Raw genomic sequence first — 57373 nt, forward strand, 5'->3', positions numbered from 1 at the left:
GGCTGGCCGCATGTCGCCGGGTCGCTGCCAAACTGGGCCGCGCCCTGGGGCGTGTATGTGGCGGCGTTCGCGATTTTCCGGCTCTACGACATCACAAAACCCCTCGGCATCTCGCGCCTGCAAAACCTGCCCGGCGGCTGGGGAGTCACGCTCGACGACACCGCCGCCGCCCTCGCCACCTGCGCCACCCTGCACCTCGCGGCCTGGGCGCTGCGCACTTGGGTTGTTTTCTAAAAATCAGGCGGACCGGTCCGAGTCGCCGCCTTTTCTTTTTTCCTGAAAAAACCGCTGCAACAACTCGCGGCACTCATCCTCGAGCACGCCGCCCGCGGTGATTTCGAGATGGTGGTTCACGCGTTGCAAATCGTTCAGGTTCGTGGCGCCGCCCAGGCATCCCATCTTCGGGTCGGGCACCGCGTAGCAAACCCGTTTTACGCGCGACATCAATGTCGCCCCCGAGCACATCGGGCACGGTTCCTTCGTCACATAAAGCGTCGCGTTTTCCAGGCGCCAGTCGCCCGCGCGCGACGCGGCTTGCGTGATCGCAAGCATCTCCGCGTGCGCCGTCGGATCGTTCGTGCACTCCACGCGATTGTGCGCGCTCGCGATCACCTCGCCGCCCAGCTCGATCACGCACCCGATCGGCACCTCGTCCTCGCGCCACGCATCGATGCCCTGGTTGAACGCCAGGCTCATGTAAAACGTGTCATCGCGGACCAGTTGCGAGGGAAACCGTTTGTCGAACGGACAGGGGGGCGCGGCATTTTTTTGCATGTTGTGCGATGAAACGGAATCCATTGATAAAGCGGAAAACCTTGACTTACGCGGAGCGCGCCCCTCTTTCAAGAGGCTTTTCGTTCAACAGCGCGCGCGCTGTTTTTTCGCAAACACCAACAACCAACACAAACCGCAACCACACACCTGCAAAGGGGCGTCACGCCCCGTAACCTATGGCTGACAGCAACGTAATCGAAGTAGAGGGCAAAATCGTCGCCGTGCTCCCCGGCACCATGTTCAAAGTGCAACTGGCAAACGGGCACATCGTGCTCGCGCACATCTCCGGCAAGCTCCGCAAGAACTTCATCAAGATCGCGGCAGGCGACTCGGTGAAAATGGAGATGAGCCCCTACGATCTCGAAAAAGCGCGCATCACTTACCGCATGAAGGACGAGTCGGCTTCCGGCTGGCGTCCGCCGCCGCGCCGCCGCTACTAACAAAAAGTGGCGCGGGCCGCCAAAATCGCGCCTCCAGTTTTTCCCGCGATGGACATTAATATCCGCCGCGCCACCGAAGCGGACGCGTCGCTCGTCGCAGCGACAGGATTAACCGTGTGGATCGACACCTACGCCCGCGACGCGGTCACCCGCGACATGGCCGGGCATGTGCTGGCCGAGTTCACCGAACCGCGAATCCGCCGGCATATCGCCGCCCCGTTCACCACAATTTGGATCGCCGAAACCGCCGGGGGCGTCATTGGGTTTGCGGACGTTACCCTCCCCGCCGCCACGCCCTCGCTGCCCGACGCCGCGCAAGCCGAAATCACACGCATCTACGTGCTCGAGCGCTTCACGCGCCAGGGTGTCGGCTCCAGGCTCCTCCGGCACGCCACCGCGCGCGCCTTCGCCGACGGGGCGACCGTCGTCTGGCTTTCCGCCTGGGCGGGCAACCAGCGCGCAATCGACTTCTACAAAAAACACAACTGGCTCCATGTCGGCAAAACCAGTTTCATGCTCGGCGCCGACGCCCACCCCAACCACATTTTCGCGATTCGCAAATCGTAGGGACGCCGCGAATGCGCAATCCGGGCCGGCTTGCCGGACTCGCCCCGACTCAGCACCCCGCCCCACCCCAGCTAATACACCGCATAATTTCAGTTATTATTTGCGGGAAAACTTGAACTGCGCGCAAACAACTCTTCATTTTTACGCACTCACGAGTTTATCGTGAAAACGGTCACGCAACCGTGAAAAACTGACTGATTTGCCGCGCAACGCGTCGTTTTTTCGCCGTCTCCTGACTGTCACTTGAATCAGTTCATTACAATTTTCATAATCATCCGCAGCATCGCACGCACGCACACGCCAAGCGCTTTTTAATCACATCATGTCATCAAAAATCCCAACACTCACCGCCGCTGAAGCGGCGGCCCTGATCAATCACGGCAGCACCATTGGTGTTAGCGGTTTCACTCCCGCGGGCGCCGCCAAAGTCGTGCCCACCGCTCTCGCGGCGCGCGCGCGCGCCGAGCACGAGGCCGGACGCCCCTTCAAGGTCGCCGTCGTTTCCGGCGCCTCCACCGGCGACTCGCTCGACGGCGAACTCGCCCGCGCCGACGCCCTCTCCTGGCGCACGCCCTACCAGACCAACAAGTCGCTCCGCGCGGCCATCAATGCCGGCCAGGTTCAGTTCTTCGACATGCACCTCTCGCACGTCGCCCAGCAAATCCGCCGCGGCTTTCTCGGCAAAATCAATTGGGCCATTGTCGAGGCCTGCGACATCACCGACGACGGCGAAATCACGCTGACCACCTCCGTCGGAAACTCCCCCACCATTCTCAATCAGGCCGAGCGCGTCATCATCGAGCTCAACCGCTACCACTCGCCCAAGCTCCGCGGTTTCCACGACATCTACGAGCCGCTCGACCCGCCCTTCCGCAAAGTCATTCCCATCGAAAAACCCACCGACCGCATCGGCGTTGAAACCGTCAAGATCGACCCGAAAAAAATCGTCGGCATCGTTGAAAGCAACGCGCCCGACGAAGTCGGCGGCTTCGATCCCGCGGACGAACTCACCACCAAAATCGGCGCCAACGTCGCCGACTTCATCGCCAACGAAATCGCCGTCGGCCGCATCCCGCGCGAATTCCTTCCGCTTCAATCCGGCGTGGGCAACATCGCCAACGCCGTCCTCGGCGCGCTGGGCGCCAATCCCGACATCCCGAACTTCCAGATGTATTCGGAAGTCATTCAGGATTCCGTCATCGGCCTCATCCGCTCGGGCAAGTGCACCTTCGCCACCGGCACCTCGCTCACCATCGCGCCCGACCTTCTCAAGAACACCATCTACGCCGACATGGAGTTCTTCCGCCCGCGCCTCCTCCTCCGTCCGCAGGAAATCACCAACAACCCCGAGATGGTCCGCCGCCTCGGCATCATCACGATGAACACCGCCATTGAGGCCGACATCTTCGGCAACATCAACTCGACGCACATCATGGGCAACAACCTCATGAACGGCATCGGCGGCTCGGGCGACTTCACGCGCAACGCCTACATCTCGATCTTCACCTGCCCGTCCGCGGCCAAGGGTGGCAAGATCAGCGCAATCGTGCCCTTCGCCAGCCACCTCGACCACACCGAGCACGACGTGCAAGTCATCATCACCGAGCAAGGTATCGCCGACCTGCGCGGCAAATCGCCCGCCGAGCGCTCGCTCGAGATCATCAACAAGTGCGCGCACCCCGACTACCGCGACGCGCTCATGCGCTACCGCGAAATGACGAAGAGCGGCCAGACGAAGACCTCGCTCGCGAACGCCTTCGCGTTCCACCAGCAGTTCCTCGCCACCGGCGACATGCACGGCGTGCAAATGCACTGATAACAGCGCGCAACAATATCAACCAAAAGCCAGCCTGATTAAGGCTGGCTTTTTTGATGCCAATTCGAGTCCATCGCCTTGATAACAAGCGTGCGCCCCGAGTGCGCCGAGACTCGCGGATGCCGAGATGAGCCCTCCGCCCATGCGCGCCAGCCCCCGTCAGACACAGACAGTCCCCGGTGGTGAGCGGAGCATAACCGCGCTTCCGCCCGCTTGCGCTGCCTCACTTTACCACTAGATCGAGAGGCAGGCGCGCGTAGATGCCCTTGGGGTCGTTGAACTCATTGAGGATATGCGCCTCGTCCTGAATGCGCGACACCAGCTCGTTGACCGCGCCCTTGTTTCCCACGCGCAGCCGCGCATCGGATTGATCCGGCGAGGAGCGTCCGCCAAGCATTTCGTTCAACACCTCGGACAGTTCCTTTTTGCGAGGAAACTCCTGCACGCGGTAGCTTGGGGCGAGACCCGCCTTTTCCACCGCATAAAGAATCGCGTCGTCCAGGCCGCCGATTTCATCGACCAGCCCGAGTTTCAACGCCTCCGTGCCCGACCACACGCGGCCTTGCGCAATTTCGTGCACGCGATCCTTCGGAATGTTGCGCGATTCGGCGACCTTGCCGACAAACTCCTCGTAAATCCAATCAACCATGCGCTGGTAAAGCGCCATTTCATCGGGCGTCTTCGGGCGCGCGATTGTCCTCGTGTCGGCATATTTGCCCGTCTTCACGCTGTCGAATGTCACGCCCACATTGTTCGCCAGTTTTTGCATGTCTAGCTGCATGCCGAACACGCCGATGGAGCCTGTGATCGTGCCCGGCTCCGCAAAAATCCGGTCGCCATAAGTCGCGATCCAGTAACCTCCCGACGCCGCATACGCGCCCATCGAAACGATCACCGGTTTCTCTTTCCGCGCCAGGCGGATTTCCCGCTGGATGTGCTCCGACGCCGTCGCGGAGCCGCCCGGGCTGTTCACACGCAACACGATCGCCTTCACCTTGTCGTCCTGGCGCAGGCGGCGGATTTGCCGCGCAAAACGCTCGCCGCCGACATCATTCACGCTGCCCCTGCCGTCAACAATCGCACCCTCGGCATACACAATCGCGACCGCGCCCTTCCCGCCTCCGCGCTTGCCCGCGGTTTCTGTTTTCGGGGGAATCGCCGGCCCCGTCGTCCGGGGGAGGGTGAATATGTAATCTTGCAGGCCGATCTGCTTGAACGGCTCCGCCGAGCCCGCGCGGCCCGTGCGTGTTTTCAAGTCGTCGATCACCTCGTCGCGATATGCGAGGCGCGTCACGAGTTTGCGTTGCAACGCGACCTCGGGCTGGATGAAACCCTCGCGATCCACGAGCACCTGCAAATCCTGCGCGCGCAAACCGCGCCCGGCGGCGATGTCGTTGCGCAAATCGCCCCACAAATCGTCGAGCAGCTTTTGCATTTGCTCGCGGCTCTCGGGGCTCATGTCGGTGCGCGTGAAAGGTTCGATGGCGGACTTGTATTTTCCGACGCGTGTCACCTGCACGCCCACGCCGAATTTCTCAAACGCGCCCGCATAATACATCGGCTGGCTCGCCAGCCCCGGCATCAAAACCACCCCGTAGGGATCGAGCACAAGCTCGTCGGCCAGCGACGCCACATACATCTCGCGCACCGTCGCCTGCTCTAGATACGCGATCACCGGTTTTTTGGCGGCGCGCACTTGTTCGAGCGCCTCGCGCACCTCGCGCAACGCCGCGTAACCCGTGCCGTAACCGTTCGGCTCGAAGCCGCCGCACAAAAACACGCCCGCGATCCGGCTGTCCTCGGCGGCGGCCTTGAGCGCCTTCGTGACTTGGCGCAGTTGCAACCGGTCGGGTTCGTTTCGACCTCCCGCCAACGCCCCCATCAACGCGCTCGAATCCATCTGCGCCGGCGCGTCGGTGATGTTCACCGACATGTCGAAAACCAGATACGCGCCCTTCTCCACCGTCACCTGCTTGCTGTCGCCGCCTCCGCCGATCATGGAGCCTATCACTGCGAAAAACATGATTCCGCATATCACCGCCCCAATCGAAAAAATGGCCAGCGCGGTCAATGTGCCCAACAGCGATGTGTAGAAATTTTTCATAATAATAAGCTTTCTAGATTAACTCATTTGCCGGACTCGACCAGAGAAAAGGCGACGGCGACGGAGAGCCGCCATTACAACAACCAAAATCCCAGCAATCCCAGGACGATCAACAGCGCGATCACGGCCAGGGCCTTTTTCTCAAGCGATGTCAGTTTGAAAAGCATCTCTGCCCGCAAATGCAAACAACATGACAGCGATCCCGCCACGATAATTTTGAGGCAAAGGGAAAAACTTTCCGCCCGAAAAAGCGTCGCGTCATGCCGAAAAATCAAGATGGATCCCCGGCGATTACGGAGCGGCAGTTAAGACAGCTTTAGCATGCGCGATCGCACTTCCGCCAAATCATGAAGCGGTCGCTTTCTGGCGGCAAAACTCGCTTATCATCACAATCAACCCCGTCAGCTCCTTGAGCAAATCCGGTGAAACGCCGGCCTCGTCCAGCATGGCGTCGAATTGAGCCAGCTCGTTTGCGTAATCCGCATACGACACCTCCCAAAGCCTCCGACCTTTTGCCGAAAGGCGCGCCACATGCATGCGCGCATCCTCGGGGGAGCGCTTGGTCACCAGCAACCCGTCGCGCTTCATGCGCTGCAGCAGCCCGGTGACGTTCGACGGATCAACAACGAGCTCTTCCGCAAGCACGCCGGCGCTGAGGCCGTCGGGCTGGTCGGAAAGCAAATTGAGCACATTGAACTGCGCCGGAGAAAGCCCGTGCCTGCGAAAAACGCGCGCCGCCGCCTTCCGAAGATCCCCCGCCGTGCCAAGTATGTGAGTGGTGATGTGCATGAGGGCGCATCAATCGTCATATTATTTTACATGTCAAGCAATTTATTTGATGAATCAACTAATTTTAGAATGGAATTGTTTTTCAGCGGAGATTTCAAAAATTTTGCCCCCTGTCGCGCATGTGACACAGATCGGTAATTGACGGATGTCGGCCTTCGACCTCGAAAGCAAGTCCCTGAATGTTACTGAGTCGTGCGCTGCTTAGAAAGCGAAGACATAGACCACATCGAATGGAAACCGGATGGCATGCGACGAGACACGTCACACCATGTCTTGACGTCCACAAAAAATTACAGAACATCAGACGTAACCCATTAACGGGTGCTTAACTCCAAATAACACAATGAAACCCACCACCACCAGCAAAACGATTTGTGCATTATTCACGAGCCTGCTCGTCGCAAGCACGTCTGTCCTCGCCCAAGTTGCCCCGCCAACGCCCGCACAAGCAGCCGGCCCAGCTTATTTCTCTGATGGCGATTCGTTTGCCCTCCCAAAGACATCCGGCCCTAATTTCTATTTGGAAGGGGGGCTCGCATATATGAATGCCAAGATTGGTCTTGATCAAGACAACTCTGATTTGTGGGGCGCCCACGTTGCGTTTGGGTGGCGCATCGACAAACATAGTAAAATCCAAGTTGAAATGCAGGCGTTGTTTTCAAGCGACGATTATTACGCATCTTATGGTGGATATAGTGGAAAAATAACCCAAGAGGTTGTCGCCGTGCCCACGCTCTTTTCCTATAGCTATTGCCTTCCTCTGGATAAAAACGGGCAGTGGGAACTGCACTTCACCCCCACGGTTGGGTTTTATACAGCCAACATGAAACTAAAAGGAAGCATATATGGGTATGGCTCGGCCAGTGACGATGATACTGACACAAGCTTTGTGTTTGGCGGTGGTGTTGGCTTTACCTACCATATCAACAAGAATTTATATCTTGATTTGAGCTACCGTTATATGCGTGCGGGTTCGACCGACTATCAATTGTTTGGCACAAGCTTCGATCAAGATGCCTTTAATGCAAATGGTGCCACGTTCAGCATTGGTTGGAAATTCTGATTCGGCAACCACCACTTTGTAAACAAAACTCCGGCGCTTTGGGTCGGAGTTTTTCTGAGTATCATTACTCCGGTTGCGATCATGACCCTACGCGCCACAATTCCGAGCGCGACTTAAAGAAGAAACACACGCACAAGAGCTGCACGTTAATACAAAAACTATAAACACCTGCGTCCTTATAATTTGACGCACACAGGCAATAAAAAATCAGCAGACATCACCTTGTTACGAAGCGATTACACCAAAAACACCATGAACCCCACTGATATGACAAAAACGATTTGTGCATTATTCACGGGCCTGCTCATCGCAAGCGCGTCCGCCCTCGCCCAAACAACCCCACCCACACCCGCCCAAGCTGCCGGGCCAAGTCATTCATCCAAACCCGATTCATCGTATGCCATGCCCAAGGCAACCGGTCCCAATTTTTATTTCGAAGTTGGCGGCACCTACATGAAAGCCAAAACAGAGGGCCAGAAACAGGATTTCTACGGCGGCACCATCGCCATCGGCGGACGCCTTGACAGAATCAGCAAGGTTCAACTCGAAATCGGCCGCCTATCCGGCGATGACAAACACTCCGAGCCGGGTTACAGCGAAAAAAATGATTTTACTGTGACAACAGCGCTGCTCTCAGCCAGTGCCTGCATCCCCCTTGGGAAGAAAGAACAATGCGAACTGCGCCTCACACCCCTGGCTGGCCTTTACTCAATGAAATGGAAGGTAAACAGCAGCTATTACGGCTCCGGCAACGACACCGACACAGCATTTTCATGGGGCGGCGGAGCGGGAATAACCTACCACATCAACACGCGCTTTTACGTGGATGCCGGATACCGGTATATCCGTGTTGGATCGACCGAATATAAAATGCTCGGGGTAAAACTCAAACTCGACAGCATGGACACCCATTCCGCAACCGTCTCAGTTGGATGTAAATTCTAACTCTTTCATAACGAACCCAAAACATAAACTCCGGTCTCCCAAACCGGAGTTTTTTTGTCGAAACATCATTTCTTCATTTGCCACCGCGCAAACCCTCGCACACCGTTCCCCCATCTCTTTTTAACCAAACCAACACACACATAAAACACCCGCCTCACATGTCCAAAGCATCGCCCGCCAAAACCGCCGCCGCAACTCCCGCAACCGCTGACGCCATCGACGCCGCCACACGCAAAAACCTCGACCTCGCAGTCTCCTCCATCACCAAACAATTCGGCGAAGGCTCAATCATGCGCCTCGGTGACGCGCGCAAAATGAAAGTCGAAACCCTCTCGACCGGCTCCATCGCCATCGACCTCGCCCTCGGCGTCGGCGGCCTGCCCCGCGGCCGCATCATCGAAATCTACGGCCCCGAATCCTCCGGCAAAACCACCTTCTGCTTAAGCGCCATCGCCGAGGCCCAGAAACGCGGCGGCCTCGCCGCCTTCATCGACGTCGAGCACGCCCTCGACCCGAAATACGCCAAGGTTGTCGGCGTAAACCTCGACGACCTCCTCGTATCCCAACCCGACTCCGGCGAGGACGCGCTCAACATCATGGAGACGCTCATCCGCTCCAACGCCATCGACATCATCATCCTCGACTCCGTCGCCGCGCTCACCACCCGCGCCGAACTCGACGGCCAGATGGGCGACGCCACCGTCGGCGCGCAAGCCCGCCTCATGAGCCAGGCCATGCGCCGCCTCACCGCCGTTGTCAGCAAAACCAACTGCGTGTGCATCTTCACAAACCAGATTCGCGAAAAAATCGGCGTCATGTTCGGCAACCCCGAAACGACCTCGGGCGGCCGCGCGCTGAAGTTCTTCTCGTCCATCCGCATCGACATCCGCCGCAAGGACCAGATCAAGACCCCCGACGGCAAAGTCGTCGGCAACCGCACCAAGATCAAAGTTGTCAAAAACAAAGTCGCGCCGCCCTTCACCGAATGCGAGTTCGACATCATGTATAACGAGGGCATTTCGCACACCGCCTCGATTCTCGATCTCGGCATCGAGCACAAAATCGTGGAGAAAAAAGGCGCGTGGATATCCTATCAGGGCGAGCTCATCGGCCAGGGCCGCGACGCCGCCAAGGCCACGCTCCGCGAACGTCCCGACCTCGCCGAAAAAATCATCACCGCCGTCATGGAAAAAGTGACCGTCAAGGGCGGCACCACGCTCGGCGAAGGCAATGCCGACAACGACAAGGAATAAGGCCCGAAACCAATCACCAAACGCGCCGTCCTCCAACAGCGCGTTTTTTTTCGCATGACGCGAACCGCGAGGCTCGCTTTCATGTCAGTGTCAAACATGCAGCCGACTATCCGCATACTCATCATCGCCAGCCTCGCGCTCCTGGCGCCCGTCATCGCGCAAGCCCGGGAATCCGGAGCCACAGCGAAAAAATCGCGCTCAAAAAAATCATCCAGCGTCAAAGTCGGAACCGCCACCGTCGTTTCAGACGACTCGGGGCCGAAGCTCATTTCCACAACCGGAGGCGGCGGGGCGGACAATAAATGGCCCAGCTTTGAAGCCCTGCAAAAAGCCGCCGAAAATCAAAACCCCGACGCGCTCTACGAACTCGGCCAGATGTATCTCGACGGCACCCCGGAAACGCCGAAAAACGTCACGCGCGCAATGCTCTATCTCGACGACGCCGCGCAACTCGGGCACACCGCCGCCAACTTCCGCCTCGGCAAGATTTACGCCGACGGCACGGAAACGCCGCGGGATTACGCCAAGGCCCTCAAATACTACAAAACCGCGGCCCTCGCCGGGGACGCCACCGCGCAACACAACATCGGCGCAATGCTCTCCAGCGGCCGCGGCGTGAAACGCGACTACACCGAGGGCCTGGCGTGGCTCATCATCGCCGCGAAAAAAAATACCGAGGCAGTGCAAAGCGAAAAAAAGCTCCGCGAATTTCTGGCCAAGTATCCCAAGACCATCGCCGCCGGCGAAACCCGCGCGGAGGAGCTCACAAGGGAACTCGCCGCCGCCAAAACCGCCCGCGAGCCAACCGCCGCCCCCGCCCCATCCAAGCCCGCCCCCATGAAAATCGACATCGCGCCCATTACGCCAACCGTTGATCCCATGCCAATCACCCCAATGCCCGCGCCCTTCACAAACACCAATTAGGACAGTTTTTAAACAAAACGGTATTCAATATCCGTGTGGGGCGCGCTCGCCGAGCGCGCCGGGAATGCGAGGCGCACACACGACCGTTTCGAGCGTTAGCGACAGTCTGCCAAACGCCCTACCAAAAACAGGAATGCTCAAAAAAATGCCCAACCAGAATACCCGCAGGGATTGCATTCTGGTTGGGATACTTGGCGATTATCAGGCTTTGTTTTTCGGCGGTGTCGCTGTTGTCGGCGCGACGGGGGCGGAGGCTGCTTGTTGCGGCGCTGTTTTTCCAGCTTCCGTGCCGAGGAATCCCGGCAGGACGACACCGGCGGCCTTGGCCACTTCATGAAGCGGGAGCACGTTTTTGTAAAGGTCCTGGACAAAACCGCCAGCGCTCGCGCCGTCCTTGCCGCCGCCCATGACGACAACTTTGTCGAACTTGAGCTTTTGGATCGCGTCGGATTGCACGCGGGCGACTTCGACGACTTGCTGCGCGAGGATGAGGTTGATCGCGGCGGTGGCGTCGCGACCGCCTTGGGTGAATTTCGCAAGGCCGTCGGCTTGCGCGTCGAGGAGTGCCTGGCGGCCTTTCGCCTCGGCCTCGAGAATGGCTTGTTTGCCTTTCGCCTCGGCGGTGAGTTTTAGCTCAATCGCGGCGGCATCGGCTTCAGCGCGAGTTTTCACGGATGCGGCGTCACCCTCGGCCGCTATGCGCACGGCGGCGGCCTGGCCCTCGGCGGTCACTTTGGCGCGGATGGCGGTGGCCTCGGCGTCGACGCGAACTTTTTCCTTGGCGGCGTTGGCTTGGGCGACTTGGTCGGCCACGGCGCTGGCTTCGTCGCGCATGGCGCGGGCGTCCTCGGTGGCTTTTTGCGCCTCATAGGCGGCTTGCTCGGCTTTCGCCTTGGCGGTTTTTTGCGCAACCTCGGCGCGACGGTCGGCCTCGGCTTTCTTCTCGGCGAGTTCGGCTTGCGAGGCGACGATGTCCTGCTCGGCCTTGTTGCGTCCGATCGCGGCTGAGGCCTCGGCTTCGGCAACACGGATGGCTTGCAGTTTTTCGGCCTCGGCCTTGCCGATGGCGCCGCGCTGGTTTTCCTGCGCGACTTTGATTTGCGCATCGTTGATCGCCTTGGCGGCGGCTTCCTTGCCGAGCGCGTCGATGTAGCCGGATTCGTCCGTGATGTCGGTGATGTTACAGTTGATGAGGTGGAGGCCGATTTTGCGGAGTTCCACTTCGACGCCCTTGGTGATGAGCGAGATGAGTTTTTCGCGGTCGGCGTTGATTTCCTCAATGGTCATCGAGGCGATCACAACGCGCATCTGGCCGGTGATGATTTCGCGGGCGAGCTCGGCGATTTCAGGCGGTGCCTTGCCGAGGAGGCGCGTGGCGGCGTTGCCCATGACAGCGGGGTCGTTCGAGATGGCGACGGCGAAGTTTGCGGGGGCGTTGACGCGGATGTTCTGGCTGGAAAGGGCGCTGCGCAGCGGAATCTCGATCGTGATCGGTGTGAGGTTCAGGTAGGCGTAGCTTTGGAAAATCGGCATGACAAAGGTCGAGCCGCCGTTGTAGCAGCGCGCCGCGCCGGCGCCGACCTTGCCGTAAACGACGAGGATGCGGTCGGGTGGGCACATGCGGTAACGGCGCGCCACGCCGATGCCGATCATGACGATGAAGATTACGAAAACTGCGAGTAGCGGAACGGTGATGTCGCTCATAAGTATTTAAGTTTGGGTTTGAAGTTTATGGTTTGGAATTTGCGGGCGTTTCGAAAATTCAGATCGGCTCGACGAGCGCCGTGTGCGAATCAATGAGCGCGGTGACTTTAACCTTGGCGTCCGAGGGAATCGGCGCGGCGCCTTTTTGCAGTGCTCCGAGCGTGATCGTGCGTCCGTCGAGCGGCACGATGATCTGTCCGCCGCTCTGGCTTTCGGGAGGGATTGTCACGTAAACGGTGGCGATTTTTCCGATGGCGTCCTCTTTTTTGAGCGTGCCGTCAACCTTGAGACGCTGGGTCGCGCGCAGTATCCAAACGATGCCGAGCATCACCGCGCCACCTGCCGCAAGCGCGATCACGCTCGCCACCAAAACGCTCAGTCCGCTGCTCAGCGAGGCGCCGCCCGCCCAGCCGAATGCGAACAAGAAGCCGATGATCGGCTTCACCGAAAAAAGGCTGCCGCCGCCGTCGGCCACGTCGGCGTCGAGCTCGGCGTCGTCGCCGATGCCAAACATCGAGACGACCGCCATGACGATGACGAGGAACGCGGCAAAAATCGCGATACCGTAGAAAATCTGTTTGGCGAGCGACAGCGCGCCCCACCAATCAGTGAGGAAGCTGGCGAGTATTGTCGGGTATGCCATGGCGTGAAGGAGGATGTTTTGGGTTGCTGGCCGCGCGCAACACAAACGCTGTGCGGGCTTCGCAGATGTGAAGTCCTCCCCGATGTGTCTGCAAGCCAGATATGCGCGCCTTGGAAAAATCCCCCGGTTTTCCATGAATGTTATTAATTGGCCGCCTGATTCGTAAAACTTCCGCTCGTGATTGCTCAAAAATAAGCAAAAACCCTTGACCGGTTTGCGATTCAAGGCGTCATCTTTTCGCTTTTAACGGCCTGTGAAGATCAACGACCAGACAATACGGGATCATCCGCTGGACGTCACTCAAAGTGACGGCGGGCAAGGCTGCGAAAACACAGGCGCCGCGCGCGCGATGTCCTGTCCTGCGCATGGAGCCGGACGTCGATGAGCGGGCGACATCCAGCCATAATGCGCCTCCATCCCCAATCCCGGAATGTCCGGGAAAATCCCCCCGCCACCGTCGCAAACGAACGCATCCGCGCGCCGCGCACGGGCGCGACCCATTTCCCAACACCAGTTTCAACCCGCCTTCATCATGTCCGATAAACTCACGCACGAGTGCGGCATCGCGCTCATCCGACTCAAAAAACCGCTCTCGTATTACCAAAACAAATACGGCACGCCGCTCTGGGGCTTCACAAAACTGTTTCTCCTCATGGAAAAGCAGCACAACCGCGGCCAGGACGGCGCGGGCGTCGCCGCCGTGAAGCTCGACATGCCCCCGGGCGAGCAATACATGTTCCGCGACCGCTGCGTGGAGGCCAACCCCCTCGACCGCGTCTTCAAGCGCATTTGGAGCGACTACAACCAGAAGGTCGCCGAAGGCACCATCCACCCCGAGTTCGCCGACACCGTCAAAAAGAACTTCGACTTCGGCGCCGAGCTCTACATGGGCCACCTGCGCTACGGCACCAGCGGCGGCTACAGCCTCAGCTCCTGCCACCCCTTCTACCGCCGCAGCCCATGGCAAACCCGCAACCTCGCCCTCTGCGGAAACTTCAACATGACCAACACCGCGGAGCTGAACCAAAGCCTCATCACCATGGGCCAGCATCCGATCTTCGCCACCGACACCCAGGCCATCCTTGAGCGCATCGGCTTCTTCCTCGACGAGGAACACGAGGACATCTACCGCTACCTGCGCACCCGCGGCCTCTCCGGCGAGGAAATGTCCCGCCGAATCAGCGAGGATCTCGACCTCACCCGCGTCATCACCAAGGCCGCCCAGCAATGGGACGGCGCCTACTCCCTCTGCGGACTCATCGGCAACGGCGACGCCTTTGTCACGCGCGACCCATCCGGCATCCGCCCCTGCTTCTGGTATCAGGACGACGAAGTCGTCGCCTTCGCCTCCGAACGCGCCCCGCTCATGACCGTGTTCGACGCCGCCATCGAGCAAGTCCAGGAAGTCACCCCCGGCCACGTCATCGTCATCAAGCGCCGCGGCACCATCACCGACACGCAAGTCACCACGCCCCTCCCCCGCGCCGCGTGCTCCTTCGAGCGCATCTATTTCTCGCGCGGCAACGACCAGGACATCTACTCCGAGCGCAAGGCCCTCGGCGGCCAGCTCGCCGACCAAGTCCTCGACGCCACCAACCACGAATGGGGCAACACCATCATCAGCTTCATCCCCAACACCTCCGAAATCGCCTACTTCGGCCTCCTCCACTCCCTGCGCGAGCGCCGCCGCGACGAAGTCAAAAAAATCCTCCTCGAGGCGCAGAATGAAAACCGCCTCACCGAAAACCTCCTCGACGAAGTGATCCTGCGCAACTGGCCGCGCGGCGAAAAAATCGTCAGCAAGGACATCAAGCTGCGCACCTTCATCGGGCAGGAATCCACCCGCAACCAGCTCGCCAGCCACGTTTACGACATCACCTACGGCACCATCCGCCCCGGCATCGACAACCTCGTGTGCGTTGACGACTCCATCGTGCGCGGCACCACGCTCCGCAAATCGATCCTGCGCATGCTCGCCCGCCTCCAGCCCAAGCGCATCGTGATCGCCTCCACCGCGCCGCAAATCCGCTACCCCGACTGCTACGGCATCGACATGTCCGAGCTCGGCAAACTCATCGCCTTCGAAGCCGCCATCTCGCTCATCAAGGAACGCGGCCAGACTCCGCTCCTGCAGGAAGTCTACCAACTCTGCCGCGACGAAGTCGCCCGCAACGGCACGGTCAATCACGTCGCAAAAATCTACGACGGCTTCACGCCGGAGGAAATCTCCGCGCGCATCGCCGAACTCGTCCGCCCCCGCAAACTCGACTGGAAGGGCGAGCTCAGCGTGATCTTCCAGACGATCGAAAACCTGCACAAGGCGGTTCCCAACCACACCGGCGACTGGTATTTCTCGGGCAACTACCCCACCCCCGGCGGCTACCGCATCGTCAACCAAGCCTACGTGAACTACTACGAAAAATCCGAGGGCAGAAGCTATTAAAAAGTGGAAAGTAAAAAGTAGGAATTAGAAAGTGGCCTCGACAAACCAGAAGGCAACTGACGGCTTGCGAATCGACCGCCTCCAAACCCGCATTCTAAAAATCTCCTGCTTGCAGACGCCGCCCGGTGCCTGATTCTTTACTTTTTAATTTCTAATTTCTACTTCTTACTTTTCCACCATGTCTCTCAGCTACGAATCCTCCGGTGTAAACTACGACCAGCTCGACGCCTTCAAGCGCGCCTGCCAGAAAGCCGCGCGCGCCACCGCCGGGCTCCTCGCGCCGCACGGCTACGCCGAACCCGCCGCCACACGCGGCGAGAGCGCCTACCTCATCGAGGCGTCCGACCATTACCTCGCTCACGTTGAGGAAGGCCTCGGCACCAAAAACCTCGTCGCCGACGCCTACCAAGCCGCCACCGGCAAGACCTTCTACCGCGAAATCGCCATCGACACCGTCGCCACCATCGTCAACGACCTCATCACCTGCGGCGCGCTCCCGATTTCCGTCGCCATGCACGCCGCCGTCGGCGACTCCGCATGGTTCACCGACGAAGCCCGCATGAACGCCCTCGTTGATGGCTGGGCCGAGGGTTGCCGCCAGTCCGGCGCCGTCTGGGGCGGCGGCGAAACGCCCACACTCCGCGGCATCGTCAACAGCGAGACCATCGTCCTCGCCGGCTCCGCCATTGGAAAAATCTCCCCGAAAAACCTCCGCATCACCGGCGACGTTCACGACGGCGACTCGATCATCTTTCTCGCCTCCTCCGGCGTGCAAACCAACGGACTCACGCTCTGCCGGAAAATCGCCGACTCGCTCCCGCAAGGTTACCTCACACCCATCGGCCACGGCGACCCGCGCAACTACGGCGAGGCGCTCCTCGCCCCGTCGGTGATCTACGTCACGTTCGTCCGCGAATGCCAGCGCCGCAACATCAAGCTCAACTACGTCGCGCATGTCACCGGACACGGCTGGCGCAAACTCATGCGCCTCGACGAACCCTTCGTTTACGAAATCACCGACCCGCGCCCGGCCCCCGCGCTCTTCAAGTTTCTTCAGGAAGCCGGCCCCATTTCCCAGCGCGAAATGTATGCCACCTTTAACCAAGGCATCGGTTTCGCCGCCTACGTCTCGCCCGAAAACGCCGAGGCCACCCTCGCCGCCGCCAAAGCCACCGGCTACGATGCCTGGCTCGCCGGCCGTGTCCGCAAGGACGGCCAGCGCAAAGCCGTCACCATCCCCTCGCTCGGCCTCGAATACGACGGCGAAACACTCGCGCTGCGCTGAGTGCGCGCTGTCGCCACCCGCGCAATGCACGATCAGTCGCATCAGCCAGATCTGGCCGTTTCATCCGATTCGCCACCCGCGCGACCGCGCCTCATCCTCGCCTCCGCGTCGCCGCGCCGCCGGCAACTCCTCGCCGAGCTCGGCATCCCCTTCGATGTGATCGTCGCCGATGTCACCGAGCACGAAGATCCCGCCACGCATCCGCGCACGATGGTCGCGCACAACGCCGCGCTCAAGGCCGACCATGTCGCCGCGCTCCATCCCGACGCGTTCGTGCTCGGGGCCGACACCACCGTTTTCATTGACGACACCGTGCTCAATAAACCCGCCGATCTCGACGAGGCGCGCGCCATGCTCAAACGCCTTGCCGGGCGCACCCACACCGTTTTCACCGGCGTCGCACTCAGAAATATTTCCCGACAAATCCGCATCGACGACGGCGTCACCAGCCAAGTCACCTTCAAGCCCCTCGACGATGCCGTGATCGACGCCTATTTCCGCATCGTCAACCCGCTCGACAAAGCCGGCGCCTACGGAATCCAGGAAGGCCGCGACCTCATTATCGACCACTGGGACGGCTCCTTCACAAACATCATGGGGCTGCCCATGGAAGCCACGAAACAAATTTTGACCCACTGCGGTCTCATCGGCACATTTTGAACATTCCAGCGTCTGTTGTTGTATAACAACAAACAATCACACATGCCGCCGCCGCTCAAAGAACGTCCCTCCAGCCTGCTCGAAGCAGCGCCGCCGTCGCGCCGCAAATCGCGCTACGCGCTGCTCGAAACCGGGGACCCTGCGGATCGCCGCCGCACCATCGGCCTCGGCATTGTGCTCACCATCGGAGTCTGGCTCCTCTGCCTTTTCCTGTTCAACCTGCTCATCACCCACCTCGACCGCCAGCACACCAGCAACACCGGCGACATCGCCACCCCGAAACCCACTTTCGACATCGAGCTCCAGCCCGAGGAGTTTCTCCTCCCCAAGCCGCCTCCCCCGCCCCCGCAAAACTTCGTCGAAACCAATCCCGACGCCCCCGAAAACATTCCCGACAAAACCGACAACTTCGGCGCGCACAACCAGCAGGCCGCGCAGGAAACGCCCACCCCCGGAGGCAAAAGCGACCGCCCCGCAATCGAGGGTCAGGACGAAATCGACTCCACTCAAATTGTTGATGGCGATCTCCGCCAGCAACCCATCATCATCCCCCCGCCCCCGCCGCCCACGCCCGAACTCAAGGAGTCGAGCAGCGTCACCGAAGTCACTCCCGCCCAGCGCGAGCAAAACCCGCTCTCCGGCGAGCAGAAAATTCAGGGCGACAGCGAAACCGGCTACGGAATGAATGAATACAAACTTCCCGAAGTGCTGAAAGACATCACACCCGACGCCACCGAGCGCACCGAAGGCCTCCCCGACGCCCCGCTCATCACCGGTGTCCCCCAAACCACACAACCCCAAATCGACCCCAAGCGCCCGCAACCCCGCATCACGCTCAACCGGCAAAAAGTTCGTCCCGCAATTTTTAAGGAAAACAAATTCGGCACCCAAAACATCGGCGCCATGGCCTACGACGCCAAATGGAGCAACTACGGCCAGTATCTCCAAAAGTTGATCGACACCGTCCAAATCCAATTTGAGGACCTCAATGAAAAAAGCCGCTTCTGGCCGCCCACCGGCACGAAGGTCACCGTCCGCTTCATTCTCGATTCCGAAGGCAAGATCGCTGAAATCGTCGAGGCCGACGGCAACGGTGGCAGTCAGGCCACAAACATCTGCATGAGCGCGATCACCGACCGCGCGCCCTACGGCAAATGGACCGACGACATGATCGCCATCCTCGGCGAGAAACAGGAAATGACCTTCACCTTCTACTACGGCAGGCCGTGAGCGAAATCCCGGGCCCAATCGACGACTACTGGCAAACACTCCCCCTCGGGCGCGGCGTGGCCGTCATCACCCGCGATCCCAACGGCCTCGTCGCCCTCAACAAACCCGCGGGCACCCTCTCCCACCCCAACGAATCCCGCGACCAGCCCCGTTCGCTCCTCAACGCCCCCTATGAACCCGACGGCGAATATTATATGTGGAATGCGGAATGCGGAATGCGGATTTCGGAATTGCAAACCGACAAAACTGATCATGCCACTCGCCCGCCGCCTGCGTCCGATCATTCCGCATTCCAAAATCCGCATTCCACATTCAAAGAGGAATCCCGCCGACTCTGGCTGCTCAACCGCCTTGATTCCGCCACCTCCGGCGTGATCCTTGCCGCGACCACGGAAGAACTCGCGCGCGAAATCCGCGCGCTCTTTCGCGAACGCCACATCAGCAAAACCTACGCCGCGCTCGTCTTCGGCAGCCCCTCCGAAAAAACGCAACTCTGGCGCGACCGGCTCGCCGTGCAAAAACGCGGAGGCCAAATCCGCGCCGCCGCCCGGGCCGGAAACATCCCCGCCGAGGCGCGCATGAGCCTTCTGCGCACCAGCCGCAACACCCCCGCCGCAGCAGGCGCACCCATTTCGCTCATCCAGCTCGAACCCAAGACCGGACGCAGCCACCAGCTCCGGGTGCAATGCGCCAGGCGCCGTCTTCCCATCATCGGCGACGCCACTTACGGCGATTTTCGAGCCAACCGCGACTTCGCCAAACGCACACGCGAAAAACGCCTATTTCTCCATTCGCTCGAAACCCGCTTCGACTACACCCACGCCGGACGCGCGTTCACCTTCGCCGCCAAGGCTGACCTCCCTGGGGCGTTCACCGCGCATCTTTGACGGATTTTGCGCCGGCAATGAGCGGCGTTTTTTTCATTCGGGAAGTTTTCCCTTTACACGCGCTTGAGCAGCCTATTTTTTGAACGGCTCTACTGTAATCATGCAAAAGACAAAAAAGTCCGTTGCCAAACGATTCAAGGTGTCCGCCAAGGGCAAATTGATCTATCGTTCGCCAGGCACTCGCCACATCGCGAGCACCAAGTCCTCCAAGCAGAAACGCCGCTTGGGCAAGGCCAAGGCTCTCTCCGAGACCCACACGCCTCCGCTCCTGCGTTGCCTGCCCCACGCCTAAACCGCCGAGGGACCGCGCGAACGATCAAACCATAACCACGCCAACCGGGTGAATCCCAACGAGACGACCCGGCGGCGACTAAAAAAATACACATAATATAACATGGCTCGTGTCAAAAACTCCCCCGCGTCGCGCAAGCGCCGCAAGAACATGCTGAAGCATGCCAAAGGCTACTTCGGCAACAAATCGAAGCTCTATCGCTACGCGAAAGAAGCCGTCCATCACGCCTGGCAATACGCCTACCGTGACCGCCGCAAAAAGAAGGCCGAGTTCCGCGCCCTCTGGATCGTGCGCATCAGCGCCGCCTGCCGCGAGGCCGGCATCAGCTACAACCGCTTCATCGAAGGTCTCAACGCCGCCGGCGTCGCCCTCGATCGCAAGGTCCTCTCCGACCTCGCAATCCGCGACGAAGCGGCCTTTACCGCCCTGGTCAAACAAGCCCAGGACGCGTTGAAGAAAAAAGCCGAGGCCAAAAAGGCCGCGGCCTAAAAGCTTAAACGCGAGCCCGGACGCGGCTCGCCTCTCATTTTCAGAAATCATCAGAGGACGGGCCTCGTTCGAGCGAGGTGCCGTCCTCTTTGCTTTTGAAACATTCCTCTTGGGACAGAATGAACAAAATTAAAAAAATGGGAGAGACTCCAAGCTACGATTTGGCCGGCCAAATCATAGGGCTCGCCATGAAAGTTCATTCAACGCTCGGCGGCGGATTTCTCGAATCTGTTTATCAAAACGCGCTCGCCTTTGAACTGACTCGAGCAGGCATGGCTTTCCAAACAAGCGTCCCCCTCAAGGTGAAATACGAAGGCGCAATTGTCGGTGAGTTCGAAGCCGACATGCTCATCGCCAATACGCTCATTATCGAAAACAAAGCCGTCCAAACCCTCGCCGTCGCCCATGAGGTTCAACTTGTCAATTATCTTACCGCCACCGGCATCAACGAAGGACTTCTTCTCAATTTCGGCGCGGAAAAACTCCAGTTCAAAAAGAAATTCCGCACATACCGGGCCGCCGGCCCCAATTGATCTTCATTCTGTTCCATTCCGTTAATTCTGTCTAAAAACACTTCCCAAAATTTCCACATGCAAGACCAACTCAAAGCCCTGCTCGACAAAGCCCGCACCGAACTCTCCGCGACAAAGATCCGCGCCGACTTCGAGGCCGCGAAAGCCCGTTACGTCGGCCCCAACGGCTCGCTCACCGCGTTCATGAAACAAATGGGCAGCCTGCCCAAGGAGCAAAAACCCATCGTCGGCAAGCTCATCAACGAGGCCAAGACCACCCTCACCGGCCTCCTCGAAAACGCGCTCCGCGCCATCGAGTCCAACGAGCTCGCCGCGCAACTCGGCCCCGAAATCGACCCCACCCTCCCCTCGCCCGACGCCCTCGCCGGCACCTATCATCCCCTCACGCTCGTGCGCGAGGAAATGTGCCGCATCCTCGCAAAGGCCGGGTTCAACGTCGTCGAGGGTCCCGAGGTCGAAACCGAATTCTACTGCTTCGACGCGCTCAACACACCCGCCGACCATCCGGCCCGCAACGAGCAGGACACGTTCTATTTCCCCGCCGCCACGCGCTTCGGCAACGTCTCGCGCAAGGTCGCCGACGAAAAATACCTCCTCCGCACGCACACCTCCTCCGTGCAAATCCGCACGATGCTCAAGGGCCCGCCGCCCATCCGCATCGTCTCGCCCGGGCGCGTTTACCGTCGCGACACCACCGACGCCACGCACTCCGCCAACTTTCACCAACTCGAGTGCCTCTACGTCGACAAAAACGTCACCGTTCGCGACCTCAAGGCGCTCCTCGATTACATCTTCGCCTCGCTCCTCGGCAAGGACACCAAGACCCGTTTCCGCCCGCACTATTTCGGCTACACCGAGCCCAGTTTCGAAGTCGATCTCAGCGCAAGGCACCTCCCCAAGGTGAACAAGGAATGGATCGAAATCGGCGGCTGCGGCATGGTCGATCCGACCGTCTTCGACGCCGTCGGCTACGACTCAAGCGTCTGGACCGGCTACGCCTTCGGCATGGGCCTCGAACGCCTCGCCATGCTCCTCTACGGCATCGACGACATCCGCTACTTCTACCAAAACGACCTGCGCTTCCTCAGGCAATTCGCCTGACGGAAAGCAGTGAGCGGCGGGTAGCGAGTAGTGAGTAGAAAAAATCACCGCTCGCCCCGCTCGCAACCAACCTTAAAAATTTTCACAACCATCACACCATCCTCCCACCACCATGCGGGCGCAGCCCGCCACTGACATCCTACTCGCTACCCGCTACTCACTACTCGCTACTTTTTCTTCCTCCCATGAAAATCTCCCTCTCCTGGCTCAACGACTACGTCGATCTCTCCGGCATCGCCACCGACGAAATCTCCCGCGCCATCACCTTTCTCGGCCTTGAAGTCGAGGAGGTCATCAACACCGGCGCGCCCCAGTTCAACAACGTCGTTGTCGGGCGCATCCTCACACGCGACAAACACCCCAACGCCGACAAGCTCTCCCTCTGCACCGTCGATGTCGGCCCCGCCGGCGGCGTGAAGACAATCGTCTGCGGCGCGCCCAACTGCGACGCGGGCAACCTCGTTCCCGTCGCGCTCCCCGGCGCCATCCTCCCCGGCAATTTCGAAATCAAACAATCCAAAATCCGCGGCCAGTCCTCCGACGGCATGATGTGCTCGTCCAAGGAACTCGCGCTCGAGGGCGGCGACCACGCCGGCCTCATGATCCTCGCCACCCCCGCGACGGAAACCCCGCCCGCCCTCGGCACTCCCATCAACGACATTCTTCCCCCGGGCGACATCGTTTTCGACATCGAAGTCACACCCAACCGCCCCGACTGCCTCAGCCACATCGGCATCGCGCGCGAACTCTCCGCGTGGTTCAAAAAACCGCTCCGGTATCCGGAAATCAAATACGATCCGCGCAACACACGCGCCCCCTTTGCCGCCTTCGCCGCGCGCCCCGACCTGCTCGAATCCATCCGCGTCGACGCGCCCGAGATGTGCCCGCTCTACACCGCCACCGTCATCACCGGCATCAAGATCGGCCCCAGCCCCGAGTGGATGCAACGCCGTCTCCTCGCCGCGGGCATGCGCCCGATCAGCAACATCGTCGACATCTCCAATTACGTGATGCTCGAATACGGCCAGCCCACGCACGCCTTCGACGCGAAAAAAATCGGCGGGCACAAACTCATCATCCGCCCGGCCAACGAGGGTGAAAAAATCATCACCCTCGACGAAAAGGAGCGCGCGCTCAGCAGTCGCATGCTCGTCATCGCCGACGCCGAGAAACCGCTCGTCATCGCCGGTGTCATGGGCGGCGAAAACTCGGGCATCGACGACACCACGACCGACATCATTCTCGAGGCCGCCAGTTTCGCGCGCAGCCTCATCCGCTGGACATCGCGCCGCCTCGGACTCTCCTCCGACTCATCCTACCGTTACGAACGCGGCGTCGATCCGCACATGCTCGACGAAGCCACGCGCCGCGCCATCTCGCTCATCCTTGAGCTCTGCGGCGGGCAAGTCGCCGGCGCCACGCACAAGGCCGGGGGCGACGTCCCCTGGCAACGCGAGGTTCAAGTCACCGCGTCCTTTGTGAACGAACGCGTCGGCTTCGAAATCCCCGTCGCCGAGCAACGCGCCGCGCTCGAGGCGCTCGAGCTTCGAATCACACGCGAGGATAAAAACGCCCCCGGCGGCCCCGCATGGACGGTTGCCATCCCGAGCTGGCGCAACGACCTCGACCGTCCCATCGACCTCGTCGAGGACGTCCTTCGTGTTTACGGCACGGAAAAAATCCCCCCCGCGCCCGTGCTCGCGCCGACGATCATCGGCAACGACGCCCCCATCGTGCTCTTCAACCGCGAAGTTTCCGCATACCTTGTCGGCCAGGGTTTCAACGAATGCGTGAACTACACGCTGCGCTCCAAGCGCGAAGTCGAGACGTGGGTTTCACAAGCCGCCGGGGCCGAGCTTGCGCTCCTTAATCCCTTCACCGAGGACCAGTCGCACCTTCGCCCCACCCTCGTGCTCGGACTCCTCGAAACGCTCAAACTCAACCAATCGCGTGGCGTGCCGACGGCGCGCCTCTTTGAAACCGGGCGTGTCTTCATCGAGCGCGACGGACAAAACTTCGAGTGTGTTTCGGTCGCCTTCATCATTGCCGAAAACGACCTCGACCGCGCCTGGCTCAAGCGCGAGCCCGCCGACTTCTACACGACAAAACGCCTCGTCGAAACCCTCGCCGGCATCGGCGGCATCGACATTGCCCGCCAGCCCGTGAAAGCGCCCGGCGGTTCGTTCTTCGGATGGCAGGAAGGCCAGTCCGCCATCATCGGCGACATCGCCCACGGCTGGACCGCGCGCCTCGGCCTGATCAACCTCGCCATGGTTCGCAGCCTCGGCATCGAGGGCAAGGTCTACGGCGGCACGCTCTCGATTCTCTCCGAGCGCGTCAAAACCGTCTCCGACCGCCGCCGCTATCAACCCATCACGATGCACCCCGCCGCGCTCCGCGACATCGCGCTCGTGGTCGATGAAAAGCTCCCCGCCGGCGACGCGCAAAAAACACTGGCCAAGCACGCCCGCGCCACGCTGCCGAAAACCTTTGCGCTCGAAGCCGCGAACATCTTCGACGTCTACCAAGGCAAGGGCCTGCCCGAGGGCAAAAAAAGCCTCGCGTTCAGCCTCGTCTATCGCGCCCCCGACCGCACCCTCACCGACGACGAAGTCAACACCGCCTTCGCCAAGCTTCAGGAAATCCTCGCCAAGGAAACCGACTGGCAGATCAGAAAGTAGCAAATCGGCCCGGCAAACGCACAGGATTGCCTCATGGGGCAATCACCAGTCCAATCCAGCCACAAAGCGTGTTCTTCGGAAGGCGCCAATAGGTGGGACGGTTGGCGGGCTTTCGCTCGAAATAACAAAACGCCGTGCGATAGGCATCGCGCGAAGTGTTTTGGTGTTCAAATCAAATAAACCGCATTCCTTGCGCCTTCCACGCCTCGTTGCGACGGTGCGTTGCGCAAAGACCAATCCGAGGTTTGGTTGCCCTCGCTTTCTTGAGCGGGAATCCTTTCGTTGCGCTCACCCCCAACCGCCCGTTATTCAATGATCACCATGCTTTCATCCAAAACCATTCCGTTTCTTGTTTTCATTTCGTGCTGCCTGCCCCCGCTTTGCGCCGCCTCGGGGACATTTGCCCTTTCGCCGCCCGCGGGGGAAAATTATGTGACCTGCGAGGGCGTTTATCCCGGCCATTTGCAGGGGATCACGACAAATGGCGCGGATGCCATTTATTGGTCGTTCACCACCGCGCTGGTCAAAACCACCCCCGCCGGAAAGGTTCTCAAAAAAATCAACGTGATCAACCATCACGGCGACCTGACTTTCGCGAACGGCAAGGTTTATGTGGCGGTGAACGATTACGTCAGCGAGAAGCCGGGGCAGTTTAACCATCCCAACCCAAACAATCCCGCGAGACAGTGGGTTTACGAATACGACGCCGGCCTCAATTTTCTAGCCCGCCATTCGGTTCCGCAGGTTATCCACGGCGCGGGCGGTGTGGCGCATCACAAGGGGCATTTTTGGGTGGTCGGCGGACTGCCCGGTCCGTGGGCTGGCGGTTTCGATCCCGAGAAATACAACAAAAACCACCTCTATGAATATGATGCCGCGTTTCGGTTCGTGAGGGTTCACGAGCTGGCCACGGGCAACACCGACATGGGCATTCAGACAGTGGAGTTCGGCGGCGGCAGATGGTGGTTTGGCACCTATGAGGGCTCGCCCCGGCGTCCGGTCGGCGGTAAAGGCACGCCGGGCTGGCGGCACCAAGTTTTCTCGACCGGCGAAAACCTCGCCGCATTTGTGCGCTTCGGCTTCCATGCGAAAAAGCCCGAGGGTATCTATCCGAATGCCTCGTTGGGAATCGCCGCGCTGCCCGGCGGCCAGTTTTTAATCGGAGGCGGAAGCGGCAAAAAGAATGAACGCCGAGGCCACTGATGATGGACGGTTGAAGGTGCTTGATAGGGTTCCTGTGAAATGAAGGAGAAAACAACAAACTAATCCTGATCATGAAAATATTATATACTGTCTTGCTGTTCATATTTGGTGCGGTGCCAATGATGCGGGCGGACTGGAGTTTATTGAGGAATGACGACGGACAGATTGTGGAGGTCGCAATCGACTTCACTATTGAGAAGAAAACAGAAACCTCGGACGGTGGCATTTCGTTAGTAGTGAGTTCCGAAAAATGAAGGTCAAACCTACGGGTTTTCCGCGGAGATTTTAAAACCCCGTGACTCCGAAACCTTAGCGAAAAGAAAGAGGGATCGTCGGCCCATTACGAGAAGCAGCATAATTATCACATCCACGGGCGAATCTACAAAATCCCTCGAAAAGAAACTCAATCACTTGCTTAACATGCAGGATGATTCCGAAGCGCCGACTCGCGTTGCAGGTTTGTATTCTGCGGTATCGCCTGCGGCGTCTTTTTCAACACCCTCGCTCTTTGATGCCGTGGATATCGGAATTGTTTTCGATCATGAGGGGAAACAGGTGAACGCCCGCGGTTTTCACATTAAAATATTCATGGATATTCCCATGAATCGCTTTACTGTGTATTTTTCAGAACGAGGAGGCATAGGAGGAACTTCCGAGGCCACACGAACACGGATGAAGAAATACCCGAATAAGAAGTCATAACCAAAGCGAGCAAACGATAGTCCAGCAAAGTGGTCTTGGCAAACCCGACGGCGCACTCGTGGCGTCAGCCTCGCTGATCAAACAGGCAAACTTGGCAGTCCGCGCTACAAAAAAACGGCGTCCGTTTTATGGGACACCGTTGAGTGTTTGTGAATGTTGATGACCTTTCCGCTGCTTAGCTGGCCGGGGTTTCCGGAGCGGCGGGAGGAGGCGTGTCGGCGGCGGGTGCGGCTTCGCCGTTGGCGGCTTGCTGCTGGGTTTCCATTTCCTTCATCGCGGCTTTGCGCGAGAGGCGGACTTTGCCGGAGCGCTCGTCGATGCCGATGCACTTGACCCACATTTCGTCACCGACTTTGCAGACGTCCTCGGTGCGGCGCACGCGGAAATCAGCGAGTTCGCTGATGTGCACGAGGCCTTCCTTGCCGGGGATGCATTCGACAAAGGCGCCGAATTCTTTCGTGCCTTTCACGACGCCGCGGTAGAGCTTGCCGACTTCGATTTGCGCGCCACCGCCGCAGAGGATGTCGATTTCCTGGATGGCGCGGGCCATCGAGTCGGCGTTGTTCGAGTAGATGAAGACCTTGCCGGAGTCGTCCTCGGCGATGTCGATTTGCGCGCCGGTGGTCTCGACGATGCGACGGATGGTCTTGCCGCCCGGGCCGATGAGGAGGCCGATGTTGTCCGGATCGATCTGGATGGTCTGGATGCGCGGCGCGTAGGTGCTGAGCTGGGCGCGGGGCGCGGGGATCGAGGCGAGCATGACTTTCAGGATTTCAATGCGCGCGTCGCGGGCCTGATAGATGGCTTTCTTGGCGATCTCGAAGGGGAGGCCGTTGATCTTGAGGTCGAGCTGGAAGCCGGTGATGCCGGTGGTGGTGCCGGCGAGCTTGAAGTCCATGTCGCCGAAGTGATCTTCCTCGCCGAGGATGTCGGTGACGGTGACCCATTTGGAGATCGAGCCGTCATCGGCGTTCTCGGTCATGAGGCCGCAGGAGATGCCGGCGACGGGCGCGATGATGGGCACGCCGGCGTCCATGAGCGAGAGGCAGCCGCCGCAGATGGAGGCCATCGAGGTGGAGCCGTTGGAGGCCATGATGTCGGAGACGACGCGGATCGAATACGGGAAGACGTCCTCGGGCGGGAGCACGGGAACGAGGGAGCGCTCGGCGAGCGCGCCGTGGCCGACTTCGCGGCGGCCGGGGCTGCCGAAGCGGCCGGTTTCGCCGACGGAATACGGCGGGAAGTTGTAGTGGAGGATGAACGATTTCGACTTGGCGCCGCCGGTGAGGGCGTCGAGGTCCTGGGCTTCCTTGGTGGGGCCGAGGGTGGTGGTGACGATGGTCTGGGTGTCGCCGCGCTTGAACATGGCGGAGCCGTGCACGCGGGGGAGGATGCCGGCCTCGGCGGCGATGGGGCGCAGCGAGGTCGAGTCGCGTCCGTCGGCGCGGGTGCCGCGTTCGAGAACGGCCTTGCGGTAGGCGCTGTATTGGAGGTCTTCGAAGACGATGCCGATGTCGTGGTCCGCGAAATTGCCTTCGCCGAGCTCGGCGGTGAGGGCGGCTTTGCACTCCTCCTTGAGGGCGGCGACGTTGGCGGAGCGAACTTGTTTTTCCTTGCCGAAGATGGCGTCAACGATCTTGGGGGCGGCGATGCGCTCGACGATGGCGCGGGCCTCGGGCTTGGCGGAGACGAGCGGGTATTCGCGCTTGGGTTTGCCGGCGATGGAGACGAGCTGCTTGATTCCGGCGATGATGGGCTGGATGGCCTTGTGCGCAAATTCGAGCGCCTCGATGAAGCGGTCCTCGGGGAGCTGCGCGGCGGAGCCCTCGATCATGAGCATGTCTTTTTCGGTGCCGACGTAGATGAGGTCGAGGTCGGACGAATACATTTGCTCGATGGTGGGGTTGGCGACGAACTGGCCGTCGATCTGGCCGACGCGCACGGCGCCGATGGGGCCGGACCAGGGAATGTCGGAGATGGCGAGCGCGGCGCTGGCGCCGTTGACCATGGAGATGTCGGCGTCGTTGATTTGGTCGGCGGAGAGGAGCAGGCCGATGACCTGCACTTCATTGAGGAAGCCGGCGGGAAAGAGCGGACGGCAGGGGCGGTCGCAAAGGCGCGAGGTGAGGATTTCCTTTTCGGAGGGGCGGCCTTCGCGCTTGAAATAACCCCCGGGGAAACGTCCTGCGGCGGAATATTTTTCGCGGTAATCGACTGTGAGCGGGAAGAAGTCCTGGCCGGGCTTGATGTTTTCGGCGGCGGTGGCGGCGACGAAGAGCGTGGTTTCGCCGACTTGGACGGTGACCGCGCCGTTGGCGAGGTGCGCGAGCGAGCCGGTGCCAAAGGTGATGCCGAGCTCGGGGACTGTGACTGTGTGTTTTTGATTCATGTTCGTATTTTGGATTTTGTATTCTCGATTTTGGATTGATGAACCACGGAAGATAATTCGAGAGGGTATTGATGGTTTCCGGGTTTTGTTTTTTAACCGCGAATGGACGCTAAAGGACGCGAATAAATACAAATGAAACACGGGTCGAAAATCGGCCTGTTATTCGCGTCTATTCGCGTTCGTTCGCGGTTCTAAATCTCTGACTGGTTTTTATTATGGGCAAAAACTCGCGGACAATGGTGTTCGCGTTGCTTTTGCCGGGAGGTGTCTTTTTTGCATCCTCGTTCAGTGTTCGAGAGATTTCCGTTTGGCGCCTGCGCTGTTTTTTGCGGCGGAAGAGACAAGCGGAAATGTCCCGGAATCTGTGGCGAGTGTCGTTGGCTGCGCGGGGCAGTTAAGACAACGGGCGACCCGCGGATCGGGTCGCCCGTGTGCTGAAAAGAGTGGTTAGCGACGGAGGCTGAGCCTTTGCAGCATCTCGTTATACTTGGGCAGATCGTTGCGCTTCAAGTAATCGAGGAGTTTGCGGCGGCGGCTGGCCATCTGGAGAAGGCCGCGGCGGCTGTGGAAGTCCTTGCGATGCGTGCGCAGATGCTCGGTCAAGTGATTGATGCGAGCGGTGAGCAACGCGATCTGGACTTCGGAAGAGCCGGTGTCCTTCTCGTGTGTTTTGAACTGACTGATGATTTCTGGTTTTACTACTGTTGACATGTGGTTTTGTGGTTTTGAACTGCACGACCGTAGGGGCGCCTTGTTGAAGGGCGTCCGCGCAACCCGCTCCTGCCTGCGAAGTTGTGAGACAACGCGGGCGTTTGCCGGTGGCACCGTTCCAATCCGGCGGGATGCCGGACCGGTCATGGTGGGAATCCGCAACCGACGGACTTCCACTAACGCAAGCCGCGATATATCTAGGAGCGCGCAAGGCGGCGCAAGAAGAATTTACGCAAATCCTCACGGAGTCGACCTCGCGAATGCCCCCACCCTTTCCCAAAAAATTCGATAGGACCCAAAACACACTCATCGTCACCACCCAAACCTTTGTCCGGAAAAACGCAGGGAACCCCACACACACGCATTGTGCGCGCATCGAATGCTCACTTTGCGATCAGCTTTATCAGCGCGGCGCGGTCGGTTTTGCCGCGCTGGGTGAGCGGGAATGCCGGCAGCACAACAATGCGGTCGGGGATTTTCCACGCGGCGAGACGCGGGGTGAGCTGGCGGCGGATGTCGGCGGCGGTCGGCGAGGGCGCGTCGCTGGCGACGGCGGCGGCGATGGCGTCGGGGCGCGTTGGATGCGCGGCGACAAAGGCTTCGCGCACACCGGGCAGGGCGCGGAGCATCGTTTCCACTTCGCCGGGGTCGAGACGGCGGCCCGCGATTTTCAGCGTGCGTCCGGCACGGCCAAGCAGGGTGAGTTCGCCGGCAGGGTTGAATTCACCGCGATCGGGCGGCGAATAGCGTCCGCGTCCGTGGACAGAGGGGCTTTCGACGGTGAAGCGTTTGCCGCGGCGGAAGGTGATGCGCACGCCGTCGATGAGTTGCCCGATGGCGCGGCCAGTTTCCGCGGCGTCGCCTTTGCGGTCGTAGGCGATGCCGCCGGTTTCGCTGGTGCCGTAGAAATTGTGGACGTGTTTGCCGTATTTGTTTGCGAAAGCGAGCGCGTCGGCGGGCTGGAGCGGCGCGCCGGCGGAAATGACGAGGCGCAGGCTGGCGAGCGCGGCGGGCGAAACGTCGGTGCTTGAGAGCGCGCGCAGGAGCGTGGGCACGGCGGGAAAAACGGTCGGTTTCCAACGGGCGCAATCGGCGGCGATGGATTGCGGAAACGGGCTGGCGGCGCTGAGGAGGGGCGTGCCTTGTTCGAGGAGCGGAATGACGAGGTGGCCGAGTCCGTAGGAGTGCCCGAAGGGGATGATGCCAAGGTTGAGGTCGCCGGGGCTGATGCGCATGGTTGCGCAAATCTGGCGTCCGTCGGCGAGCATTTGCGTGTGGGTGAAAACGAGCGCCTTGGGAACGCCGGTGCTGCCGCTGGTGAGTTTGATGAGCAATTCGTCGCGGCGTCGAACGGGCGGGCGAGGCGCGAGCAGGGTGAGTTCACCGTCGCGCAAGATCGAGGCAGCGCGGCTGACGTCGGCAATGGCGGCAAGGCGGTCGGGTGTTTCCTTGGAGTCGGCGAGCGCGGGGACAGCACCGATTTCGAGCAGACCGAGGAAGATGTAAAACCAGCGCGCGCTGTTCGGCTCGGCCATGACCACGCGGCGACGCGTGATGTGCGCGCGGGTGTCGGTGGGAAGTGAATCGAGCCAGACACGTGCGGCGGCGGCGAGTTCAGCGCGACTCCAGACGCGCGCGGTGTCGCCGTCGATGACGGCGGTGGCGGATGGCGATTGCGCGACAAGTGCGCGCCAGGTGGCGAGGAGGTTTGTTGGGTAGGGCGAAACCTCCGGCTGAGCCGATTGCTTTTTCGCGTTCGGTGACAATTCCGGCTCAGCCGGAGGCTTCGCCCTACCTTTGGTATCGCCGACCGGAGCCATTATTCTGCCAACAGACGGCGGAGGGTTTCATCAACTAACTTCGGGTTCGCTTTGCCTTTGCTGGCTTTCATTACGGGGCCTTTTAGGCCGTTGATGGCACTTTCCTTGCCGGCTCGGAATTCTTCGGCGGCTTTGGCGTTGGCGGCTATCGCGTCGCGGCACCATTGTTCGAGTTCGTTGGCGTCGGTCGGGACGGCTTTTAGGTTTTTGCGGTCGGCGATTGGCTCAGGGGCGTCGCCGGTGGCGAACATTTCGGCGAAGACTTCCTTGGCGGTGTTGGTTGTGAGCGTGCCGGCGGCGATGAGTTTAACGAGCGCGACGAGGTGCGCGGGCGGGATTTTTGCGACGGCTTCCTTGAAGGTGGCCTTGGTCGCGCCGAGTTCGCGGAGGAGGTCGTTGGTGATCCAGTTGCCGAGGGGTTGCGCGAGCGCGGGGGCGTCGGAGCCGGCGAGTTTCACGGCGGCGTCGTAGTAGTCGGCGAGGGGTTTGTCCCAGATGAGGACGGAGGTGATTGTGTAGGGGAGATTGTGGTCGGCCATGAGGCGGCGCTGTCGGTCGAAGGGGCGCTCGGGGAGCGTGGCGGCAAGGGAGTTTTTCCACTCGGCGCTGACGTGCACGGGCATGAGGTCGGGGTCGGGGAAGTAGCGGTAGTCGTGCGCGTCCTCCTTGGTGCGGAGCGATTGCGAGACGCCGGTCAGTCCGTCGTAATCGCGGGTTTCCTGGACGACGGAGCCGCCTTTTTCAACGAGGGCGGTCTGGCGCTTGATTTCGTGCTCGATGGCGTCGCGGACGTAGGAGATGGAGTTGAGGTTTTTCATCTCGACCTTGGTGCCGAGCGTGGTCGAGCCGACGGGGCGGATGGAGACGTTGGCGTCGCAGCGCATCTGGCCTTTTTCCATGTCGCAATCGGAGACGCCGCCTTGCTGCATCGTGGCGCGGAGGATGGTGAGGAACGCGGCGGCTTCGTCGCCGCTGGCGAGCGCGGGTTCGGTGACGAGTTCCATGAGCGGGGTGCCGGCGCGGTTGTAATCGACGAGCGACTCGGTAGCGAAGTGGTTGAGCTTGCCAACATCCTCCTCGAGGTGGATGCGGTTGAGCGGAATCGTCTTGTGCTCGCCCATGATGTTGCGCGCGGAGCCGGGGAGTTCGATTTCGACGGAGCCGCCGAGGCAGATGGGGGCGAACTGCTGTGTGAGCTGGTAGTTTTTGGGCGAGTCGGGGTAGAAGTAGTTTTTGCGGTCCCAACGGCATTCGTCGGCGATGCGGCAGTTGACGAGGAGGCCGGCGCGGATGATCTGGTCGATGGCGGCTTTGTTGAGCACGGGCAGCGCGCCGGGAAGCGCGAGGACAACCGGGTCGGTGAGCGTGTTGGGTTCGTGCCCGTAACCGGAGGCGGCACGGGTGAACATTTTTGTGCGGGTCTTGAGCTGGATGTGAACTTCAAGACCGATGACGGCTTCGTATTTCATTTTTTTGGAAAAATTCTTTTTTTAACCACGGAGGACACGGAGAGGCACGGAGTCAGAGGACTCTGCGAAATATGCCATCCTTGAGCAGGGGAACGTTGAAATTGATGAGGAAACCGATGCGGTGTCCGGAGAGTTTTAGGTAGGTGATGAGTTGCGCCTCGTGAACGTCGTGCAGTTCTTCCACCGCCTTGAGTTCAAGGATGACTTCGTTTTCCACTAGCAAATCCAAACGATAACCAACGTCGATGAGGGAACCCTTATAGTTCACGGGCACTTCTTTTTGGCGCTCATATTCCAGGCCCCTCAGTCCGAGCTCGAATGCGAGGGCGGCCTCATAGGTTGACTCAAGCAGTCCCGGCCCGAGCACCTTGTGCACCTCAATGGCCGCTCCGATAATTTTCTCTGTGAGTTCTTCCTGCAACAACGTGGTTTTCATTTGGAGGATTAAAATAAACCGGTCATCTCTGTATTCTCCGTGTTTCTCAGTGTTCTCCGTGGTTAATAAATCAGAGATTCGGCAGGTGCTTCGCCCAGTCGTGCGCGCTGTCGTAGGCGTGGGCGATTGAGAGCAACTCGGCTTCCTTGAAGGGCTGGCCGATGAGTTGCACGCCGATCGGGAGGCCGGTTTGCGTGAAGCCGCAGGGCATGCTCAGGCCGGGGAGTCCGGCCATGTTCACGCCGATGGTGTAGATGTCGCCGAGGTAGGCTTCGAGGGGCGTCTTGTGCGAGCCTTTGAGGAAGGCGGGCGTGGGCGAGGTGGGCGCGATGATGGCGTCAACTTGCTTGTAGGCGTCGATGAAATCCTGGCGGATGAGCGTGCGGACTTTTTGCGCGCGCAAATAATAGGCGTCGTAATATCCGCTGCTGAGAACGTAGGTGCCGAGGATGATGCGGCGCTTGACTTCCTCGCCGAAACCTTCGGCGCGGGTTTTCGAGTAGATGTCAACGGCGTCGGTCGCGGCGGTCGAGCGGTGACCGTAGCGAATGCCATCGAAACGGGCCATGTTGGAGGAGCACTCGGCGGTCGCGACGATGTAGTAAACGGCGATGCCGTATTCGGTGTGCGGGAGCGAGACTTCGCGGATTTCGCAGCCTTGGTTTTTGTAGAAATTGATCGCGGTTTGGACGGCGGCGGCGACTTCGGGGTCGAGTCCGTCGCCAAAATATTCCTTCGGGACGCCGAGCCGCCACGGGCCTTTTTTCTGGTGGAGCGCGGCGCGGTAGTCGGGGATTTCGGCGAGGATGGAAGTGGAGTCGAGCGGGTCGTGCCCGGCGATGGCGGAGAGCATGATGGCGGCGTCCTCGACAGTGCGGGCGATGGGGCCGACTTGGTCGAGCGAGGAGGCGTAGGCGGAGACGCCGTAGCGCGAGACGAGGCCGTAGGTGGGCTTGAGGCCGACGAGGTTGCAGAACGACGCGGGCTGGCGGATCGAGCCGCCGGTGTCAGTGCCGAGCGCGGCGGTGACTTCGCCCGCGGCGATGGCGGCGGCGCTTCCGCCGGAGGAGCCGCCCGCAACGCGCGCGAGGTCGTAGGGGTTGTTGGTGGGACCCATCGCGGAATTTTCGGTGGAGGAACCCATCGCAAATTCGTCGAGATTGAGGCGTCCCCAAAAGACGGCGCCGGCTTCGCGGAGCTTGCGCGTCACGGTGGCGTCGTAGGGCGAGATGTAATTGGCGAGCATCTTCGACGAGGCTGTGAGCGGCTGATCCTTTACGGAGATGATGTCCTTGAGGCCGACGGGAATGCCGTCGAGCGGGCCGAGCGTTTTGCCTGCGGCGCGGCGTTCGTCGGACGCGCGAGCTTGGGCGAGCGCGGCGGCTTCGTCGAAGGAATTGAACGCGCCGACGCGGGAATCAACGGCCTTGGTGCGGTCGATGCAGGCTTGGAGGAGTTCGACGGCGGAGATCGCGCGGGAGTCGAGTTGCGAGGAGACTTGGGTGAGCGGGAGGTTGATTGGCATCGGAAACAGGAGAGGGATTCGGGCGGTTGTTTTAATTAACCACGGAGGACACGGAGAGCGCGGAGGGACGGAAGAAGATGAGTTTGGAGTTTTGTTTTTCTCCGGGAACTCCGTGTTCTCCGTGGTTAATCTTTCTGAGTGAGTTATTCGACGACCTTGGGCACACTGATCATATTGTCGCGCTGGGCGGGGGCGTTGCGGAGGGCTTCGTCGGCGGTGAAGCCGGGCGTGACGTTGTCCTCGGCCCAGACGTTGGAAATGGGGAAGCCGTGCGCGGTCGGCTCGATGCCGGTGATGTCAACGCGCTTGAGCTGATCGACGTATTTGAGGACGTCGCCGAGCTGCGCGGCGAACTTCTCCTTTTCGTCGGGCGCGAGGTCGATGCGCGCGAGCGAGGCGAGTTTTTCGATGTCGAGATTTGGTGATGTGGCGGCCATGTGAAAAATAAGAGGATGATCCGTTCTGAGAAAGTTGCACAGAAGGAAATGAAGGGAATTTCAAGAAAATCCGGCTTCCATTCGCAAGCTATTGATTGCATCCCTTCGGCCTTTAAACTTAGACTTTGCCTAACTTGATTCCTCGTAATGAATTTCTTGGCAACAACCCCACGGCCATTTAAGCGCATCTTGCGTGCACTCCTCCTATCCACGCTCCTGTCGGCAACAGCTTTTGCAACAGCGCAAATGCCGGACATTTTAATATATAAAGGGGAAGAATATTCTCTTCATATAAATCCGCTTGATGAGTTTTTTTACAAAAATCCCGACGTGAAATTGCCAAAATCATCCACCCTCGTAATATCATCGGCATTATGGCGTGGATACCTTGCCACGTTTGAAATTAAAAATGATTATTTTTTTATCAAGAACGTGCAAACACTGACCGGCGATGGGAAAGGCACAGCCGAATCAAGATGGAAAAGCGTGATCAATGATATCTTCAAGGAGACAATGAGCAGGCGACTTGATTGGTTTTCGGGATTACTGATTTTGCCCCGAGGAAAAGTGGTTGATTATGTCCACTTAGGATATGCATCTACCTTTGAAAATTATACGCTACTAGAGATAGACAAGGGGAAATGTGTTAAAGAAAGGCATTTTTCAACCGAAGGGTATTCTAAATTTAAAAAGAAACAATTCAAGGCGTTTAAAAAAACTGATGAATACAATAGACTTATTAATAAATTTAATGAACAAGGAGTGAGTAAAAAACGAGCAATTGCAAATATAAGAAATCGAGTAGTTTATTACTCAAAAAAGATACTGGTTGACTGATGTATTTCAAAAATCACTCAAGTTTAGCCATTAAAGCGGCCAGTCGGAAACAATCTACTCGCAAGCAACGTCTGCGATTGTGACGGCGCCGTCGTTGCCGGAATACATGCGGCGGTTATTTGAGTTGAATTCGTATTTCACGTCGAGCGCGAGTTGCTCGATCGAGACGAGTTTGTAGTGGACGAGCTGGTAGGTGTCGCCGGCGCGCGAGGTCTCGAAGGCGATGAGGAGGTGGACGGCGTCGCACGCGATTTTCGGGTCGTCGGAGGGCGAGAGATAAAATGTGCGCATGGTGGTGCCGGCCGTGGCGGCGCTGTAGGTTTTGCACTCCATGTAAAAACGCTCGTCGTTGAATGTGAAAGTGATGTCGGGGTAGCCGACCTCGCGAGCCCTGCCGCTTTTCGCGCCGGTGGGAACGGCGGAGGGCAAGCCCTCGGCGTCGAGTGCGGCGCGGACGTATTTTTCGACGGCGTTGCCGACTTCGTTGACGCGTTTGCTGTTGATGCCGCCCTCGGATTTTATTTTCGCGACGACCGCGGCGGCGGCGCGATTCAGGCGCTTGAGGACCTCGGCGTGGCTTGGGTTTTCGGAATCGAAGGGGAGCACCTTGTGGCCGGTGAGCGACTCGACGACGACGCTAAGCGGCACGGAGCGGATCGGCGCGCGCATTTGCGCGATGGCGGCCTTGGTTTGCCCGGGATCGGCGGCGGGTGGCGCGACAGTGCCCGAGGCTGTTTGCGCGACGGCGGCGGCGCAGAGGAGAAAAACAAAACATGCGCAAGACAACGCGAACGGTCGCGAGCCCGGACGCCGGCGGGGGATAGTAAATCGGGCGGGGTATTCATGTCGGAGTTGGGTTGTGTGCCTTGGGGGGCGGCGCGGACCGGAGTGCTTGCGCTACTGCGCCATCACGCGCTTGAGCAACAAGTGCGGAAACGAGGGCGCGTAGTTCCAGTCCCTGGCTTCGCTCCAAAAGGCTTCGCGTTGCGCGGGATGGCGGAAACCGAGAAGGCAAAAGATTATACGATTATCCAGGGGCGTCACCAGGCACGTCCGCACAGCGGCGATATCAGGCGCGGTGTCGCGGGAGGATTCGAGAATGCCGGCAAGCGTGCGCGGGTTGCGCCCGGCATTGCGCAGGGCCTCGATGCCTTTTGCGTAACAGGCGTCCGCGCTGGCGGCGTCGTTTTCATGATGCGCGACGATGGCGGCGAGAAACCAGTTTTGCGCCGCGGGGTTTTCAATCCCGGAGAGCGTTTCAGCCGCGGCCGCGTGGTTGCCGGTGCTGAGCGCGTGGTTCAACGCCAGCGCGCCCCACTGCTCCCGCTTGGCGAGCTGCCCGAGTTGCGACGCGTAACGTTTTTCATCCCCGGAACCGTAGGCAAAAAGTGTCTCCAGATACGCGCGACAATCGGCGAGATCCTCCTTGGACATTTGATTGCCCGCCGCGTTTGCATAGGTGATGAGCGCGCGCGTGATTTCCGTGCTCGGACGTTTGCAAAAACCGAGCATGAGCATGACATTGCCCGCGAGATCCATGCGGGCGGGCGACTCATGAAACCACTTGTTCGCAAGCTCAAACGCATCGTCGGGGCGGTTGAGCGCGACAAGGAGATTGACGCGCTCCTCGTTGTAATTTCCGCCCTCGGCGCCGGAGGCAACTTTTTCAAAACAATCAAGCGCGCCGGCGAAATCGCGATCGCGAAGCGCCTCGTATGCGAGGCCGTTCCATGCGTATGCGCACGGCTCGACGGGGGAGGTTAGCGCCTTTTTATAAAACACGCGCGCCTCGCGTCCGTCGGGAAGAATGCGCGCCAGCAAATAATTGCACGCGCCGTTATCCGGGTTTTCGGCAAGGCGCGCGCGATAGTCGGCGACCAGGTCGAGATCGCGAAATTTGGCGTCCGCATAATCCTGATAATAACGATGCCATTGCACGTTGACCGGGCGGCTGTCGAGGTGCTGTTCAAAAATGCGCCGCGCATCGTCGGGTTTCAGTTGATTGATCACACCGATGAGCGAGGGGATCGCGTCCGAGCCATGCACAAAAGTGGCGCGCGCCGCGTAAGCCGCCGCGTCCTCCAGCGTGCCATATCTTTGGATGAGGTTGACCGCCGCCATGGTGGAGGGGGAAGGCACAACATCGAGATGCGTGCGCGTGGAGTTCGAACCTTTTTTCAAGCGAAGCGTGGACGGCGCATCCGTGAAATAATAGTCGGGCTTCCGGATGTCGTAAACGCCCTCGTTGACAAACAACTCGATGGGCTTGGGTGCGTCGTCGCCGCCCTTGCCGGCCGCGGAGCGCGCGGTGTAGGTGATTATTTCGCGATAGATGATGGCGAGCCGGTCGGGGTTTATCATGACGGCGCGATGAAGCCCGCCGGGCCACGTCCAGATGGAAACCGGCCCCACGTGAATCGTGGCGTTGAACTCCTGGCTCACGCCGGGAAGCTCGGCGCGCACTTCGTAGCGGCCCGCCGGAAGCTCGATGTGCCTGACCGGGGCGCCCTCCCCCGTCGCCGCGGGACACTCGTGCGAAGCGTCGTTAAACGCGACCTCGTAGGAAACGCCCAGCCCGTTGACGAGCGTGACCGTGCGCGTCGTGTTCATCGTCCAGAAACCGAGGCAAACATAGACGGCCAAAGCAAACACGCACAACACGGCGGCGAGCCTGAACGCGGCAAACACCGGCGACGGGCGCGAGGTGTGTTGCGCATCGTCGCGAAAACTGGCGGGCGTTGACGGATCAGGACCGAACTGCGTCGGCATCGGCGCGGCGGGTTGCGGACGGCCGGAGTGCGAGGAAGTCGAATGCTGTTGTTCAGGCGCAAGATTCGCCGCCTGTCCGGCGCGCAACGACTCATCGTAGTGTTTGCGCCAATCGTCGGTCAGGTCGGTGCCGCCGCTGATTGTCCGCCAGAGCGCGGCGGGCGTGTAAATGATTCCCCACGGAAAACCCCACCAACCGAAGAGGAGCGAGACAAGCACCCACGGAAGCGCGCAGCCGAATCCGCCGCCCCCCGGATGAATCAGATACGCGCGCGTGCTGCGGCGAAGAGTGACCACGAGAAATGACACGCAGTAGGAATAAACAACGAGACGCGCGCCGCGCTCGATCTCGCCGCGCAATTCCGCCTCGGTGTAGTCGGCCGGGTTGTTGCTGGATTTCATGATTGGTTAAATGGATTGCGCTCCTTGCGTGGAAAAAACTCCGCGCGCCGCGCCTTAGATTTCCGGCACCTTTGCGCGCTTGAACTCCACCTCGATCGCGTCAATCGAAAGCGTGATCTCGTGCACGCACGTCGCGAGCGATGACACGAAGCAGACCAGCGCAAGCGCGAGTGTGATTTCGCCGGAATACCACGGCACGGAAAAATACATGAGCCCCATCGACAACGCCGCGAGCAACAGCGCCGCGAGGCCGAGCATCTGCATGCGCTTGATCAGATGCAGCCGGTGCCGGATGTTGATCAACTGCACCTCCCAATGCGGCTGCGGCGCGACCGAGTGTTCCTTCAGGATTCCGCGCGCCAGCGTCGTCAGCGCGAGAAACCGGTTTGTGTAGGCAAGGCACAACAGCGAGATCGCGGGAAAAATCAGCGCGGGGATGGAGGCGTTGTTCATGCGCGCAAGCGTGCAATCCCGAGGCCCCGGTGAAAAGGCAAAAGCACGGCAAATGCCCCGCGGGCATCGCGGCTTGCCCGTTTTTGTCGAAATGTCATTTATTGCGCGCAACACACGCCGATGCCGCCTCCGAAAAAATACCTCAAACTTGAGCCAAGCCGCGCCCCCGCCGGGCTCGCGGAACGCATCGACGCATTCATCGCCTACCTCAACCTCGAACGCGGCCTCTCGTTCAACACCCAGTCCGCCTATCAAAACGACCTCGACGCCTGCGCCGCGTTCCTCGCCGAAAAACGCGGCGTCAAGTCGTGGCTCGACGCAAGCGCCGACGACGCCACCGCGTGGCTGCACGCGCTGCGCGACAACGGCATGAGCGCCGCGAGCAGCGCGCGCAAGCTCACCTCGCTGCGCGTGTTCGCCCGGCATCTCGTGCGCGACCAACTGCGCCCCGACGATTTCACCGAGCTCATTTCAATGCCCAAGCTCCCGCGCCGCATCCCCGGCACATTGAGCGAGGCGGAAATGGGAAAAATACTCTCGGCACCAACCGGCGGCTCCGCGCTGGCGGTGCGCGACCGCGCCATCCTCGAACTGTTTTACTCGAGCGGACTGCGCGCCTCCGAACTCTCCACGCTCACAATCCCGCAAATCAACCTCGACGACGGATTCCTGCGCGTGTTTGGCAAAGGATCCAAGGAGCGCGTCGTGCCGATCGGCGGCAAGGCAATCGAGGCGCTGCGCGTCTATCTCGACGCCGCCCGCCCGGGCTTCGTGCGCACGGGAAAAACCGGCGCCGAGGTTTTTTTGAGCAAGCGCGGCACGGCGATTTCCCGCAAAACGCTCTGGGTGCTCGTCACGCAATACGCGCGGCGCGCCGGACTCGAAAAAAAAGTGAAACCGCACCTGCTGCGCCACTCGTTCGCCACGCACCTGCTCGGCGGCGGCGCGGACCTGCGCGCGATCCAGGAAATGCTCGGCCACGCGAGCCTCGCCACCACGCAAATCTACACGGCTGTCGAATCCAAGCGCCTGATCGACCAGCACGCGCAATTCCATCCGCGAAACAAGGGATGACCGCCGCCACCGCCCCACCGCCCGCAATCCCCGTGTTCACGCATTGACGCGCGGCCCCGCTTGCAACTTAAACTTCATCCTCAACCTTAAACCTTTTTTGCGATGAGCAACGTATCCACATCCCCCGCGCCCGCCGCCACCGCCACGACGATCAAACCCGTGGATCTGCGCGGCATCCTCAAATACGTGCCCCGCTTCAAGGACCAAATCTTTGTCATCGCGCTCGATGGCGCCATCATCGCCGACGAAAATTTCGGCAACCTCCTCGTCGACATCGCCGTGCTCCGCAGCCTCGGCATCAAGGTCGTGCTTGTCCACGGCATCGGCAAACAACTCCGCGAACTCTCCGAACTGCGCCGCGTTCCCATCACCGACGAAGCCGGCACAGGCGTGGCCGACGCCGCCACGCTCGACCTCGCCATCCGCGCCTCCTCGCGCGTGTCGCACGTCATCCTCGAGGGACTCACGCAAAACGCCATCAAGTGCGCCATCACCAACGCCGTCCGCGCCCTCCCCTCGGCATCCTCCGCGGCATCGACCATCAGTTTACCGGCAAAGTTGACCAAATCGACACCGAGTTCCTCAACACGCTCATCGAAAAAAACATCACCCCAATCGTCTCGCCCATCGGTTTCGGTCCCGACGGGAAGGCGCTCCGCATAAACTCCGACCTCCTCGCCGCCGAGCTCGCCGAGGCGCTCCGCGCCACAAAAATCATTTACCTCGCCCCCCTGCCCGGCCTCGAAATCAAGGGCGAGTTGCGCCGCGACATTCCCGCGCCCACGCTCAAAAACATCCTCGAAAAAACATCCGAGCAGATCGCGCCCGACGCGCAAAGCAAGGCGGTCAACGCCCTTCGCGCCATCGAAACCGGCACCCCGCGCGTGCACATCATCGACGGACGCGCATTCGACAGCCTTCTCAATGAGATCTTTTCCAACGAAGGCGTCGGCACGCTCATCTACGGAAACGAATACCAGCAAATCCGCCGCGCCAGGCGCGGCGACGTGCGCGCCATCCACAACCTCACCCGCGGGGCGGTTCGCCGCGAGGAGCTCATCTACCGCACGCAGCAGGCCATTGAAAAAAATATCGATCAGTTTTACCTTTTCGAAATCGACGACACCCTTATCGGCTGCGTGTCGCTTTACTTTTATCCCGACAAACCCGCGCTCGCCGAAATCGGTTCGCTGTATGTCTCGCCAAACCATCAAAACCGGGGCATCGGCCACAAACTCGTCGCCTACGCCTGCATGAAGGCGCAGGAACGCGGCGCGACAACCGCCGTCGCCCTCTCCACGCAAAGCTATTCCTTCTTCACCACCGCAATGGATTTCGAGGAAACCGACAAAAAAATCCTCCCCGAGGCCCGCCTCAAACTCTACGAGGAAAGCGGCCGCAACCCGAAGGTGCTGGTAAAGACGCTGTGACCGGCCGCAGGGCGAGGCGCCGAGGCCGGTTGGTTGTTCGCGCGCGGCAGCCGTTACAATTCGTGGCACTTGCGGCGCGTTGAGATGTCTTGCATCATGCGGAGCAGATGCGATTTTCACTTTCCCGACACAGTGAGCCAAAAAACCGACAACATCGAAACACAGGTCGTGACCATATGCGGCTGGAAACGCATGCTGATATGGCCGCTCGGCATGCTCGTGCGACTCTGGTGCGCATCGATCCGTTTTGATTGCGACGAGAAAAGCGAAAAAGCCCTCCGAAACGAAGACACGCCCATCGCGTTCATCCTCTGGCACAACCGGCTGTTCATGATCGGCGAGGTTTTCAGGCGCTACCGCAGGCGCAATCTCTACGCGCTCGTCAGCGCAAGCAAGGATGGCGCGTGGCTCGCCGCGTTTTTCGACATCATCGGCATCAAATGCGTGCGCGGATCCAGCAGCTTCAACGCGCGAGAATCAGTCGGCCTGCTCATCAATGTGATGCAACAGGGCCACGACATCGGAATCACGCCCGACGGACCGCGCGGCCCCATTTACGAATTCAAGGGCGGCGGCATGATCGTGGCGCGCCGCGCAAAAGCCGCCGCCGTGCTCATCGGCATGCAATTCCAGCACGCCCGGCAACTGCGCAGTTGGGACCGTTTTTATCTGCCGCGCCCGTTCTCGCGCGTGCGCCTGCGCAGCGAACTGGTGACGCCCGGGGAATTGCGCGACCGCGCCACGACGCCCGAATCGCTCAGCCGGCGTCTTTGCGCGATTAGTCCCGACAAAAAATTGGTCGCGGGCCGTGATGCGAAAGTCGTAGTCTGAAGCCGCATGGAAGCCTCCCACACGCACGCAGCCGTCCGCAAGGAGCGCGTCGCCCGCTGGTCCATCGTCGCGAGCGCGGTGATCACAGTCGGCAAGTTGCTGGCGGGATTGTTTTCGGGGTCGCTCGCGCTGCTCTCCGAGGCCGCGCACGCGCTGGTCGACACATTCGCGACCACCGTCACCTGGTTTGCCATCCGCGCCTCAAACAAACCCGCCGACGACGAGCATCAATACGGCCATGCGAAATTCGAAAGCGTCGCCGCGCTCGTGGAAACAGGAATCCTGTTTTTGCTCGCGCTTGCCGTGCTTGCGCAAGCGGCCAGAAATATTTTCTCGGGCGGACACATCATCGAGGCCACGCCGCTGGTGTTTGCCATTGTCATTGCTTCAATCCTGATCGACCTAAACCGCATTCGCGCGCTCCGCAAAGTGGCGCGCGACACGGGCAGCCAGGCGCTCGCGGCGGATGTGCTGCATTTTTCGTCCGACATGGCCGGATCGGTGCTCGTGCTGCTCGGGTTGATCGCATCGCGCTTTGGTTTTCTCTACGGCGACGCAATCGCGGCGCTGGGTGTCGCGGGGTTCATCGCCGTTGCGGGCTGGCGGCTCGGGCGGCGCACGCTCGACACGCTGCTCGACGCCGCGCCGAAGGGGCGTGTCGCGCGGCTGCGCACAATCGCCTCCGCCGAACCCGGCGTGCTCGGCACGAGCAATATTCGCCTGCGCGCCGCCGGGCACGAGGTTTTTGGCGAAATGACGCTGATGGTCGCGCGCACGCTTTCAATGGAGCAGGCCTCAGCGATTCGCACCAGGGTCCTCGCCGCCATCCGCAAGGAATTCCCGGACACCATGCTGACCGTGACAACCTCGCCTGTCGCCCCGCGCAGCGAAACCGTGCGCGAACGCGTCACGCACATTGCATACAGGCGCGGACTGGCCGTGCATCATGTCACGGTGCAGGATATCGGCGCGCATCTTTCGATCAGTTTCGATCTGGAACTGGATGGCCGCATGAGTCTCGGCGAGGCGCATGAAACCGCCGAGTCACTGAAGGCGGAAATTCGCGCCGAGTTTGGCGCGGGAACCGAGGTCGAGCCGCATATCGAGCCGCTAGAAGTCAAACATCTCCCCGGGCAAAACGCCCCACCCGAAACTATCATTGCGATCACGAGGCTCCTCGAAAAACTTGCCGCGCAAAGCGGATCGGTTTCAGACATCCACAATGTCCGCGTGCGCCAGACGCCGGGCGGCCTGGTGGTCAATTATCATTGCCGCGCCGCCGCGTCGCTCGATGTTGCGCACGCCCACCGGTTGATCGACGAGATCGAGCACCACGCGCGCGACGAATATCCCGCGATCACGCGCATCGTCGGCCACACGGATTTGCTGAAATAGCGGCGGCGCCGGGGGGCGCGCCCTTCGCATGCGATTGTTTCAGCTCAAAATATTCTCAGCAAATTCAGAAACTCGATGACGGGCTTTTGATACAAGCCAAAACACAGCGTGGACAGTGTGAGCACGATGAGTAGCAGCCGCATCATAACGGGCACCTTGATCCGGTCGGCGGGATGCACGGGCGTTTCGTCGGGCACGGCGGAGGACTGCCAGTTTTGGAAAAATGCCGCGCGTATCCACCCGAAGTAGTAATAAATCGAAACCACCACGGCGAGAATCGCAACCGCCAGCAGCCAGTAAAAGCCCGCTTGGAACGCATCGATGAAAATGAGCAGCTTGCCCATGAAACCAAACAGCGGAGGCAGGCCCGCGAGCGAGCCGAGTGCAACCACGAGCACCGCCGCGAGAAGCGGATTGCGCTTTGCCAGTCCGTGATAATCGCTGAATTCCTGCTCGGCATCGTTTTCACCGGCCACAAGCGCCATGACGCCGAACACTGCAAACGAGGCGAGCGTGTAGGCGATTATGTAAATGAACAGAGGAACGTCCGAGGAGCCCTTCAAGTGAATGCCCGCCACGATTCCCATCATCAGAAAACCCGCGTGCGAGACGCCCGACAAACCCATGAGCCGTTTGACATTGTATTGGGTGAGCGCGGCGAGATTGCCAAAAATGATCGTGGCAAACGTCACCACCACAAGCAGCGGCACAAGCACGCGGAAAACGGGCGAGACCACGGGCAACAGCGTAAATAGGAGCGCGAATCCCGCGACCTTGGAACCGACCGAGAGAAACGCCGTCACGGGCGTGGGCGCGCCTTGATACACGTCGGGAATCCAAATTTGGAAAGGCACCAAGCCAATCTTGAAGGCAATGCCGCTGAGCACCAAGAGCACCCCGAGGTTGCCGATGAAGTTATCGGCGTTGTTTGCCAGAAAATGATGCACTTGCAGGTAACTGAGGGGATCAAGCATCGGATAACGTCCCGCTGCAGCCGGATTACCCGCCATGCCGTAAAGCAGCACGATGCCGAAAAGCAGCAGTCCCGAACTGAGCGAACCGAGCACGAGATATTTTAATCCCGCCTCAAGGGAAAACGCGCTCGCGCGATAATAACTGACGAGGACGTAGAACCCGACGGTGATTGTTTCCAGCGCCACAAAAAGCATTAGGAAATGGCTTGCTTGGGCGAGCAGCATCATCGCCGCGGTAATCACGAGCACGATATGGAAAAACTCGACTCGCGGCACGCGTTGTTTTGGCAGCGAGATCATCGCAATCGCATGCACCAAAATCGAGGTGACGACAAAAAACACGCGGAAGAATTGTCCCGAGGGAGTGAATTTCAGCATGCCGTAGAAAATGGAGCCGGTCAGGGTGCTGCCGTTTATCTTTGGCTCAAGCGCCCACAGAAGTGCCGCTGCGAGCACGCAAATCTGCCCCACGATCGAAATGGCGGGAATGAAACGGCGCATGGCCTTGGGCAGCGCCAGCTCAAACACGAGCAGCAAGAGTGCGAGCCCGGCGAGAAGGATTTCGGGCGTAATGAGCACCCAGCCATTTTGGGCGCCGGCGCGTGCGATGTTGGTTATGAAATCGGAGGTCATCGGGTTCGTTTCCTGATAAAAATTATTCTTGGGGCGCGGTTGCCGCCGCGGGAGCGGCGGATTGCGAGATTGTCGCGGACGTTAATTGCGCGTTGAGCGGGGTGGTCACGATTTTGGGCCAGACGCCTACGAGCACCAGCGCGGCGAGCAGCACGAACGCGGGCACTCGCTCGCTCCAGCGCAGGTCGGTCACGGGATTTTCGGCGGCGACTTTTGCGAAGGTTTCCGTCGGCGGTCCGAAGAAGATGCGCGCCGCGGCGCGCAGGCCGTAAATCGCCGAGATGATGATGCCCGCGACGGCGGCAATCGTCATCCATTTGGAAAAGCCCCACAGCGCGACAAAGATGGTCAGCTCGCCCCAGAAGTTCGCGAAGCCGGGCAGTCCGATGCTCGCGAAAATCGCCGCGACGAAGAGCGCGGAGAGCAGCGGCGCTTGTTTTGCAAGGCCGCCCATCGAGGCCATGTCGAAGGTTTGCGTGCGGTGATGAATGCTCGTTGAAAGGAGGAATAGCAGCGCGACCGACAGGCCGTGCGCAATCATCATGAGCACCACGCCGCCGGCGCCGAGCGTGCTCATCGCGGCCACGCCTAGAAACGCGTAGCCCATGTGCATCACGGAACTGTAACCGATCATCTGCTTGAGGTCGGTTTGCGCGATGGTCACGAAACCGATAATGACAACATTGCAGAGCGCGAGAATCGCGAGCGTGTGCGACCAGTGCGCCGCGCCGCTCGGGATGAGCGGGAGCGCGATTTGCACGAGTCCGTAGAGTCCGAACTTTTTCAACACGCCCGCGTGCAGCATCGCCGCCGAGCTGGGCGCGGCGCCGTAGCCGAGCGGCGCCCACGAGTGCAACGGAAACAGCGAGACCAGGATGCCGAAGCCAAACATGAGGACGCCAAAAACATTTTTCTGCACGACCGCGGAGAGCGGTTGCGAGGTGATGGCTTCGCGGAGCGCGATGAGGTCGAAGTTCGCCGCGCCGCTGGTCCAGTAAATCGCGATGAGTCCGGCAAGCGAGAGCATCGCGCCGAGTGTCAGGTAGATTGTCATCATCATCGCCGCGTAGTTGCGGTCGCGGCCGCCCCAGACGCCAACCATGATGAATGTCGCGATGAGCGCGAACTCGTGGAAGAAGTAGAAAAAGAAAATATCAACGCTCGCGAACACGCCCATCAACCCGCCCTGCATGACGAGGAGGAGCAGCAGGTATTGGCGCAGGCGCTCCGCTCCGGATTGGATTGCGTAAAACCCCGCGGCGAAACCGACGATTCCGGCGAGCGCAAAAAGCCCGAGTGAAATGCCGTTGAGCCCGAGCGTGAGCTTGATGCCCCACGCGGCGAGTCCCAGGTCGTAACTGGTGAAGTAGGCGTAACCGTGGTGCAGCGGCATTCCGGCAAACTTGCCGACGAGATAGATCGCAACGAGCGCCGGCACCGAGAAACCGATGTAGGCGAGAAACATCGCGATTTTCCGCGACGGCCCGAACGCGATGATAAGCGCGGCGGCCAGCGGTGTCGCTATCGAGAGAAGGAGAAGATCGATCGGGAATGGATTCATTCGGAAAATGGAAAGTGGGTTTGGGAAAAATTAATTAACCACGGAGGACACGGAGAGCGCGGAGAAAGGAAGGCATGTTGCCCGAGTTTGAGTCGCTCTGTTTTTTCATCTCTGTGTTACTCCGTGTCCTCCGTGGTTAAAATCTGTTTTTGAAAAATGCTTAGCTTAAAAAGCCGGTGGCGAAGGCCCAGATGAGGACGACGCCGATGAAGAACCAATAGACGTAGGCGTGGATGCTGCCGACGTGCAGCGCGCGCGCGCCGAGGCCGAAGAAACCCGTCAGCCCCGCAAGGCCGCGCACGATCAGTCCGCCAATGAGGAATTGGTCGAGGAAGTTCAGCAAAAGCGCGAAGCGTTGCTGGAGTTTTGTGACGTAGTAGTTGTAAACGCGGTCGGGCGTTTCCTTGAGATGCGTGAGGATGGTGAACACACCCGGGATGCGGTCGCGCAGCGTGTCGGTCGACGCCGATTTGTAGAACGCCAGCGCCGCGCCAGCGCCGATGAGCATGACGGCGATGCTGGTGATGAGGATGATGGTGTGGGCGGTGCCGTGAGCTTGGGGCGCTTGCGAGAGAATGCCGTCAAAGGCACCTCCATATGTGGCAGTGTAACCACCAGCGATGGAAAGCGCGGCAAGGACTATGAGTGGAAGGAGCATCGACGGGCCGTTTTCATGCGCGCGGGAAGATGCCTCGCTGCGAGTGTCACCGAGGAAGGTGATTTTCCACATGCGCACCATGTAGAAAGCGGTAAGGATGGCGGTAAATCCGAGGATGATAAAAACGGGAGTATTTTTTGTCATCGCGAGATAGAGAATCGCATCCTTCGAGAAGAAGCCCGCGAGGAACGGCATGCCAATGATTGCAAATACGCCAATCGTGAAGGTTATGAACGTCACAGGCATTTTTTTGCGAAGCCCTCCCATTTTGAAAATGTCTTGCTCGTGATGGCAGCCCGCGATGACGGAACCTGAACCGAGGAAAAGAAGCGCTTTGAAAAAGGCGTGCGTAGTCAGATGAAACATGGCCGCACCGACACCGGCTGCAATCGGAAGAATGAAGGTAACATCCCGCGAAACAAATCCTCCAGATGCTGCAACTTCTGTTGCCCGCCCGGGAACCATTTGCTCTATCCCGCCCAATCCAAACGCCGCAACCATGTAGCCGAGTTGGGAGAGCGTGGAGTATGCGAGGACTTTTTTGATGTCGCTTTGCGTGATGGCGCAAAGGGCGGCGTAAAGCGCGGTGATGACACCGATCCACATGACGACGTTCAGCGCGGCGGGCACGGCGGCGAAAATCGGTTCGACGCGGCAGAGCATGTAGATACCGGCGGCAACCATCGTCGCGGCGTGGATGAGCGCGGAGACTGGCGTGGGACCTTCCATCGCGTCGGGCAGCCAGACGTGCAGCGGAAATTGTGCCGACTTGCCAACCGCGCCGCAGAAAAGCGCAAGGGGAATGCAGGTGGCAACGGCCGCGCCCCCGGCGATTTTCGCGGACATTTCGGTGAGATTGGTTGTGCCGAAAACGTAATAGCACGCGATGATGCCGAGCAGGAAGCCGAAGTCGCCGACGCGGTTCACGATGAAGGCTTTTTTGGAGGCGTCGGCGGCGGATTGTTTTTCGCGATAGTGGTTGATGAGCAGCCAGGAACTGAATCCGACGAGTTCCCAGAATATGAACATCATGAAAAGATTGTCCGCGAGCACGATGCCCGTCATCGAAAACATGAAGATCGAGAGGCCGCCGAAGTAACGCGCGCGCGCCTTGTCGTCGCGCATGTAGCCGATGGAAAAGATGTGAACGCACAGGCCGACAATCGCGACGATGACGAGCATGAGCGCGGCTAGGTCGTCGAATTTGATTCCCAACGAAAGTGTGAAGTCACCGATGCTCAGCCAGTCGAAGGATGTGTTGACGACGGTTTCGCGCGAACCTCCGAACGCGAGCATGAGCGCGGCGGCGGCATACGCGGCGCAGGCCGTGACGGAGATAATTTGCGCAAGCGTGCCGGAGCGTCGCAGGAAGAGCGCGATGATCGCAGCCGAGGCGAGCGGCACGAGCAGGGTGAGAAGGGCGAGATGTGTGGGAGACATACCGGGAATGAATGAGAATACGGAATGCAGAATGTAGAATACAGGAGTCAGGAGTCAGGAGTCAGGAGTCGGAACTTCGGCTGACGCGTGGTTGATGGAAATTGGGTCATGGCGTTTTGTTGGTGTGATTGTTGTGCGCGGCTTTTTATGTTTTGGAGCTGACTCCTGTATTCTGACTCCTGACTTCTTTTCCTTTAGTTTTTTAACGCGTTGAGTTTGGCGACATCGACGGTGCCGCGGCGGCGGAAGAGGGCGACGACGATGGCGAGGCCGACAGCCACCTCGGCGGCGGCGACGGTGAGGATGAAGAAGACAAACACGTTGCCCTCGATGGTGCCGTTGAAGCGCGAGAAGGCGACGAGCGCGAGCGTCGCGGCGACAAGCATCAGCTCAAGGCACATGTAAATGATGAGCGTGTTCTTGCGCAGGAGCACCCCGAAGAAGCCGATGGCGAAAAGCGTCACGGCAAGCACAAGGTAATGATAAAGGCCGATGGTCATGGTGGAAAAAGGAGTCAGGAGTCAGAATACAGGAGGCAGGAGTCGGAGCTTCGGTTGGCGCGTGGTTGATGAAAATTTAGTCATGGCGTTTTGTTGGTGCGATTGTTGTGTGCGAGGTCTTATGGTTTGTCTCCTGCCTCCTGTATTCTGTCTCCTGGCTCCTTTTCCTCATGCTTTTTGCTGATAACGATGACGCCGAGCATGCCGACGAGGAGGAGGAAACCGACGAGTTGCACGGGGAGCATGTAGGTGGTGAAGAGTTTCGCGCCGTAGATTTTCAGGTCGGTGAAAAACGCGGGGGCTTGGGCGAGCGCGAGCTCGTCGGTCGAAAACTGGCCGCGCGCGAAAAATGAGAACGCGCCGAAGATGAGGAGCGCGCCGGCGATGGAGCTGGCGACTATGGTCATCTTTTTGAACGGGGGGCGTTTTCCGCCGTGCATGTCGAGGAGCATGATGATGAAGAGGAACAGCGCCACGACCGCGCCCGCGTATACGAGGATGAGCAGGAACGCGAGCAGGTGGGCGTCAAGCATCACGAAGAGCACCGAGATGCCGCACAGGCAGACAAAAAAACTGAGCGCGGACGCGACGGCGTTGCGATTGGCGACCAAGCCGATCGCGGCGGCAAGCGTGAGGGCACTAAAGATGTAGAAGAGGATGGCGGGCATGGAGAAAAGAATATGGGAGTCAGAATACGGAATACAGGAGTCAGGAGTCAGGAGTCAGGAGTCGGAACTTCGGCTGACGCGTGGTTGATGGAAATTGGGTCATGGCGTTTTGTTGGTGCGATTGTTGTGCGCGGCTTTTTATGGTTTGAAGCTGACTCCTGTATTCTGACTCCTGGCTCCTTTTAATGCTTTTCAGCGGCGGCTTTCTTCTTGTCCCACTTGAGGTGGGTGTCGGGGAGCGTGCCGCCGAGTTCGTAGAGTTTTTGTTTGTTGTTCACCATTTCGGCGCGGGTGTATCCGCTGGATGAATACACGTTTTGCAGCCAGATGGCCTCCTCGGGGCAGACTTCCTGGCAGAGGCCGCAATAGATGCAGCGGAGCATGTTGATCTCGAATTCCTTCGGGCCTTTCTCAACGTGGGCGTTGGGCGAATCAGCGGGGATTTCGCCGGGTGTGATGCGAATGGCCTTGGGCGGGCAAACGAATTCGCAGAGCTGGCACGAGACGCATTTTTCGCGTCCGTGCGGGTCGCGCACAAGCGTGGGCACGCCGCGGTAGCCGGGCGGGATTTCCGGACGCTCCTCGGGGTAGTTCACCGTGACCGGCTTGGCGACGATGTGCTTCATCGTCGTCTTCATGCCCGACAAGATTTGCGGGATGTATGTGCGCTCGGCGAGCGAGAGCGGTTTGCGTTGGACTTGGATGACGGACATGGGAAATGCGGAATGCGGAGTTCGGAATGCGGAATTGAGTGGACTGATTGGCCTGATCGGGCGGATGAGTCTGATTGGAAATTTTTACGAGTGGCGGCGGTTTTACTTTTGCAGAAGCGCGATGGCGATTATGTAGACCACGAGGTTGGCGATGGACAGCGGGAGGAGGCGCTGCCAGCCGATGCGCATGACTTGGTCGTAGCGGAAGCGCGGGAGCGTCCAGCGCACCCACATGAAGATGAAGATGAAGATGAGCACTTTTGTGACAAAGATGCCAATCGAGAGCAGGCCGACGAAGATCGGGTGCAGGAGCCATTGCCAGTGCAGGAGGTCGTGCAGCCAGTTGACCAAGTCGGCGAGCGGTATCCACGGAAGCGGATTCCAGCCGCCGAGGAAGAGCAGGATGAAGATGCCCGAGCCGACAATCATCTGGCAATACTCGGCGACAAAGAAGAGCGACCATTTGTAGGAGCCGTATTCGGTGTGGTAACCGCCGACGAGATCAGCCTCGGACTCGGGCATGTCGAACGGCTGGCGGTTGGTCTCGGCAAAGATCGTGATGAGGAAGATGAAGGCCGAGACGGGCATGATAAACACAAACCACATGCCGCCCCAAAATCCGGGCTGGCTTTGGAATTCGACCACACGCACGAGGCTGAGCGAGCCGGTGGTGCCGGGCGCGTTGATCCAGAGGAGCACGGGCACGACGGCGAGCGTCATGGAGAGCTCGTAGGAGATGAGTTGCGCGCTGGCGCGAATGGCGCCGAGGAACGGATACTTGGAGTTCGACGCCCAGCCGGCGAGGATGAGCGAATACACGCTGAGCGATGCGAGCGCGAAGACGCCGAGGATGCCGATGTCGACGTTGGCGAGCATCACGGGGAGGATTTGTCCGGCGCTGTCGAGATACGCGCCGAAGGGCACAAACACGATCGTGGAGAGCGCGGGTGTCATGGCCACGATGGGCGCCATGACGAAGTAGAATTTGTTAACGTGACCGGGGGTGATGTCCTCGCGGAAGAGGAGTTTGCCGCCGTCGGCCATGAGGTTGAAGATACCAAAGTATCCGAGGATCGGGCCGATGATCGGAATCCGCGCGAGCAGCCACGGGCGCGCGCGATTGGGGCCGGGGCGGTCCTGCGCCCACGCCGCGACTTTGCGCTCGGCCATCGAGCAGGCGGCGCCAACGGGAAAGAGAAAACAGATCACCGCGATCCCTTGGATGATGTAGCGGACGATGTCTGGCAGGCTGAAATAGAAGTCGATCATTTTGGAAAGAATACAGGAGTCAGGAGTCAGGAGTCAGGAGTCAGGAGTCGGAGCTTCGGCTGACGAGGGTTTGATGTAAATTGGGACATGGTGTTTTGTCGGCGTATGATTGTTGTGCGCGCGTTTTTTGCAGTTTTATGGTCTGGCTTCTGACTCCTGCATTCTGGCTCCTGACTCCTCCTGCCGCTCCGCGGCAGGTTTGTAGTGCAGCCCCTCGGTTTCGGGGAATGCGAGGTGGGCGAAACGGGTGGAGTCGAGGACGCGGCCGGTTTCGGGGATTGTCAGGTAGTCGAGGCCGGCGAGTTCCGGGGTTTCCTCGGAGAGGCGGCTCCAGGCGGCGATGGGGCTGCCGGCAAAATCGTGTCCGCCGAGGTTCACGAGAATATGCGAGAGAACCACGAGGTCGTTGTGGGTGCCGGGATGGCCGGGGATGGCGGCCTTGGAACGTTGCAGGCGGAACTGCTGGTTCACGAAACTGCTGTCTTTCTCGAACACGGTTTGCGTGGGGATGACAACTTTCGCGGCGGCGCTGGTGGCGTTGGCGTGCGTGCCGAGATAGATGATGGAAACTTTTGCGAGCTGCTCGGGCGTGATGCCGGCTTCGGCGAGGTCTTCGTTGATGACGAGGAGCGTCTTGATTTTCCCGGCGTCGATGTCGGCGGCGAGTTGCGTGAGTTGCTGCTTGGGGAGCTCGGTGGCGAGGCCGCAGAGGAGCGCGCCGCGCGTGTTCGGCGTGCGGTCGGCGGAAACGAGAAGCCCGTCGCCCTGGCCGAGATGCGCAGGGACGTGGATCGCGCCGGCGGGAATGGCGAGCTGGTCGGCGATTTTTTTGCAGAGGTATTGCTCGGCCATCGTGCTGCGGGCGGAGGCTACCAAGGCGATGGACTGGCTGCCCGTGTCACTGAGCAACTCGTGCGCGAGCGCGATGAGTTCGGCGAGCGGCGTCTCGGTGGTGATGCGGTTTTCGGCGCGGACTTGTTTGTAGAGGAGGCGTCCGCTGTCGGGCATCCAAGTGTCGTTGACCTCGTCGTTGCGACGCGGGGTAATGCGGTAGATTTGGCCTTCGCGCGACCAGACGACGGTGTTGGCGCCGACGCTCGATTCGGTGTCGATGCTGTTGGTTTGCTTGAGAAACCAGACGCGCATCTTGAAGCGGAAATCGGTCGAGGTGAGCGCGCCGACGGGGCAGATATCGACGGTGTTGAGCGAGTAGTTGTTGGCGAGTTGTTTGCCGGGATAGCAGGTGAGCGTCGAGTGGCTGCCGCGGTCGATGAAGCCGAGCACGTCGTCCTTCGCGATTTCCTTGGTGAAACGGATGCAGCGCGAGCAGAGGATGCAGCGCTCGTCGTCGAGCATGACGCGCGGGCCGAGCTGCGTGTGCTTGGGTTTTACGTTTTTGTCCTCGATGTAGCGCGAGCACCCGCGCCCGTAGGCGATGGCTTGCTCCTGCAAATCGCATTCGCCGGCCTGGTCGCAAATGGGGCAGTCGAGCGGGTGGTTGACGAGGAGGAATTCCGTGACGGATTCGCGCGCCTGGCGCACCGCGGGCGTGGTGGTGCGAATGTGGAGGCCGGGCGTGGCGTTGGTGCCGCAGCCGATTTGGAGCTTGGGCATCCAATTGATTTTTTGCCTGCCGGTGGCGGGGTCGATGACGGGCTGCCGGGTTTCGCGATCGACGGCGGGCACGCCCATTTCGACGAGGCACATGCGGCAATTTCCGACGACGGGGAGTTTCGGGTGGTAGCAATAATGCGGCACGTTGACGCCGAGGAGTCGCGCGGCCTCGACGACGTTTGTGCCGCGCGGAACGGCGATGTCGCGACCGTCGATGTTGACGGTGACGAGGTCGGGGGTGGCGGCGGTGGCTGTTGGTGCGGACATTGGTGGAAGAAAAAAGAATATAGAAAAGAATATAGGAGTCAGGAGTCAGGAGTCAGGAGCCGGACTTCGTTGTTTGAAAAATGACGGGTGAGTTTCATGGGGAGGGTGCTTGGATGGCGTTGGTGTATGCGGTGAGCAAACGGCTGATCTCGGCTAGTTGATGGCTGAGTTCGGTGGTGTCACCGTAGTTCAGGTCGCGCGTCAGGATGAGATAGTAACGACATTCCTCAAGCGAGCCTTGGGCGATGTTGAAGAAGCGGCGTTTGTCCGCCGCGCCTGTTTTTTTGTAGCCCTCGGCAATGTTGGCGGGAATGGAAACCGCGGCGCGCCGCAGCTGGCTGGTCAGCCCGTAGAGTTCGTGTGATGGAAACTTCGCGCTCAGCCGGTAAACTCCAAGCACCCACGCATGCGCCTTTTGCCAGACGATCAAATCCTCAAAAGTGCGCGAGGGAGCCCTCGAGCCCTCGAAGCCGGAGGTTCCCCTCCTGACTCCTGACTCCTGACTCCTGACTCCTTCTTTTGTAATCGTCGTCGGCATTTTTAATTTTCCAATTCAGACTAGCTGCGGCGCGCCGGCGGGGCGCGGTGTTTTCTTTGTTTCGTAATAGTTGCCGAAATCCTCGGGGAATTTTTCAACGTAGCTTTGCGTGGGCCAGGCGCAGGCCTCGCCCATCGCGCAGATCGTGCGGCCGGGGATTTGGTCGGCGACGTTTTTCAACAGCGCGGCGTCCTCGGCGCGGGCGGCGCCGTGAACCATGCGCGCGGTGATGCGCTTCATCCAGAGCGAGCCTTCGCGGCAGGGCGTGCACTGGCCGCAGGATTCGTGCGCGTAGAAGGCGTTTATGTTGGCGAGCGCCTCAACCATGTTGACGGTGTCGTCCATCACAATCACGCCGCCGGAGCCGCCCATCGTGCCGCACGCGGCGAGTGTGTCGAAGTCCATCGGGATGTCCTCGACGGCGAGCGTGCGCGTGGAGCCGTCCTTGTTTTTGAGCGTGAAGGTTTCGCCGAAGCGAAGGATTTTTGACGAGGAGCCGCCGGGAATGACCGCCTTGAACGCGCGGCCGGGACGCGGGCCGCCGCACACGTCGTTAAGGAGCTGGCCGAGCGTGATTTTGCCGCACTCGAATTCGTAGTAACCGGGACGTTGCACGTGGCCGGAGACGCAGTAGATGCGCGTGCCGGTGTTGTTGGGCGTGCCGATTTTTGCGAAGGCCTCGCCGCCCATGTCGATGATGTGTTTTACGTGGCAGATGGTCTCGACGTTGTTGACGATGGTCGGACACTGGTAGAGGCCGAGGACGGCGGGGAAATACGGGGGCTTGATGCGCGGATTGGCGCGCTTGCCTTCGAGCGATTCGATGAGGCCGGTTTCCTCGCCGCAGATGTAGGCGCCGGCGCCGCGGTGCACATAGATTTCGCACGAGTAACCGGTGCCGAGGATATTCGGACCGACGAGGTTTGCGGCGCGCGCCTCGGCGATGGCACGCTCGAGGATGCGCGCGCCCTCGGGCATTTCGCCGCGGATGTAGATGTAGGCTTGCTTCACGTTGTTCGCGAAGCAGGTGATCATCGTGCCCTCGATGAGCTGGTGAGGGTCCTGATGGATGATGTAGCGGTCCTTGAAAGTGCCGGGTTCGGATTCGTCTGCGTTGACGACGAGGTAGATGGGCTTGCCGGACTTGCGGTCGACGAGATTCCACTTCACGCCGGCGGGAAAACCCGCGCCACCGCGTCCGCGAACACCGGATTTCTTGACCTCGTCAATGAGTTCGGCGGGAGGGCGGGCGACGGCCTTGCGGAGGACATCGTAGCCGCCGTTGCGCTGGTAGCACGCGAGGTCGTTGGTGTAACCGGGCTCGTCGATGTGCTTAAAAATGATGCGGCGTTGTTGCATGGGAGAAAAAGAATACAGGAGTCAGGAGCCAGAAGTCAGGAGACGGCACTTCGGATGGCGAAAAGTTAATGGGAGTTTAGACATGGTATTTTGGTGCGCGCGATTGTTCGTGTGCGTTTTCGAAGTCTTATGGTTTGGCTTCCGACTCCTGACTCCTGACTCCTGACTCCTTTTTGATCTCGTTCGCGAGATCAACGGCTTTCTGCTCGTCCACGTTTTCGTGGAGGGTTTCGTTGATCATCACGACGGGGGCGGTGCCGCAACTGGCGAGGCATTCGACAAACTCGATCGTGACCTCGCCGTCGGGCGTGACTTCGTCGAGTTCGACGCCGAATTCTTTTTTGAAGGTGTCGCAAACCTTGTAGCTGCCCATCAGCGCGCAGGAGAGCGTGCGGCAAACCTTGATGTGGCGGCGTCCGACGGGCTTGCGCTTGAACATCGGGTAGAAGGTGACGACCTCGTAAACATTGATCGGCTCGAGCTCCAGCTTGGCGGCAACCCACTCGATGGCTTCGTCGGGGATGTGCCCGATGTCCTCTTGTATGAGGTGCAACAACGGCAGCGTGGCGCTGCGCTTGGCGGCGTAGTGCGTTATGACCTCGTCGATTTGTTTGAGTGTTTCGGGTTTGAGATTCATCAGAAAATACAAATTGGGTTAACCACGGAGGACACG

At 59.9% G+C, this 57373-nt stretch carries 52 protein-coding genes (1 of these 52 running past the window's edge); 26 read left to right on the forward strand and 26 right to left on the reverse strand.

All coding sequences use genetic code 11. The features are described from left to right. Positions 1-234 carry the final stretch of a phosphatidylglycerophosphatase A family protein gene (locus CKA38_RS00240; RefSeq protein WP_108823702.1) on the forward strand. It extends 300 nt beyond the left edge of the window, so the window shows 234 of its 534 coding nt (coding positions 301-534); its start codon lies off the left edge, out of view; the stop codon is at positions 232-234. Positions 235-237: 3 nt separating this feature from the next. Here CKA38_RS00240 and CKA38_RS00245 read toward each other — a convergent pair whose 3' ends face one another. Beyond that, the gene (locus CKA38_RS00245; protein ID WP_108823703.1) at positions 238-774 is read right to left on the reverse strand and encodes a nucleoside deaminase; all 537 of its coding nucleotides are present in this window, start codon (positions 772-774) and stop codon (positions 238-240) included. A 176-nt stretch (positions 775-950) separates the two neighbouring features. Between CKA38_RS00245 and infA the strand changes: the two genes are divergently transcribed. From infA to CKA38_RS00265, 3 genes are all read left to right on the forward strand, one after another. Then, complete coding sequence (gene infA / locus CKA38_RS00255) at positions 951-1214, forward strand: translation initiation factor IF-1 (RefSeq protein WP_108823705.1); 264 nt, start codon at positions 951-953, stop codon at positions 1212-1214. A gap of 48 nt (positions 1215-1262) precedes the next feature. Beyond that, positions 1263-1781 (forward strand): GNAT family N-acetyltransferase, encoded by a 519-nt coding sequence (locus CKA38_RS00260; protein ID WP_108823706.1) that lies wholly within the window; start codon positions 1263-1265, stop codon positions 1779-1781. A gap of 322 nt (positions 1782-2103) precedes the next feature. After that, positions 2104-3597 carry a butyryl-CoA:acetate CoA transferase gene (locus CKA38_RS00265; RefSeq protein WP_108823707.1) on the forward strand — a complete coding sequence of 498 codons (1494 nt, stop codon included), beginning with the start codon at positions 2104-2106 and terminating at the stop codon, positions 3595-3597. A gap of 223 nt (positions 3598-3820) precedes the next feature. Here CKA38_RS00265 and sppA read toward each other — a convergent pair whose 3' ends face one another. Further along, positions 3821-5701 carry a signal peptide peptidase SppA gene (sppA, locus tag CKA38_RS00270; RefSeq protein ID WP_108823708.1) on the reverse strand — a complete coding sequence of 627 codons (1881 nt, stop codon included), beginning with the start codon at positions 5699-5701 and terminating at the stop codon, positions 3821-3823. A gap of 345 nt (positions 5702-6046) precedes the next feature. Next, complete coding sequence (locus CKA38_RS00275) at positions 6047-6490, reverse strand: MarR family winged helix-turn-helix transcriptional regulator (RefSeq protein WP_108823709.1); 444 nt, start codon at positions 6488-6490, stop codon at positions 6047-6049. A gap of 343 nt (positions 6491-6833) precedes the next feature. Here CKA38_RS00275 and CKA38_RS00280 point away from each other — a divergent pair, with 343 nt between their 5' ends. From CKA38_RS00280 to CKA38_RS00295, 4 genes are all read left to right on the forward strand, one after another. Beyond that, positions 6834-7553, forward strand: a complete 720-nt coding sequence (locus CKA38_RS00280) for an outer membrane beta-barrel protein (RefSeq protein ID WP_108823710.1) — start codon at positions 6834-6836, stop codon at positions 7551-7553. Between the two features lie 252 nt (positions 7554-7805). Beyond that, positions 7806-8498, forward strand: a complete 693-nt coding sequence (locus CKA38_RS00285) for an outer membrane beta-barrel protein (protein WP_108823711.1) — start codon at positions 7806-7808, stop codon at positions 8496-8498. A 158-nt stretch (positions 8499-8656) separates the two neighbouring features. Then, positions 8657-9751: a recombinase RecA gene (gene recA, locus CKA38_RS00290; protein ID WP_108826322.1), complete on the forward strand. Its 1095-nt coding sequence runs from the start codon at positions 8657-8659 to the stop codon at positions 9749-9751. 96 nt (positions 9752-9847) lie between these two features. Next, positions 9848-10675 (forward strand): tetratricopeptide repeat protein, encoded by an 828-nt coding sequence (locus CKA38_RS00295; RefSeq protein WP_161554641.1) that lies wholly within the window; start codon positions 9848-9850, stop codon positions 10673-10675. A gap of 201 nt (positions 10676-10876) precedes the next feature. Here the strand turns inward: CKA38_RS00295 and CKA38_RS00300 are convergent, their stop codons facing one another. Next, positions 10877-12379, reverse strand: a complete 1503-nt coding sequence (locus CKA38_RS00300) for a flotillin family protein (protein WP_108823713.1) — start codon at positions 12377-12379, stop codon at positions 10877-10879. Positions 12380-12437: 58 nt separating this feature from the next. Next, positions 12438-13022, reverse strand: a complete 585-nt coding sequence (locus CKA38_RS00305) for a hypothetical protein (RefSeq protein ID WP_108823714.1) — start codon at positions 13020-13022, stop codon at positions 12438-12440. 532 nt (positions 13023-13554) lie between these two features. On the opposite strand from CKA38_RS00305, the gene CKA38_RS00310 reads away from it, so the two are divergent. The 12 genes from CKA38_RS00310 to CKA38_RS15165 all read left to right on the forward strand — a co-directional run bounded on the left by CKA38_RS00310 (position 13555) and on the right by CKA38_RS15165 (position 26528). Continuing rightward, a complete protein-coding gene (locus tag CKA38_RS00310; RefSeq protein ID WP_108826323.1) occupies positions 13555-15465 on the forward strand; it encodes an amidophosphoribosyltransferase in 1911 nt (636 codons plus the stop codon). A gap of 178 nt (positions 15466-15643) precedes the next feature. Next, the gene (locus CKA38_RS00315) at positions 15644-16750 is read left to right on the forward strand and encodes an AIR synthase-related protein (protein WP_108823715.1); all 1107 of its coding nucleotides are present in this window, start codon (positions 15644-15646) and stop codon (positions 16748-16750) included. Positions 16751-16774: 24 nt separating this feature from the next. Beyond that, positions 16775-17410, forward strand: coding sequence for a Maf family protein (locus CKA38_RS00320; protein ID WP_108826324.1), 636 nt, complete (start codon positions 16775-16777; stop codon positions 17408-17410). 42 nt (positions 17411-17452) lie between these two features. Further along, positions 17453-18640, forward strand: coding sequence for a hypothetical protein (locus CKA38_RS00325; RefSeq protein WP_152032585.1), 1188 nt, complete (start codon positions 17453-17455; stop codon positions 18638-18640). Continuing rightward, complete coding sequence (locus CKA38_RS00330) at positions 18637-19527, forward strand: pseudouridine synthase (protein ID WP_236919075.1); 891 nt, start codon at positions 18637-18639, stop codon at positions 19525-19527. Before CKA38_RS00325 ends, CKA38_RS00330 begins: the two co-directional genes overlap by 4 nt. Before the next feature lie 100 nt (positions 19528-19627). Then, a complete protein-coding gene (gene rpmI / locus CKA38_RS00335) occupies positions 19628-19819 on the forward strand; it encodes a 50S ribosomal protein L35 (RefSeq protein WP_108823718.1) in 192 nt (63 codons plus the stop codon). A 102-nt stretch (positions 19820-19921) separates the two neighbouring features. Continuing rightward, on the forward strand, positions 19922-20308 hold the full coding sequence (gene rplT / locus CKA38_RS00340; RefSeq protein ID WP_108823719.1) for a 50S ribosomal protein L20: 387 nt from the start codon (positions 19922-19924) through the stop codon (positions 20306-20308). Positions 20309-20445: 137 nt separating this feature from the next. Further along, positions 20446-20841: a GxxExxY protein gene (locus tag CKA38_RS00345; RefSeq protein WP_108826325.1), complete on the forward strand. Its 396-nt coding sequence runs from the start codon at positions 20446-20448 to the stop codon at positions 20839-20841. 57 nt (positions 20842-20898) lie between these two features. Next, positions 20899-21942: a phenylalanine--tRNA ligase subunit alpha gene (gene pheS / locus CKA38_RS00350; RefSeq protein ID WP_108823720.1), complete on the forward strand. Its 1044-nt coding sequence runs from the start codon at positions 20899-20901 to the stop codon at positions 21940-21942. A 185-nt stretch (positions 21943-22127) separates the two neighbouring features. Further along, positions 22128-24623 (forward strand): phenylalanine--tRNA ligase subunit beta, encoded by a 2496-nt coding sequence (gene pheT, locus CKA38_RS00355; RefSeq protein WP_108823721.1) that lies wholly within the window; start codon positions 22128-22130, stop codon positions 24621-24623. Between the two features lie 321 nt (positions 24624-24944). Then, a complete protein-coding gene (locus CKA38_RS00360; RefSeq protein WP_152032586.1) occupies positions 24945-25826 on the forward strand; it encodes a hypothetical protein in 882 nt (293 codons plus the stop codon). 420 nt (positions 25827-26246) lie between these two features. Continuing rightward, positions 26247-26528 (forward strand): hypothetical protein, encoded by a 282-nt coding sequence (locus CKA38_RS15165; RefSeq protein WP_152032587.1) that lies wholly within the window; start codon positions 26247-26249, stop codon positions 26526-26528. A 175-nt stretch (positions 26529-26703) separates the two neighbouring features. Here CKA38_RS15165 and pnp read toward each other — a convergent pair whose 3' ends face one another. From pnp to gatC, 7 genes are all read right to left on the reverse strand, one after another. Then, on the reverse strand, positions 26704-28917 hold the full coding sequence (gene pnp, locus CKA38_RS00365) for a polyribonucleotide nucleotidyltransferase (protein ID WP_108823723.1): 2214 nt from the start codon (positions 28915-28917) through the stop codon (positions 26704-26706). A 447-nt stretch (positions 28918-29364) separates the two neighbouring features. Further along, a complete protein-coding gene (rpsO, locus tag CKA38_RS00370; RefSeq protein WP_108823724.1) occupies positions 29365-29628 on the reverse strand; it encodes a 30S ribosomal protein S15 in 264 nt (87 codons plus the stop codon). A 383-nt stretch (positions 29629-30011) separates the two neighbouring features. Beyond that, positions 30012-31394 carry a class I adenylate-forming enzyme family protein gene (locus CKA38_RS00375; protein WP_161554642.1) on the reverse strand — a complete coding sequence of 461 codons (1383 nt, stop codon included), beginning with the start codon at positions 31392-31394 and terminating at the stop codon, positions 30012-30014. A 53-nt stretch (positions 31395-31447) separates the two neighbouring features. After that, a complete protein-coding gene (gene gatB, locus CKA38_RS00380; RefSeq protein WP_108823726.1) occupies positions 31448-32917 on the reverse strand; it encodes an Asp-tRNA(Asn)/Glu-tRNA(Gln) amidotransferase subunit GatB in 1470 nt (489 codons plus the stop codon). 52 nt (positions 32918-32969) lie between these two features. Further along, positions 32970-33353, reverse strand: a complete 384-nt coding sequence (locus tag CKA38_RS00385; protein WP_108823727.1) for a GxxExxY protein — start codon at positions 33351-33353, stop codon at positions 32970-32972. A 70-nt stretch (positions 33354-33423) separates the two neighbouring features. Continuing rightward, positions 33424-34878 carry an Asp-tRNA(Asn)/Glu-tRNA(Gln) amidotransferase subunit GatA gene (gene gatA, locus CKA38_RS00390; protein ID WP_108823728.1) on the reverse strand — a complete coding sequence of 485 codons (1455 nt, stop codon included), beginning with the start codon at positions 34876-34878 and terminating at the stop codon, positions 33424-33426. A 143-nt stretch (positions 34879-35021) separates the two neighbouring features. Continuing rightward, positions 35022-35315: an Asp-tRNA(Asn)/Glu-tRNA(Gln) amidotransferase subunit GatC gene (gene gatC, locus CKA38_RS00395; RefSeq protein ID WP_108823729.1), complete on the reverse strand. Its 294-nt coding sequence runs from the start codon at positions 35313-35315 to the stop codon at positions 35022-35024. A gap of 156 nt (positions 35316-35471) precedes the next feature. Here gatC and CKA38_RS00400 point away from each other — a divergent pair, with 156 nt between their 5' ends. Then, entirely contained in the window at positions 35472-36152 is a 681-nt protein-coding gene (locus CKA38_RS00400) for a hypothetical protein (RefSeq protein WP_152032588.1), read from the forward strand. A gap of 54 nt (positions 36153-36206) precedes the next feature. Here CKA38_RS00400 and CKA38_RS00405 read toward each other — a convergent pair whose 3' ends face one another. From CKA38_RS00405 to CKA38_RS00415, 3 genes are all read right to left on the reverse strand, one after another. Next, on the reverse strand, positions 36207-36938 hold the full coding sequence (locus CKA38_RS00405; RefSeq protein ID WP_108823731.1) for a hypothetical protein: 732 nt from the start codon (positions 36936-36938) through the stop codon (positions 36207-36209). A gap of 111 nt (positions 36939-37049) precedes the next feature. Then, the gene (locus CKA38_RS15840) at positions 37050-39323 is read right to left on the reverse strand and encodes a tetratricopeptide repeat protein (RefSeq protein ID WP_192881143.1); all 2274 of its coding nucleotides are present in this window, start codon (positions 39321-39323) and stop codon (positions 37050-37052) included. Between the two features lie 54 nt (positions 39324-39377). Beyond that, positions 39378-39776 (reverse strand): DUF2721 domain-containing protein, encoded by a 399-nt coding sequence (locus CKA38_RS00415; RefSeq protein WP_108823732.1) that lies wholly within the window; start codon positions 39774-39776, stop codon positions 39378-39380. 120 nt (positions 39777-39896) lie between these two features. Here CKA38_RS00415 and CKA38_RS00420 point away from each other — a divergent pair, with 120 nt between their 5' ends. The 5 genes from CKA38_RS00420 to CKA38_RS00435 all read left to right on the forward strand — a co-directional run bounded on the left by CKA38_RS00420 (position 39897) and on the right by CKA38_RS00435 (position 44506). Beyond that, on the forward strand, positions 39897-40850 hold the full coding sequence (locus tag CKA38_RS00420; protein WP_108823733.1) for a site-specific tyrosine recombinase: 954 nt from the start codon (positions 39897-39899) through the stop codon (positions 40848-40850). Between the two features lie 102 nt (positions 40851-40952). Then, a complete protein-coding gene (locus tag CKA38_RS16090) occupies positions 40953-41513 on the forward strand; it encodes an amino acid kinase family protein (protein WP_338031090.1) in 561 nt (186 codons plus the stop codon). Further along, a complete protein-coding gene (locus CKA38_RS16805; protein WP_484489035.1) occupies positions 41417-42280 on the forward strand; it encodes a GNAT family N-acetyltransferase in 864 nt (287 codons plus the stop codon). The genes CKA38_RS16090 and CKA38_RS16805 overlap by 97 nt, the downstream gene beginning before the upstream one ends. 132 nt (positions 42281-42412) lie before the next feature. Continuing rightward, the gene (locus tag CKA38_RS00430; protein WP_161554643.1) at positions 42413-43111 is read left to right on the forward strand and encodes a DUF374 domain-containing protein; all 699 of its coding nucleotides are present in this window, start codon (positions 42413-42415) and stop codon (positions 43109-43111) included. A 6-nt stretch (positions 43112-43117) separates the two neighbouring features. Next, entirely contained in the window at positions 43118-44506 is a 1389-nt protein-coding gene (locus tag CKA38_RS00435; protein ID WP_108823735.1) for a cation diffusion facilitator family transporter, read from the forward strand. A gap of 44 nt (positions 44507-44550) precedes the next feature. Here the strand turns inward: CKA38_RS00435 and CKA38_RS00440 are convergent, their stop codons facing one another. From CKA38_RS00440 to CKA38_RS00490, 11 genes are all read right to left on the reverse strand, one after another. Further along, on the reverse strand, positions 44551-46113 hold the full coding sequence (locus tag CKA38_RS00440; RefSeq protein WP_108823736.1) for an NADH-quinone oxidoreductase subunit N: 1563 nt from the start codon (positions 46111-46113) through the stop codon (positions 44551-44553). Between the two features lie 22 nt (positions 46114-46135). Next, complete coding sequence (locus tag CKA38_RS00445) at positions 46136-47674, reverse strand: complex I subunit 4 family protein (RefSeq protein ID WP_108823737.1); 1539 nt, start codon at positions 47672-47674, stop codon at positions 46136-46138. Positions 47675-47834: 160 nt separating this feature from the next. Then, on the reverse strand, positions 47835-49772 hold the full coding sequence (locus CKA38_RS00450) for an NADH-quinone oxidoreductase subunit 5 family protein (RefSeq protein ID WP_108823738.1): 1938 nt from the start codon (positions 49770-49772) through the stop codon (positions 47835-47837). A gap of 194 nt (positions 49773-49966) precedes the next feature. After that, the gene (nuoK, locus tag CKA38_RS00455; RefSeq protein WP_108823739.1) at positions 49967-50272 is read right to left on the reverse strand and encodes an NADH-quinone oxidoreductase subunit NuoK; all 306 of its coding nucleotides are present in this window, start codon (positions 50270-50272) and stop codon (positions 49967-49969) included. A gap of 119 nt (positions 50273-50391) precedes the next feature. Continuing rightward, positions 50392-50940 (reverse strand): NADH-quinone oxidoreductase subunit J family protein, encoded by a 549-nt coding sequence (locus CKA38_RS00460; RefSeq protein WP_108823740.1) that lies wholly within the window; start codon positions 50938-50940, stop codon positions 50392-50394. Positions 50941-51122: 182 nt separating this feature from the next. Beyond that, a complete protein-coding gene (locus CKA38_RS00465; protein WP_108823741.1) occupies positions 51123-51653 on the reverse strand; it encodes a NuoI/complex I 23 kDa subunit family protein in 531 nt (176 codons plus the stop codon). 102 nt (positions 51654-51755) lie between these two features. After that, positions 51756-52922, reverse strand: a complete 1167-nt coding sequence (locus tag CKA38_RS00470) for a complex I subunit 1/NuoH family protein (protein ID WP_236919077.1) — start codon at positions 52920-52922, stop codon at positions 51756-51758. A 135-nt stretch (positions 52923-53057) separates the two neighbouring features. Next, on the reverse strand, positions 53058-54803 hold the full coding sequence (locus CKA38_RS00475; protein WP_108823743.1) for an NADH-quinone oxidoreductase subunit G: 1746 nt from the start codon (positions 54801-54803) through the stop codon (positions 53058-53060). A gap of 94 nt (positions 54804-54897) precedes the next feature. Further along, positions 54898-55341, reverse strand: coding sequence for a four helix bundle protein (locus CKA38_RS00480; protein WP_108823744.1), 444 nt, complete (start codon positions 55339-55341; stop codon positions 54898-54900). A 15-nt stretch (positions 55342-55356) separates the two neighbouring features. After that, a complete protein-coding gene (gene nuoF, locus CKA38_RS00485) occupies positions 55357-56700 on the reverse strand; it encodes an NADH-quinone oxidoreductase subunit NuoF (protein WP_108823745.1) in 1344 nt (447 codons plus the stop codon). 127 nt (positions 56701-56827) lie between these two features. After that, the gene (locus tag CKA38_RS00490) at positions 56828-57337 is read right to left on the reverse strand and encodes an NADH-quinone oxidoreductase subunit NuoE family protein (RefSeq protein ID WP_108823746.1); all 510 of its coding nucleotides are present in this window, start codon (positions 57335-57337) and stop codon (positions 56828-56830) included. Positions 57338-57373 lie beyond the last annotated feature (36 nt).

It is taken from the genome of Ereboglobus luteus, from assembly GCF_003096195.1.
Lineage (GTDB): Bacteria > Verrucomicrobiota > Verrucomicrobiia > Opitutales > Opitutaceae > Ereboglobus > Ereboglobus luteus.

Coding starts and splice junctions, on each gene's coding strand:
- CKA38_RS00245 (WP_108823703.1), bottom strand. CDS start 774: ATGCAAAAAAATGCCGCGCCCCCCTGTCCGTTCGACAAACGGTTTCCC.
- infA (WP_108823705.1), top strand. CDS start 951: ATGGCTGACAGCAACGTAATCGAAGTAGAGGGCAAAATCGTCGCCGTG.
- CKA38_RS00260 (WP_108823706.1), top strand. CDS start 1,263: ATGGACATTAATATCCGCCGCGCCACCGAAGCGGACGCGTCGCTCGTC.
- CKA38_RS00265 (WP_108823707.1), top strand. CDS start 2,104: ATGTCATCAAAAATCCCAACACTCACCGCCGCTGAAGCGGCGGCCCTG.
- sppA (WP_108823708.1), bottom strand. CDS start 5,701: ATGAAAAATTTCTACACATCGCTGTTGGGCACATTGACCGCGCTGGCC.
- CKA38_RS00275 (WP_108823709.1), bottom strand. CDS start 6,490: ATGCACATCACCACTCACATACTTGGCACGGCGGGGGATCTTCGGAAG.
- CKA38_RS00280 (WP_108823710.1), top strand. CDS start 6,834: ATGAAACCCACCACCACCAGCAAAACGATTTGTGCATTATTCACGAGC.
- CKA38_RS00285 (WP_108823711.1), top strand. CDS start 7,806: ATGAACCCCACTGATATGACAAAAACGATTTGTGCATTATTCACGGGC.
- recA (WP_108826322.1), top strand. CDS start 8,657: ATGTCCAAAGCATCGCCCGCCAAAACCGCCGCCGCAACTCCCGCAACC.
- CKA38_RS00295 (WP_161554641.1), top strand. CDS start 9,848: ATGCAGCCGACTATCCGCATACTCATCATCGCCAGCCTCGCGCTCCTG.
- CKA38_RS00300 (WP_108823713.1), bottom strand. CDS start 12,379: ATGAGCGACATCACCGTTCCGCTACTCGCAGTTTTCGTAATCTTCATC.
- CKA38_RS00305 (WP_108823714.1), bottom strand. CDS start 13,022: ATGGCATACCCGACAATACTCGCCAGCTTCCTCACTGATTGGTGGGGC.
- CKA38_RS00310 (WP_108826323.1), top strand. CDS start 13,555: ATGTCCGATAAACTCACGCACGAGTGCGGCATCGCGCTCATCCGACTC.
- CKA38_RS00315 (WP_108823715.1), top strand. CDS start 15,644: ATGTCTCTCAGCTACGAATCCTCCGGTGTAAACTACGACCAGCTCGAC.
- CKA38_RS00320 (WP_108826324.1), top strand. CDS start 16,775: ATGCACGATCAGTCGCATCAGCCAGATCTGGCCGTTTCATCCGATTCG.
- CKA38_RS00325 (WP_152032585.1), top strand. CDS start 17,453: ATGCCGCCGCCGCTCAAAGAACGTCCCTCCAGCCTGCTCGAAGCAGCG.
- rpmI (WP_108823718.1), top strand. CDS start 19,628: ATGCAAAAGACAAAAAAGTCCGTTGCCAAACGATTCAAGGTGTCCGCC.
- rplT (WP_108823719.1), top strand. CDS start 19,922: ATGGCTCGTGTCAAAAACTCCCCCGCGTCGCGCAAGCGCCGCAAGAAC.
- CKA38_RS00345 (WP_108826325.1), top strand. CDS start 20,446: ATGGGAGAGACTCCAAGCTACGATTTGGCCGGCCAAATCATAGGGCTC.
- pheS (WP_108823720.1), top strand. CDS start 20,899: ATGCAAGACCAACTCAAAGCCCTGCTCGACAAAGCCCGCACCGAACTC.
- pheT (WP_108823721.1), top strand. CDS start 22,128: ATGAAAATCTCCCTCTCCTGGCTCAACGACTACGTCGATCTCTCCGGC.
- CKA38_RS00360 (WP_152032586.1), top strand. CDS start 24,945: ATGCTTTCATCCAAAACCATTCCGTTTCTTGTTTTCATTTCGTGCTGC.
- CKA38_RS15165 (WP_152032587.1), top strand. CDS start 26,247: ATGCAGGATGATTCCGAAGCGCCGACTCGCGTTGCAGGTTTGTATTCT.
- pnp (WP_108823723.1), bottom strand. CDS start 28,917: ATGAATCAAAAACACACAGTCACAGTCCCCGAGCTCGGCATCACCTTT.
- rpsO (WP_108823724.1), bottom strand. CDS start 29,628: ATGTCAACAGTAGTAAAACCAGAAATCATCAGTCAGTTCAAAACACAC.
- gatB (WP_108823726.1), bottom strand. CDS start 32,917: ATGAAATACGAAGCCGTCATCGGTCTTGAAGTTCACATCCAGCTCAAG.
- CKA38_RS00385 (WP_108823727.1), bottom strand. CDS start 33,353: ATGAAAACCACGTTGTTGCAGGAAGAACTCACAGAGAAAATTATCGGA.
- gatA (WP_108823728.1), bottom strand. CDS start 34,878: ATGCCAATCAACCTCCCGCTCACCCAAGTCTCCTCGCAACTCGACTCC.
- gatC (WP_108823729.1), bottom strand. CDS start 35,315: ATGGCCGCCACATCACCAAATCTCGACATCGAAAAACTCGCCTCGCTC.
- CKA38_RS15840 (WP_192881143.1), bottom strand. CDS start 39,323: ATGAAATCCAGCAACAACCCGGCCGACTACACCGAGGCGGAATTGCGC.
- CKA38_RS00415 (WP_108823732.1), bottom strand. CDS start 39,776: ATGAACAACGCCTCCATCCCCGCGCTGATTTTTCCCGCGATCTCGCTG.
- CKA38_RS00420 (WP_108823733.1), top strand. CDS start 39,897: ATGCCGCCTCCGAAAAAATACCTCAAACTTGAGCCAAGCCGCGCCCCC.
- CKA38_RS16090 (WP_338031090.1), top strand. CDS start 40,953: ATGAGCAACGTATCCACATCCCCCGCGCCCGCCGCCACCGCCACGACG.
- CKA38_RS00435 (WP_108823735.1), top strand. CDS start 43,118: ATGGAAGCCTCCCACACGCACGCAGCCGTCCGCAAGGAGCGCGTCGCC.
- CKA38_RS00440 (WP_108823736.1), bottom strand. CDS start 46,113: ATGACCTCCGATTTCATAACCAACATCGCACGCGCCGGCGCCCAAAAT.
- CKA38_RS00445 (WP_108823737.1), bottom strand. CDS start 47,674: ATGAATCCATTCCCGATCGATCTTCTCCTTCTCTCGATAGCGACACCG.
- CKA38_RS00450 (WP_108823738.1), bottom strand. CDS start 49,772: ATGTCTCCCACACATCTCGCCCTTCTCACCCTGCTCGTGCCGCTCGCC.
- nuoK (WP_108823739.1), bottom strand. CDS start 50,272: ATGACCATCGGCCTTTATCATTACCTTGTGCTTGCCGTGACGCTTTTC.
- CKA38_RS00460 (WP_108823740.1), bottom strand. CDS start 50,940: ATGCCCGCCATCCTCTTCTACATCTTTAGTGCCCTCACGCTTGCCGCC.
- CKA38_RS00465 (WP_108823741.1), bottom strand. CDS start 51,653: ATGTCCGTCATCCAAGTCCAACGCAAACCGCTCTCGCTCGCCGAGCGC.
- CKA38_RS00470 (WP_236919077.1), bottom strand. CDS start 52,922: ATGATCGACTTCTATTTCAGCCTGCCAGACATCGTCCGCTACATCATC.
- CKA38_RS00475 (WP_108823743.1), bottom strand. CDS start 54,803: ATGTCCGCACCAACAGCCACCGCCGCCACCCCCGACCTCGTCACCGTC.
- CKA38_RS00480 (WP_108823744.1), bottom strand. CDS start 55,341: ATGCCGACGACGATTACAAAAGAAGGAGTCAGGAGTCAGGAGTCAGGA.
- nuoF (WP_108823745.1), bottom strand. CDS start 56,700: ATGCAACAACGCCGCATCATTTTTAAGCACATCGACGAGCCCGGTTAC.
- CKA38_RS00490 (WP_108823746.1), bottom strand. CDS start 57,337: ATGAATCTCAAACCCGAAACACTCAAACAAATCGACGAGGTCATAACG.